45 protein-coding genes (1 of these 45 only partly in view) are annotated in these 47,441 nt (G+C 62.2%); 25 read left to right on the top strand and 20 right to left on the bottom strand.

From position 1 onward, the window contains the following. Positions 1 to 49: 49 nt before the first annotated feature. Entirely contained in the window at positions 50 to 958 is a 909-nt protein-coding gene (locus GPL81_RS24620; RefSeq protein ID WP_160108823.1) for a DMT family transporter, read from the bottom strand. Positions 959 to 1,056: 98 nt separating this feature from the next. Here GPL81_RS24620 and GPL81_RS24615 point away from each other — a divergent pair, with 98 nt between their 5' ends. The 3 genes from GPL81_RS24615 (at position 1,057) to GPL81_RS24605 (ending at position 4,898) form a co-directional block, all read left to right on the top strand. Further along, positions 1,057 to 1,920 carry a LysR family transcriptional regulator gene (locus GPL81_RS24615; protein WP_160108822.1) on the top strand — a complete coding sequence of 288 codons (864 nt, stop codon included), beginning with the start codon at positions 1,057 to 1,059 and terminating at the stop codon, positions 1,918 to 1,920. A gap of 195 nt (positions 1,921 to 2,115) precedes the next feature. Further along, positions 2,116 to 3,702 carry an MFS transporter gene (locus tag GPL81_RS24610; protein WP_160108821.1) on the top strand — a complete coding sequence of 529 codons (1,587 nt, stop codon included), beginning with the start codon at positions 2,116 to 2,118 and terminating at the stop codon, positions 3,700 to 3,702. Positions 3,703 to 3,836: 134 nt separating this feature from the next. After that, positions 3,837 to 4,898 (top strand): AI-2E family transporter, encoded by a 1,062-nt coding sequence (locus GPL81_RS24605; protein ID WP_160108820.1) that lies wholly within the window; start codon positions 3,837 to 3,839, stop codon positions 4,896 to 4,898. Here the strand turns inward: GPL81_RS24605 and GPL81_RS24600 are convergent. The 3 genes from GPL81_RS24600 to GPL81_RS24590 all read right to left on the bottom strand — a co-directional run bounded on the left by GPL81_RS24600 (position 4,895) and on the right by GPL81_RS24590 (position 6,012). Then, positions 4,895 to 5,086 (bottom strand): hypothetical protein, encoded by a 192-nt coding sequence (locus GPL81_RS24600; protein WP_096509974.1) that lies wholly within the window; start codon positions 5,084 to 5,086, stop codon positions 4,895 to 4,897. The genes GPL81_RS24605 and GPL81_RS24600 overlap by 4 nt on opposite strands. 115 nt (positions 5,087 to 5,201) lie before the next feature. Next, positions 5,202 to 5,396: a hypothetical protein gene (locus tag GPL81_RS24595; protein WP_096509975.1), complete on the bottom strand. Its 195-nt coding sequence runs from the start codon at positions 5,394 to 5,396 to the stop codon at positions 5,202 to 5,204. 256 nt (positions 5,397 to 5,652) lie between these two features. Further along, a complete protein-coding gene (locus GPL81_RS24590; RefSeq protein WP_160108819.1) occupies positions 5,653 to 6,012 on the bottom strand; it encodes a hypothetical protein in 360 nt (119 codons plus the stop codon). A 244-nt stretch (positions 6,013 to 6,256) separates the two neighbouring features. Between GPL81_RS24590 and GPL81_RS24585 the strand changes: the two genes are divergently transcribed. After that, positions 6,257 to 7,075 (top strand): shikimate 5-dehydrogenase, encoded by an 819-nt coding sequence (locus GPL81_RS24585; protein ID WP_160108818.1) that lies wholly within the window; start codon positions 6,257 to 6,259, stop codon positions 7,073 to 7,075. A gap of 195 nt (positions 7,076 to 7,270) precedes the next feature. Then, positions 7,271 to 7,789, top strand: coding sequence for a cupin domain-containing protein (locus GPL81_RS24580; protein ID WP_160108817.1), 519 nt, complete (start codon positions 7,271 to 7,273; stop codon positions 7,787 to 7,789). Positions 7,790 to 8,639: 850 nt separating this feature from the next. Here GPL81_RS24580 and GPL81_RS24575 read toward each other — a convergent pair. Continuing rightward, positions 8,640 to 9,287: a YceH family protein gene (locus GPL81_RS24575; RefSeq protein WP_160108816.1), complete on the bottom strand. Its 648-nt coding sequence runs from the start codon at positions 9,285 to 9,287 to the stop codon at positions 8,640 to 8,642. Between the two features lie 300 nt (positions 9,288 to 9,587). On the opposite strand from GPL81_RS24575, the gene GPL81_RS24570 reads away from it, so the two are divergent. From GPL81_RS24570 to GPL81_RS24520, 11 genes are all read left to right on the top strand, one after another. Next, positions 9,588 to 10,565, top strand: coding sequence for an NAD-dependent epimerase/dehydratase family protein (locus GPL81_RS24570; RefSeq protein WP_160108815.1), 978 nt, complete (start codon positions 9,588 to 9,590; stop codon positions 10,563 to 10,565). Between the two features lie 46 nt (positions 10,566 to 10,611). Beyond that, a complete protein-coding gene (locus tag GPL81_RS24565; protein ID WP_121103183.1) occupies positions 10,612 to 11,352 on the top strand; it encodes a glycosyltransferase family 2 protein in 741 nt (246 codons plus the stop codon). After that, entirely contained in the window at positions 11,352 to 11,630 is a 279-nt protein-coding gene (locus GPL81_RS24560) for a lipid-A-disaccharide synthase N-terminal domain-containing protein (RefSeq protein WP_096515267.1), read from the top strand. The genes GPL81_RS24565 and GPL81_RS24560 overlap by 1 nt, the downstream gene beginning before the upstream one ends. Before the next feature lie 3 nt (positions 11,631 to 11,633). After that, complete coding sequence (locus GPL81_RS24555; RefSeq protein WP_160108814.1) at positions 11,634 to 13,142, top strand: ArnT family glycosyltransferase; 1,509 nt, start codon at positions 11,634 to 11,636, stop codon at positions 13,140 to 13,142. Positions 13,143 to 13,266: 124 nt separating this feature from the next. Further along, the gene (locus tag GPL81_RS24550) at positions 13,267 to 14,685 is read left to right on the top strand and encodes an ArnT family glycosyltransferase (RefSeq protein ID WP_160108813.1); all 1,419 of its coding nucleotides are present in this window, start codon (positions 13,267 to 13,269) and stop codon (positions 14,683 to 14,685) included. Between the two features lie 149 nt (positions 14,686 to 14,834). After that, positions 14,835 to 16,007, top strand: a complete 1,173-nt coding sequence (locus GPL81_RS24545; RefSeq protein WP_160108812.1) for an acyl-CoA dehydrogenase family protein — start codon at positions 14,835 to 14,837, stop codon at positions 16,005 to 16,007. Next, complete coding sequence (locus GPL81_RS24540; protein WP_160108811.1) at positions 16,004 to 17,197, top strand: acyl-CoA dehydrogenase family protein; 1,194 nt, start codon at positions 16,004 to 16,006, stop codon at positions 17,195 to 17,197. The genes GPL81_RS24545 and GPL81_RS24540 overlap by 4 nt, the downstream gene beginning before the upstream one ends. A gap of 14 nt (positions 17,198 to 17,211) precedes the next feature. Then, complete coding sequence (locus GPL81_RS24535; protein ID WP_160108810.1) at positions 17,212 to 17,994, top strand: SDR family oxidoreductase; 783 nt, start codon at positions 17,212 to 17,214, stop codon at positions 17,992 to 17,994. A gap of 2 nt (positions 17,995 to 17,996) precedes the next feature. Then, entirely contained in the window at positions 17,997 to 18,455 is a 459-nt protein-coding gene (locus GPL81_RS24530; RefSeq protein ID WP_160108809.1) for a MaoC family dehydratase, read from the top strand. 31 nt (positions 18,456 to 18,486) lie between these two features. Further along, the gene (locus GPL81_RS24525; protein ID WP_160108808.1) at positions 18,487 to 19,689 is read left to right on the top strand and encodes an acetyl-CoA C-acyltransferase; all 1,203 of its coding nucleotides are present in this window, start codon (positions 18,487 to 18,489) and stop codon (positions 19,687 to 19,689) included. Further along, positions 19,690 to 20,115: a steroid Delta-isomerase gene (locus tag GPL81_RS24520; protein WP_160108807.1), complete on the top strand. Its 426-nt coding sequence runs from the start codon at positions 19,690 to 19,692 to the stop codon at positions 20,113 to 20,115. Positions 20,116 to 20,569: 454 nt separating this feature from the next. Here the strand turns inward: GPL81_RS24520 and GPL81_RS24515 are convergent, their stop codons facing one another. After that, complete coding sequence (locus tag GPL81_RS24515; protein ID WP_160108806.1) at positions 20,570 to 21,067, bottom strand: SRPBCC family protein; 498 nt, start codon at positions 21,065 to 21,067, stop codon at positions 20,570 to 20,572. Between the two features lie 17 nt (positions 21,068 to 21,084). Further along, positions 21,085 to 21,858: an SDR family oxidoreductase gene (locus GPL81_RS24510; protein ID WP_160108805.1), complete on the bottom strand. Its 774-nt coding sequence runs from the start codon at positions 21,856 to 21,858 to the stop codon at positions 21,085 to 21,087. A gap of 321 nt (positions 21,859 to 22,179) precedes the next feature. Here GPL81_RS24510 and GPL81_RS24505 point away from each other — a divergent pair, with 321 nt between their 5' ends. From GPL81_RS24505 to dmpG, 4 genes are read left to right on the top strand one after another with little or no spacing between them, the layout of a single operon-like run. After that, positions 22,180 to 23,010, top strand: coding sequence for an alpha/beta fold hydrolase (locus tag GPL81_RS24505; RefSeq protein WP_160108804.1), 831 nt, complete (start codon positions 22,180 to 22,182; stop codon positions 23,008 to 23,010). Then, on the top strand, positions 23,007 to 23,798 hold the full coding sequence (locus GPL81_RS24500) for a fumarylacetoacetate hydrolase family protein (protein WP_160108803.1): 792 nt from the start codon (positions 23,007 to 23,009) through the stop codon (positions 23,796 to 23,798). The genes GPL81_RS24505 and GPL81_RS24500 overlap by 4 nt, the downstream gene beginning before the upstream one ends. A gap of 19 nt (positions 23,799 to 23,817) precedes the next feature. Further along, positions 23,818 to 24,726, top strand: coding sequence for an acetaldehyde dehydrogenase (acetylating) (locus GPL81_RS24495; RefSeq protein ID WP_160108802.1), 909 nt, complete (start codon positions 23,818 to 23,820; stop codon positions 24,724 to 24,726). Between the two features lie 12 nt (positions 24,727 to 24,738). Beyond that, positions 24,739 to 25,773, top strand: a complete 1,035-nt coding sequence (gene dmpG / locus GPL81_RS24490; protein ID WP_160108801.1) for a 4-hydroxy-2-oxovalerate aldolase — start codon at positions 24,739 to 24,741, stop codon at positions 25,771 to 25,773. A 52-nt stretch (positions 25,774 to 25,825) separates the two neighbouring features. Here the strand turns inward: dmpG and GPL81_RS31155 are convergent, their stop codons facing one another. The 4 genes from GPL81_RS31155 to GPL81_RS24475 all read right to left on the bottom strand — a co-directional run bounded on the left by GPL81_RS31155 (position 25,826) and on the right by GPL81_RS24475 (position 29,293). Beyond that, positions 25,826 to 25,993, bottom strand: coding sequence for a hypothetical protein (locus GPL81_RS31155; RefSeq protein ID WP_178122628.1), 168 nt, complete (start codon positions 25,991 to 25,993; stop codon positions 25,826 to 25,828). Positions 25,994 to 26,346: 353 nt separating this feature from the next. After that, the gene (gene nudE, locus GPL81_RS24485) at positions 26,347 to 26,895 is read right to left on the bottom strand and encodes an ADP compounds hydrolase NudE (protein WP_160108800.1); all 549 of its coding nucleotides are present in this window, start codon (positions 26,893 to 26,895) and stop codon (positions 26,347 to 26,349) included. An 87-nt stretch (positions 26,896 to 26,982) separates the two neighbouring features. Next, a complete protein-coding gene (locus GPL81_RS24480; protein WP_096509996.1) occupies positions 26,983 to 28,113 on the bottom strand; it encodes a helix-turn-helix transcriptional regulator in 1,131 nt (376 codons plus the stop codon). A gap of 136 nt (positions 28,114 to 28,249) precedes the next feature. Further along, positions 28,250 to 29,293, bottom strand: a complete 1,044-nt coding sequence (locus tag GPL81_RS24475; protein WP_160108799.1) for a 3-ketosteroid-9-alpha-monooxygenase, oxygenase component — start codon at positions 29,291 to 29,293, stop codon at positions 28,250 to 28,252. Positions 29,294 to 29,438: 145 nt separating this feature from the next. On the opposite strand from GPL81_RS24475, the gene GPL81_RS24470 reads away from it, so the two are divergent. From GPL81_RS24470 to GPL81_RS24460, 3 genes are read left to right on the top strand one after another with little or no spacing between them, the layout of a single operon-like run. Then, positions 29,439 to 30,278, top strand: coding sequence for an SDR family NAD(P)-dependent oxidoreductase (locus tag GPL81_RS24470; RefSeq protein WP_160108798.1), 840 nt, complete (start codon positions 29,439 to 29,441; stop codon positions 30,276 to 30,278). After that, complete coding sequence (locus tag GPL81_RS24465) at positions 30,265 to 31,191, top strand: alpha/beta hydrolase (protein ID WP_160108797.1); 927 nt, start codon at positions 30,265 to 30,267, stop codon at positions 31,189 to 31,191. Before GPL81_RS24470 ends, GPL81_RS24465 begins: the two co-directional genes overlap by 14 nt. 5 nt (positions 31,192 to 31,196) lie before the next feature. Then, complete coding sequence (locus tag GPL81_RS24460) at positions 31,197 to 32,315, top strand: 3,4-dihydroxy-2-butanone-4-phosphate synthase (protein WP_160108840.1); 1,119 nt, start codon at positions 31,197 to 31,199, stop codon at positions 32,313 to 32,315. Between the two features lie 649 nt (positions 32,316 to 32,964). Here the strand turns inward: GPL81_RS24460 and surE are convergent. The 3 genes from surE to GPL81_RS24445 form a co-directional block, all read right to left on the bottom strand. Continuing rightward, entirely contained in the window at positions 32,965 to 33,942 is a 978-nt protein-coding gene (gene surE / locus GPL81_RS24455; RefSeq protein ID WP_160108796.1) for a 5'/3'-nucleotidase SurE, read from the bottom strand. A 78-nt stretch (positions 33,943 to 34,020) separates the two neighbouring features. Beyond that, on the bottom strand, positions 34,021 to 35,400 hold the full coding sequence (locus tag GPL81_RS24450; RefSeq protein ID WP_160108795.1) for a DUF1329 domain-containing protein: 1,380 nt from the start codon (positions 35,398 to 35,400) through the stop codon (positions 34,021 to 34,023). 23 nt (positions 35,401 to 35,423) lie between these two features. Next, the gene (locus tag GPL81_RS24445; protein ID WP_160108794.1) at positions 35,424 to 37,001 is read right to left on the bottom strand and encodes a DUF1302 domain-containing protein; all 1,578 of its coding nucleotides are present in this window, start codon (positions 36,999 to 37,001) and stop codon (positions 35,424 to 35,426) included. A gap of 1,285 nt (positions 37,002 to 38,286) precedes the next feature. Between GPL81_RS24445 and GPL81_RS24440 the strand changes: the two genes are divergently transcribed. Together GPL81_RS24440 and GPL81_RS24435 are read left to right on the top strand one after the other, a co-directional pair. After that, the gene (locus GPL81_RS24440) at positions 38,287 to 40,029 is read left to right on the top strand and encodes an FAD-binding protein (protein ID WP_160108793.1); all 1,743 of its coding nucleotides are present in this window, start codon (positions 38,287 to 38,289) and stop codon (positions 40,027 to 40,029) included. Further along, positions 40,026 to 40,898 (top strand): SDR family NAD(P)-dependent oxidoreductase, encoded by an 873-nt coding sequence (locus GPL81_RS24435; RefSeq protein ID WP_160108792.1) that lies wholly within the window; start codon positions 40,026 to 40,028, stop codon positions 40,896 to 40,898. The genes GPL81_RS24440 and GPL81_RS24435 overlap by 4 nt, the downstream gene beginning before the upstream one ends. Before the next feature lie 10 nt (positions 40,899 to 40,908). On the opposite strand, the gene GPL81_RS24430 is transcribed toward GPL81_RS24435, so the two are convergent. The 6 genes from GPL81_RS24430 to GPL81_RS24405 form a co-directional block, all read right to left on the bottom strand. Continuing rightward, entirely contained in the window at positions 40,909 to 42,465 is a 1,557-nt protein-coding gene (locus tag GPL81_RS24430) for a FadD3 family acyl-CoA ligase (protein WP_160108791.1), read from the bottom strand. Positions 42,466 to 42,538: 73 nt separating this feature from the next. Next, positions 42,539 to 43,285: an SDR family NAD(P)-dependent oxidoreductase gene (locus tag GPL81_RS24425; RefSeq protein WP_160108790.1), complete on the bottom strand. Its 747-nt coding sequence runs from the start codon at positions 43,283 to 43,285 to the stop codon at positions 42,539 to 42,541. A 237-nt stretch (positions 43,286 to 43,522) separates the two neighbouring features. After that, positions 43,523 to 44,611: a ferredoxin--NADP reductase gene (locus GPL81_RS24420; RefSeq protein WP_160108789.1), complete on the bottom strand. Its 1,089-nt coding sequence runs from the start codon at positions 44,609 to 44,611 to the stop codon at positions 43,523 to 43,525. A gap of 13 nt (positions 44,612 to 44,624) precedes the next feature. After that, on the bottom strand, positions 44,625 to 45,380 hold the full coding sequence (locus tag GPL81_RS24415; protein ID WP_160108788.1) for a glucose 1-dehydrogenase: 756 nt from the start codon (positions 45,378 to 45,380) through the stop codon (positions 44,625 to 44,627). After that, on the bottom strand, positions 45,368 to 47,047 hold the full coding sequence (locus tag GPL81_RS24410) for an FAD-binding protein (protein ID WP_160108787.1): 1,680 nt from the start codon (positions 47,045 to 47,047) through the stop codon (positions 45,368 to 45,370). Before GPL81_RS24410 ends, GPL81_RS24415 begins: the two co-directional genes overlap by 13 nt. Positions 47,048 to 47,056: 9 nt before the next feature. Next, positions 47,057 to 47,441 carry the 3' portion of a flavin reductase family protein gene (locus GPL81_RS24405; RefSeq protein ID WP_096510010.1) on the bottom strand. It continues 131 nt past the right edge of the window, so the window shows 385 of its 516 coding nt (coding positions 132-516); its start codon lies beyond the right edge, outside the window; the stop codon is at positions 47,057 to 47,059.

Raw genomic sequence — 47,441 nt, 5'->3', positions numbered from 1 at the left:
AGCTTGGCTTGCCCGCGATGACGTCAGACGCCACAACACAAATTAACGATCAGACACGCGCCACCTGAACCATCGGCCGCCGCTCCAGATTCAACGCCAACACACTGATCAACACCACCACCGCGCCGACCGCCACCATCATGGTCGGCTGCTCACCCAGCCCCACGGACGCAATCATCATCGCCACCGGCGGCACCAGGTACAGCGTCATCGTCGCCCGGCTCAGGTCCACATGCGCCAGTACATAGGCCCAGGCCAGGTACGCCAGGGCACTGGGGAAAATCCCCAGGGCAACCACCGCGAACTGCACGCGCAATGGGGCATTGACGACTTGATCCACCAGCCCCGGCAGGAAAATCAGTAGCAGCGCCGTCCCGGACCAGACTGTGTAGCACACCAGCGTCAATCCGTCGTAACGCCCGGTGTGATGTTGTTGCAGGGCAAAGTAAAGGCTCCAGGACAGCGCCGCCAACAGGATCAACACGCCATGGGCGTCGATGCTGCCCAGGCCATGATCGCCCGCCACCACAATCACCACGCCGATCAATCCCAGGATCACGCAACCCCAACGCCACAGGCTTACCCGGTCCTTGAACACAAAGCGCGCCAGCAAGGTGCTGAACAGCGGTGTCGACTGCGCCAGCACACTCGACGCACCGGCACTGACACCCTGTTGGCCAAAATTGATCGCCACGTGATGCAGGCTCACCGCGAAGAAACCCAGCGCCATCAGCAGTGGCATGTCGCGAAGGCTGGGCAGGCGAATGCCCCGGATCACCGCGACCACCGCCATGAACAGCGACGCCAGCAAAAAGCGCAACAACGCCAGGTGCACGGGGTCGTAGGCCTGCAAGCCGATATGGATGCCGGTCGGGGAATATCCCCAGCAGACCACGACGAAGGCCATGGCCAGGATGATTTTCAACGGGGAGCTGGAGGAGGGCGTGAGTACATTCATGGTCGTGCACCGAGAGGCAGGTGCAGTGAGTATCAGAACCCCGATCGTTCGCCACAACTGACTTATACTGCGTAAACCGTTCACTTTGAGTGATGTATATGGAGCTGGCACAGATCCGCATGTTCAAGACCGTGGCCGAGGTTGGCAGCATTGCCCGTGCGGCCGAGTTGCTGCATTGCGTCCCATCGAACATCACGGCCCGCATCAAGACGCTGGAAGCGGAGTTGGGGGTCGCGCTGTTTCTGCGTGAGGGGCGCGGTCTGCGCATCAGTCCGTCGGGGCAGACCTTTCTGGCCTATGCCTCGAAGATTCTGGCCCTCACCGCAGAAGCCAGGCGCGCGGTAGATCCGAGTGCCGAACCGTCCGGGCCGTTGCGCATTGGTGCTATCGAGTCTTCGGCCACCGGACGCCTGCCGCGTTTGCTGGCGAAATTCCACAAGCGCTTCCCGGCGGTGGCGCTGGAGCTGACCACCGGCACCTGGGGCCAGTTACTGGATGACACGCTGAGCCATCGGCTCGACGGTGCCATCGTCGCGGTGGATGTCGAACGCTCGCACCTCAAGCGCACGCCGATGTACCGCGAAGACCTGCTGCTGATTGCCTCCACATCACTGGGGCCGGTGCGCGACATGGCGGATCTGCACGACAAAACCGTCTTCATGTGGCCCCAGGGCTGTCCGTATCGGGCGGCGCTGGAGCATTGGCTGTTGCGCCATGGCCAGGCGCTGCCGATTGTTAGCCTGGCCAGTTATGGTGCGATTGTCGGATGTGTCAGCGCCGGGGCCGGCGTGGCACTGGTGCCCAAGGGGGTGTTCGATCAATACGCCAAGGGGGCGGGGTGCGTGGGGTATGAGTTCCCCGAACTGACGGCCATCGACAACCTGTTCTACTGGCATGAAAACGCAGGCGTGCACCCGGCGCGGGAGGCGTTTGTGGCGATGCTGCGTGAAGAGTTCGCCTGAGCACGAAATACCTTGTAGGAGCTGGCTTGCCAGCGAAGAGGGCCTCGAGGCTTGCATCGCCAATGCGGACGCCTTCGCCGGCAAGCCAGCTCCTACAGATCTGCGGGGCGATCACCTGCAGATGTCGCAACGACGACCGGTGCCGATTTCGTCTATACCTGATCTTCAGATCCCCCCTCAAAGGCTGGTTCTGACATGACTTTACCCGCCGCCTCACCCTGGAGCCCGTTGCGTCAGAAAACCTTCCGCTGGCTGTGGCTGGCCAGTGTCGCCTCCAACATCGGCACCTGGATGCACGAGGTGGGGGCCGGCTGGTTGATGACCTCGCTGTCGGCCAGCCCGCTGAACGTGGCGCTGGTGCAAGTGGCAGGTTCCCTGCCGATGTTCTTTCTGGCGCTCCCGGCCGGCGCACTGGCCGACATCGTCGACAAGCGCCGCTACCTGCTTGGCGTGCAACTCTGGATGGCTGCGGTGGCCGCGCTGCTCGCAGCGCTCACCCTGCTCGGGCTGACCACCGTGTGGCTGCTGCTGGCGCTGACGCTGTGCATGGGCATCGGCACTGCGCTGATGATGCCGGCCTGGAGCGCGACCACACCGGAGCTGGTGGGCAAAGACGAGCTTGCGGCGGCCGTGGCGCTGTCCAGCGTCGGCATCAACCTCGCGCGGGCGGTGGGGCCGGCCATTGCCGGGATGCTGGTCAGCCTGGTCGGCCCTTGGCTGACCTTCGCCCTCAACGCCGCCTCGTTCTTCGCCGTGATTGGTGTGCTTGCAGCCTGGAAGCGTGAGACCAGCCCGGCGGTGTTGCCGGCGGAGCGACTGTTCGGCGCTTTGCGCGCCGGCTGGCGCTACAGCCGCAGTTCCCGACCGCTGCAGGCAGTGCTCGTGCGCGCGTTCTCGTTCTTCCTCGGTGCCAGCGCCGGCATGTCGCTGCTGCCGCTGATCGTCCGTGGAGAAATGCACGGCAGCGCCACCGACTTCGGCCTGCTGCTGGGCAGTGTCGGCGTCGGCGCGGTGGTCGGTGCCGCGCTCCTGCCACGCTTGCGCGAGCGGCTGGGCAGTGACCGTCTGGTGGTTGTGTCCAGCGTGCTCTACGCGCTGGTGCTGGTGGCCCTCGCGCTGCTGCGCCAGCTCTACTTTCTGGTCCCGGTGATGCTGCTCAGCGGCGCGGCCTGGATCGCGGTGCTGTCGAGCCTGCAGGTGGCGGCGCAGACCTCGGTGCCGGGCTGGGTGCGGGCGCGGGCGCTGGCCGTCTACATCCTGGTGTTCTTCGGCAGCATGGCCGGCGGCGGAGTCCTTTGGGGTCTGGTGGCCAGCCGCACTTCCATTCCCGTCGCGCTGCTGGGAGCCAGTGTCTTGCTGTTGCTGGGATTGCCCGCCGCCCTGCGCTTTCGCCTGCCGGTTACCGCGGCGGAAGACCTGGCGCCCTCGCTGCACTGGCCGGCACCCATCCTGGCTGAAGGCATGGACCGGGAACGCGGCCCGGTGATGGTCACTCTGGAATACGACATCGAGCCCGCCCAGGCGCCAGACTTCCAGGCCGCCATGGCGCACGTGCATGGTATGCGTCGGCGCAACGGGGCAATTTCCTGGTATCTGGTGCAGGACAGCGAGAATCCGCGTCAGTGGCTGGAGTGTTTCGTCGACGAATCCTGGCTGGAGCATCTGCGCCACCACCAGCGGGTCACGCGTGGTGAGTTGCGTATCGAAGCGGCAGCCCGGCAGTACCAGACCAGCGGAGTGGAGATCCGCATCCGTCACTACCTGCAGGGGGCCGCACACTGAAGACACCTTGCCCCCCGAGGGTTTATTGATCGGGATCTATGCTTGGTGAACATCCCGATGGCACTCGCGCGAGCCATTGCGGCCTAAGCATCAGGACGTACCTTCGCGTCCCGGCGCATTGGCATGGATCGGACATGAACGAAGAGACACCGCAAGACAAATCGCTGATGGTCCTGCTGGGGCTAGTGAGCATCGCGTTCATCTGGATCCTGCTGCCGTTTTACGGTGCGGTGTTCTGGGCGGTCATCCTCGGTATCCTCTTTGCGCCGCTGCAGCGCCGATTGCAATTGAAATTCGGCTGGCAACGCAACATCACGTCGCTGCTCACCTTGAGCATCTGTCTGGTGATTGCGATCTTGCCGGTGATAGTCCTTGGCATCTTTCTGGTCCAGGAGGGGGCGGCGCTTTACAAGGGCATCGAAAGCGGGGAACTGGACATTGCAGGGTACGTGGCGCATTTCAAACACAGCCTGCCGCCGTACTTTCAGCACTTGCTCGATCGGTTCGGGGTCGGCGAGCTGAACGGGTTGCGGGAGAAAATCATCAAGAGTGCGGTGTCGGGCAATGAGTTTGTCGCCACACAGGTCTTCAGTTTCGGTCAGGGCACTTTCGATTTCGTGGTGAGTTTCTTCATCATGCTCTACCTGCTGTTCTTCTTTCTGCGGGACGGCGCCGAGCTGGCGCGTAAAGTCCGCTCCGCCGTACCGTTGCAGGAACACCAGAAACGCCGTTTGCAGCTCAAATTCAATCGCGTGGTGCGGGCCACCGTGAAGGGCAACCTGCTGGTAGCGATCACGCAAGGCGCGTTGGGCGGTTTGATTTTCTGGTTTCTGGACATACCGAGCGTGTTGCTCTGGGCAGTATTGATGGCGTTTCTATCGTTGTTGCCGGCGGTGGGGGCGGGGATTGTCTGGGCGCCGGTGGCGGTGTTTTTCCTGTTCACCGGGGCGATCTGGCAGGGCGTAGTGCTGGGGTTGTTCGGGATTTTCGTGATCGGCCTGGTGGATAACGTATTGCGACCGATCCTGGTGGGCAAGGATACGAAGATGCCGGACTATCTGATCCTTATCTCGACCCTGGGCGGCCTGGCGATCTTTGGCCTCAATGGCTTCGTCATCGGGCCGTTGATTGCGGCCCTGTTCATGTCGAGCTGGGATATTTTCCTCGAAACCAAACCGCGGGTTCAGCTGCCTTAGGCATTGAGTTTGCCCGTCTGGCCCAAGCTGACACGCTGTGACATTGCCTGGGCGGCCGGCAGCGAGGTGAGCGGACCGCTGATCGGCTCGCCATCGAGCACCAGATACCAGCAGGCAAGCAGGCCCGACGCTCTGAGCGGTGCGGGAACGGCGCTGCCGATAACGGACATGATCTGGACTTGAGACATCAAAGGTACCTCCATCAATCTATGGAGCTACCTTACGGGGCTGGCGATTTTTCCGACAATCACCCTTTTCGATAGTGCTCATTGACGCCGTTGAGGCCAAGTGACCATCTGTCGCTCAATCGACCACCTGATCGAGCATATGGACCACTTCCTGCTCGTTGAGCAGGCCTTTGCGCACCAGGTTTTGCGTCAGCAGCGAGAGGAACTTGGCGCTGCGATGACCTTCAAGGTGCCTGAGTTCGGTTAGGGCGTTGTACACCTTGCTGGAGGTGCATAAACCGACGATACGGTGCGGGTTTTGCGTGGGCATGAGGGGCGTCCTTGTTGTTATCAACCTGTTGTTGGCGGACAGGTTCAAGCTTGCGGCTCTGACATGACATAAATATGACGGTTTTCCCCAAAGGGGCGGGGCGAGTCAATCTTGCCCGCTTGAGCAGCCGATAGTGTCCCGATAGCGACACTGACGAGATTTATCCAGACGTGGGCCGACGAACGGCAACCCCTACAGGGGATCAAATCCCGGGCATAAAAAAGCCCCGCGCTTTCGGGCGGGGCCTGATGAACTGTTACCAGCGACCGTAACCGTGGGGATGGCCGTAGTAATAACCACGGGGTGGCCCGTAGTAGACCGGTGCCGGACGGTAGTAGATCGGTTGTTGTACGTACACCGGCGCCGGCTGGTAATAAACCGGAGGAGGCGGTGCGTAGTAGACCGGCGCGGGCTGGGCGTAGACCGGTTGGGCATAGACCGGTTGTGGCGCGACATACACCGGCCGGTTGGCGTTGATCAGGGCCGAGCCGACGATGGCCGTACCGACGATCGCTCCAAATACCGCCGCGTCATTACCACCACCATGGGCTTGCGCCTGCCCCGCGACAGCCAGGGCGCCAATCAGCAAGGCAACTGTGGGGATTTTACGGATCATGATAATTCCTCGGTTCTTCGACCCGGCGCTTGTGTCTGCAATAGACCCAAGGATCGTCGCGGGGATACAACTAAGACAGCGTTTTTTCGAAAATCAGCACAGCCGTTGGGTAAATTTTGTGTAAGGTCTGTACCGGCCTGCTTACGGTTGCGTGAAACCGCGTGCAGGCACGCAACCATGATCGATCAGAACACGATGGCCGGCTAATCCCGTCCATCTGAAAGTGCATTGCAAGGAGATTCGCATGCAGATGAACCCGAACAAAGACACCCAGCTGTGCATGTCCCTCTCCGGACGCCCCGGGAACTTTGGCCTGCGATTTCACAATCATCTGTATGAACAGTTGGGGCTGAATTTCTACTACAAGGCGTTCAGCAGTCAGGACTTGCCGGGTGCGGTGGGCGGCATTCGTGCCTTGGGCATTCGCGGTTGTGGCGTGTCGATGCCGTTCAAGGAAGCCTGCATTGCCCTGGTCGATGAGCTGGACGCCTCGGCCGCCGCCATCCAGTCGATCAACACCATCGTCAATACCAAGGGCCACCTCAAGGCCTACAACACCGATTACATCGCGATTGCCCAGTTGTTGGACACCCACGCAGTGCCCAAGGACACCACGTTTGCCCTGCGCGGCAGCGGTGGCATGGCCAAGGCCGTGGCCAGCGCCTTGCGCGATGGTGGTTACAGGAACGGCCTGATCGTGGCCCGCAACGAGCAGGCCGGCCGCGCCCTGGCCGAATCCCTGGACTACCCGTGGCAAGCTGAGCTGGGCTCGCGACGCCCGCAAATGCTGATCAACGTCACCCCCGTTGGCATGGATGGCGGGCTGGAGGCCGGTCAATTGGCTTTTGATTTAGAGGTTATCAAAGCGGCGGATATTGTCTTCGATGTGGTGGCGATTCCCTCGGAAACGCCGCTGATCGTGCGCGGTCGTGCAGAGGGCAAGCAAGTGATCACCGGACTGGAAGTGATTGCGATCCAGGCGCTGGAGCAGTTTGTGCTTTATACCGGTGTGCGACCGACGCAGGAGCAGTTTCAGAAAGCGGTAGAGTTTGCCCGGGGTTGATCCCAGGTTTGTTTGCCGACTGTACTGGCCTCTTCGCGAGCAGGCGCGCTCCTACATTCCTACCGGTTTCCTCCTGTAGGAGCGAGCCTGCTCGCGAAGGAGGCAACCCGGTCTTGCAAATAAATCTCTACCTATACTGCTGGCCAGCAAGCAAAGACTTGCCCTCCTGTAACCAGCACCGTGACCGAGGTTTCCATGCATCCTGCGATTCTCAACCTGGATCAGGCCGAACTCCTGCCGCTGCCCGAAGCATTTGCTCCCACCGGTGAAGCCGCCGGTCACTATCGACAGCGCCAGGCACGCATTGGCCAGCAATTGGGCGCACAAAAGCTCGGTTATCGTTTGTACGCGCTGGAGCCCGGTATGCGTGGCAGCCCGTTTCACAGCCATCGGGTCAACGAAGAAATGTTCTATATCGTGGCCGGGGAAGGGGAGGTGCGATTGGGGACCGAGCGCTTTGCGATCCGTGCCGGTGACGTGATTGCCTGCCCGGCGGGCGGCCCGGAGTCGGCGCACCAGATCATCAACACCAGCGATGCCGAATTACGTTACCTGGCAGTCAGTACCCAGCATTCACCGGACATCTGTGAATACCCGGACTCCGGAAAGTATGCGGTGATGGATGACTTCAAGGTTGATGCCGAGGGCAACGCCTCGGGATTCGTCGCCGTGGCCCGCCAGGCGGATGGGGTGGATTACTGGGACGGTGAGTGAGAAACACCACAAAGCCCATTGTGGGAGGTGCGGGCTTGCCCGCGAAGGGGCCGGTACATCCAACATCACCGGTGCCTGACACACCGCATTCGCTGGCAAGCCAGCTCCTACGGGGCCTGTGATTGTCAGAAAAACAGGCGAACACCCCAAAACACTGTGGGAGCGGGCTTGCCCGCGAAGGGGCCGGCACAGCCAACATCAACGGTGCCTGACACACCGCTTTCGCTGGCAAGCCAGCTCCCACAGGACTGGTGTTGCTCAGAAAACAGGCGAGCCCCCCAAAACACTGTGGGAGCGGGCTTGCCCGCGAAGGGGCCGGCACAGCCAACATCACCGGTGCCTGACACACCGCTTTCGCTGGCAAGCCAGCTCCTACGGGGCCTGTGTTGGTCAGATAAACAGGCGAACGCCCCAAATCACTGTAGGAGCTGGCTTGCCAGCGATGGGGCCGGCACAGCCAACATCACCGGTGCCTGACACACCGCTTTCGCTGGCAAGCCAGCTCCCACAGGACTGGTGTTGGTCAGAAAACAGGCGAACACCCCAAAACACTGTGGGAGCGGGCTTGCCCGCGAAGGGGCCGGTACAGCCAACATCACCGGTGCCTGACACACCGCATTCGCTGGCAAGCCAGCTTGGTGTTGCTCAGAAAACAGGCGAACACCCCAAAACACTGTGGGAGCGGGCTTGCCCGCGAAGGGGCCGGTACATCCAACATCACCGGTGCCTGACACACCGCTTTCGCTGGCAAGCCAGCTCCCACAGGACTGGTGTTGCTCAGAAAACAGGCGAACACCCCAAAATCACTGTGGGAGCCGGCAAGCCTCGCTCCTACAGAAATTCGTGCAGATTATTCAAGCCGCGCCAACCGCTCTTCCAGTGCCGCAATTCGCGCTTCAAGCTCTTCGATCCGCTCGACCGAAACGCCGCTGCCGCCACTGCGTTCAATCGGGTTCTGTCGCGCGGCGAGGATCGCTTCGATGTCCGCCGGATCGCCCATGGCATGCATGTAGCGGTCTTCCCGCTGCCCGGCCTGGCGCGGGATCAACAGTGCCAGGTCGCGGGCGATCAGGCGCTCCAATTGATGAACGACCTGCTCGGTATCTTCGAAGTCATGCATGCGCCCGCTGCGGGTCAGCAGTTCATTGACGGTTTGCGGGCCGCGCAGGTACAGCAGCCCCATCAGAATCACCTGGGCCGGCACCAGTTCCAGGGCCTTGTCGACCTTGTGTTCCCAGCGATCCGCGCGGCTGCCCATCACCAATTTGGTGAAACCCCGCCCTTCGAGGGCGCGCAGGCTATGGCCGACCTGACCCTGGGTCAGGTTCATCACCGGTTCGCGGCTGGTTTTCTGATTGCAGGCAATCACCAGGGCATTGAGGGTCAGGGGATAGGTTTCCGGGCTGGTGGCCTGCTTCTCGATCAGCGAACCCAGGATGCGGATTTCCGTGCTGTTGAGGCGCGGTTCGTCAAAAGTTGTCGCTTGCTCGGTGCTCATGGTTCTGCATCCTTACCCGGTTCATGTATTCTTTGCGTCAATGCACTTTAGATGGGCGTGCGTCGATGGCAACACAAATCGTTGTTTCATCCGGGCGGAAACACGAAACCTGAATGAAATGTTAACGGCATTTTTACAATCTGCCGGGCACCGTATGCGTCGCTGCGCACGGCAGTCTGGCATGATTGGGTGCCGCGTGCTGTTGCGCATCGACAACGTCATCGATTTTTCAAGAGATATGGAGCCAAGCATGAGATTGACGTTGTTTTTCACCCGGCACAACGTGTTGACCGACGGGTCATGACCATTCTGGTCACCGGCGTCGCCGGTTTCATAGGCTTTCATACCGCCCGGCGCTTGTGCCTGGACGGTCATGAGGTGGTCGGTATCGACAACCTCAACGATTACTATGACGTCACGCTCAAGCAGGCGCGACTCAAGGAACTGGAAGCCTTGCCGGGCTTCAGTTTCCGGAAAATGGACATCGTCGATAAACCGGCGTTGCTGGCCTTGTTCGAAGAGCAGCGGTTTACCGAAGTGGTGCACCTGGCCGCCCAGGCCGGCGTGCGTTACTCGCTGGACAACCCGGATGTCTACACTCAATCCAACCTGGTGGGCTTCGTCAATGTACTGGAAGCCTGCCGGCACCATCGTCCGGAGCATTTGATCTACGCCTCGAGCAGCTCGGTGTACGGCAGCAACAGCAAGCTGCCGTTCAGCGTCGAAGACGCCGTCGATCACCCGGTTTCGTTGTACGCGGCCAGCAAGCGCGCCAATGAACTGCTGGCCGACAGTTATTGCCATCTGTATGGCATCAAGTCCAGTGGTCTGCGCTTCTTTACCGTGTACGGGCCCTGGGGCCGGCCTGACATGGCGCTGTTCAAGTTCACCAAGGCCATCCTTAAAGACCAGCCCATCGATGTCTACAATCAGGGCGAGATGGCGCGGGACTTCACCTACATCGACGACATCGTCGAAAGCATCGCCCGTCTGCGTACCCGTCCGCCGGTGCCGTCCGCACCGGACAAGGGCGTCAATCGCCTGTTCAACATCGGTCGCGGCCAGCCCGTGGCGCTGCTGGATTTCATTGAATGCCTGGAATTGGCATTGGACACACCGGCCAAGCGCAATTACATGCCGCTGCAGGCCGGGGATGTAGTCAAGACCTGGGCCGATATCTCGGCCCTGACAGAGTGGATCGATTTCAGTCCGCAGGTGGCCGTAGCCACCGGCGTGAAGGAGTTTGTGAAGTGGTATCGGCAGTTTTATCAGATATGAAGCGTTCACCTCTGATAACAGAAAATGAAAAAAAAGAGGGGACTCTATGAGCCAGGACATTTTTGTATCGGTATTGATTCCAGCCAAGAACGAAGCGAACAACCTCAAGCCCTTGCTTGAGGAAGTTCGCGCGGCCCTGGCTGATGAATCCTATGAAATCATCGTGGTCGACGATGGCAGCACCGACGCCACCTTGCACGAGTTGCGGCAGCTCAAGCACGACGGGCTGAGTACCCTGCGCATCCTGCGACACGAGCAGTCGCTGGGGCAAAGCACGTCGCTGTACCACGCGGCCCAAGAGGCTCGTGGGCAATGGCTGGCCACGCTCGATGGCGACGGCCAGAACGACCCGGCGGACATCCCCGGCATGCTGGCGCTGGTGCAGGGCAAGCAGGGCATGGTCGATGTACAGCTGGTTGCCGGGCATCGGGTCAACCGCCGCGATACCGCAAGCAAGCGCTGGGCCTCGCGTTTTGCCAACAACCTGCGTCGCCGCCTGCTCAAGGACTCCACCCCGGACACTGGCTGCGGATTGAAGCTGATCGAACGGGCGGCGTTTCTGCGCCTGCCGTATTTCGACCATATGCACCGCTACATTCCGGCACTGATCCAGCGCCACAATGGCCGAATGATCGTCCATCCGGTCAACCACCGGCCACGCACGGCCGGGGTGTCCAAGTACGGCAACATTGACCGCGCCCTGGTGGGCATTCTCGACCTGATCGGCGTCTGGTGGCTGATCAAGCGCACGCGCCTGAATACCACTGCCCAAGAGATCGAAGGATGATGACCATGACCCGTGAAACCCTGTGGCTGGTCATCGGCTTCGTTGGCCAGATCGCGTTCACCGGCCGTTTTGTCTTGCAGTGGCTGTACAGCGAATACAAAAAGCGCAGCGTGATTCCCACCAGCTTCTGGTACTTGAGCATCGTCGGCAGCACCTTGCTGCTGGCGTATGCCATCTACCGGCAGGACCCGGTGTTCATTGCCGGTCAGGCCTTTGGTTCGATCGTGTACCTGCGCAACCTGCAATTGATTGCCAAAAGTAAACATCTCAAGGAATAAGTCATGCGCCGATCGTTATCGCCCAGGATCGAATGCCTGGGCCTGATGCTGCTCGCCTTGCTGTTGGTCGGCGCCGGCCTGGGGCTGCGTCAGGCGCAGAACGTCGATGAGGAACGTTTCCTCGGCGTGGCCCTGGAAATGCTGCACCACGGCTCCTGGCTGATTCCGCACCGTGCCGGTGAGATCTACGGCGACAAGCCGCCGATCTTCATGTGGACCGTGGCGTTTTTCGCCTGGCTGACCGGCAAGCCCAATCTGGCCCTTTATATTCCGGGGTTGCTTTCGGCGGTGTCGGTCACGGCGATGGTCTACGACCTGGGTCGCCGGTTGTGGAACCAGCGCATCGGACGCAACGCCGCGCTGTTGTTCCTGGCCACCTATCAGACCTACAGCATCCTGCGCACCGGTCAGATCGACAGCTTCCTGGTGCTGTTCACCACGCTGGGCCTGTACGGTCTGGCGCGTCACTTGTTGCTCGGCCCCGCGTGGCGCTGGTTCTACATAGGCTGCGCGGCCATGGGCATCGGTGTGATCACTAAAGGCGTGGGCTTTTTGCCGGCGCTGCTGCTGATTCCGTATGGCTATGCGGTGCGCAAGCGCTGGAACGGCGTGGTGGCGATGCCGGGCGAGGGGCGCAAGTGGCTGCTGGGGTTGCTGGTGATGCTGGCGGCAATTGCTGTCTGGTTGCTGCCGCTGGCCTTGACGATCGTGTTCAATGGCACGGCTGACGAAGTCGCCTACGCCCGGGAAATCCTCCTGCGCCAGACGGCCGGGCGCTATGCCGCCTCGTGGGATCACCGCGAACCGTTCTGGTACTTCTTCACCAACGTCATCCCGCAATACTGGCTGCCGCTGGTCCTGGCGCTGCCTTGGCTGGTACCGGCCTGGCGCCGGCAACTGCAAAAGCGCGATGGCCGCGTGCTGGTGCTGCTCGGTTGGGTCGCGCTGGTGGTGCTGTTCTTCTGCATCAGTGCCGGCAAGCGCAAGTTGTACATCTACCCGGCGCTGCCGGGGCTGGTGCTGGCGGCCGCGCCGCTGATGCCGTGGCTGCTGGGCCGCTGGTTCAAGCAACGCCCACGCTTGCGCCGGGTATTCCCGGTACTGGTCGCGTGTTGGTTCGCGCTGTGGTTCGCCCGTGGTTTCATCGAACCGATCAAGGAAGGCGACAATCCCCACGAAGCAATCATGGCGCAGGCCAATACCATGACGCACGGCGCCGACCTGGTGCTGGTCAACTGGCGTGAGGGGCACTGGCTGTTGGCCCGTCAGCCGATCGTGCATTTCGGCATGGCTGATTCGACGGTCGAGCAAGCGGCGAAATGGCTGCGCGAGAATCCCAAGGCCTATGCCTTGGTCCCGGACGAGCTGCTGGGCAAGTGTTTCAAACCCGAGGCCGCCCATGAATTGGGCGAAACATCCCGTGCCGAATGGTCGATCGTCGGTGCCGATGCCGATAACGGCCAATGCCATCCGGGTCAGCCTGGACATGTGTATCGTTTTAGCTGGGATTGAGAGCGCCCATGAGTAAAGCAAGGACAGCAGGATTACTCGAGTTGTACGTCGTCGGTGAGCCCGATCCGTTCTACGGGCTCACCCAAACGAGAAATTCTCAGGTATCGCGTGGGGAGAAATCCTGATGAGGTTGATCCTGAGTCATTTGTCATTGCGCACTGTCGCCTTGCTCGCCGCCGCAGCCATTGCGTTGCTGTTTTTCTGGGGACTGGGCAGTGTGCCATTCCTCAGTGTCAACGAGGCCCGCAGAGCCGTCACCGTACGGGAAATGCGTGAGGCGGGGAGCTGGCTGCTGCCCTACATGAACGGCGACTTGTACCTGTCCAAGCCGCCGTTTTTCTATTGGGCGGGCCTGGTTTCAACAGCGGTGCTGGGCAGTTTGTCCGAATGGAGCGTTCGCTTGCCGTCGGCGCTGGCTGCGACGCTGTGCTGCATCGGCACCTATCTGTACGGCGTCAGGCAGGCCGGACGCCAGACCGGGTTGTTCGCGGTGGTGTTTCTGGCCGCGAACGGGGCCTTCAGCCTGTTCGCCCGTCGCTCGGAAATCGAGATGCTGTTGACCTTGCTGTGTTTCGGCGCGTTGTTGGCGGCCTGGCACTTCATTTTCCAACAGGGCCGGGCCGTTTGGAGCCGACTCAGCTACGTGCTTTTAGGCTGTGCACTGCTGACCAAGGGACCCGTCTGCCTGCTGTGGGTGACAGCGCCGATCCTGGCTTACGCGCTGATCTATCGCGATGCCCGAGCCAAGGCCTATCTGTGCGACGGCTGGGGCTGGCTGATTGCCCTGGTGCTGGGCGGCTCCTGGTATGTGGCAGTGTCCATGAACCAGGGTTGGGGCATCTGGGCATCGATCGTCAACGAAGACATCGTGAAGAAAATCGATGGTCAAGGCGCCGAGGCCTGGTACGCCTATCTGTTGTACCTGGCCGGTGATTTCTTTCCGTTCTGGCTGATTGTGTTTGTGCAGCCTCGGCGCTTCTGGGCAATGATCCGCGCGCGCCGCGAGGCCGCCATGCTGCTGTGTTGCAGCCTGCTGCCGCTGCTGATTTTTTCCTGTTTCACCGAAAAGCACGGCAAGTATCTGTTGCCGATTTACCCTTCCATGGCATTGCTGCTGGCGATGCACTGGGCTGCGGTGTTCGACACCGCGAAGGGGCGCTGGCGGGCATGCCTGGCCACTGTTCCTTACGTGATGCTGGCCGGGTTTGTGGTGTTTTACATGTTCGTCGAAGCGCGGGTGTTGTCGCATCGGGTCGGTGGCCTTGAGCAGGTCGCCACGCTGGCCGCCGGGCAACCGGGCCAGAAAGCCTACAGCGTCGGTGAGCCGGATATCCGTCTGGTCTACTACATGGGCCGGCCGGTTGCACCGCTGACAGTTGCGCAGTTGCAAGGCGCCAACCGTCCAGTAGGGCTGCTGTTCGCCCAGGAGCCCCTTGAGCCGGAACTGCAGGGCCTGGCAGCGTGCAAAGTCGGGGAAGTCGAACCCTATTTGAAACCGGACCACGCAGCGCTGCTCGTCCACCTCGCAGCCGATTGCCGCTGATCGGCTCCCTTCGCAAAACAATCACCGCGACATCGCCCGTTCGGACTAGGCAGGGCTAACGATTCTGCCGCGTTCGACGGACGCCAAACTCGAAGCTCAAAGGGGTGTTGCGCCATGCGCGCCCCGCTTAACGAGCAGAAGGCGCCGCGATGGAGTTTGCATTCAGCGACGAACAGGAAATGATCCGCGCATCGGCCGAGAGTTTTCTCGCCGATGTGTCGGACTCTGCCGCCGTGCGAGCGGCAATGGTCAGCGAGCGAGGTTTCGACGAGGCTCTCTGGCAGCGGCTGTGCCGCGAGATGTACTGGCCGGCGATCCATATTCCGGAAGCGTACGGCGGGCTTGGCCTGGGCTTCGTCGAACTGGCGATTTTGCTGGAGCAAATGGGCCGTCGCCTGCTGTGTTCACCGTTTTTCGCCACCGCCTGCATGGCCACGCCTGCGTTGTTGCTGGCGGCCAACGAGGAGCAGAAGCAACGCTGGTTGCCGTCGATCGCCGACGGCAGCCTCACCGCGACCCTGGCGTTCAGCAGCGCGAATGGCTGGTCGGCGCAGGATATCCAGTCAACCGTGGTTGCCGAGGGCGACGGGTTTGTACTCGACGGTACCCTCAAGCATGTCCTCGACGGCCATGGCGCCGACCTCCTGATCGTTGCCGCGCGAACGCCCGGAACGGCCGGCGAGTCGGGTATCAGCCTGTTCGCCGTGGACGCGAAGCGCGCCGGGATCGAGCGGCAGATGTTGCCGACCATGGACCAGACCCGGCGCCAGGCCCGGATCCAGCTCAAGAACCTGTATCTCGACGCCGACTGCCTGCTTGGCGAGTTCGGCGCGGGCTGGCCTGCGCTGGAGAAAACCCTGCAATTGGCCTGCATCGGCCTGGCCGCCGAACAGACGGGTGGTGCCCAGCAGGTGCTCGACCTGAGCGTTGCCTACATGCAGGAGCGCCAGCAGTTCGGCCGTCCCATTGCCAGTTTCCAGGCCCTCAAACACCGTGCCGCCGACATGATGCTGCAAGTCGAATGCGCCCGTTCGGCCAGTTATTACGCGGCATGCGTGGCCCAGGAAGTCCTCGATCCGTCAGGCGACCCGCAGGTAGCCGCCGAACTTGCGCTGGCGGCGGCGCTGGCCAAGGCACAGTGCTCTGAAACCTGTTTCCAGTGCGCAGCCGAATCGATCCAGTTGCACGGCGGCGTCGGTTTCACCTGGGAATACGACCCGCACCTCTATTTCAAGCGCGCCCGTGCCAGCGAGAGCTTTCTCGGGCGACCGGCCTGGCATCGCGAGCGGATTGCCACAGTGATTCTCGGGGAGCAGCCATGAAAATCAGTTTCAGTGAGCAGGACGAGGGTTTCCGTCGGGAAGTGGCCGACTGGTTGGACGCCAACCTTTGCGGTGAATTCGAGCCCCTGCGCTTTCGCGGCGGGCCGGGCGATGAGCACATGTTCCCCGAGGAGCGCAAAGCCTGGGAGCGCAAACTGGCCCAAGGTGGCTGGACGTGTGTCGGCTGGGCGCCGGAACACGGCGGGCGCGGCCTGTCGATCAGTCAGCAAGTGATTTTCCACGAAGAGTACGCCCGCGCCGGCGGTCCCGGACGCATGGGCCATATCGGCGAAGGCTTGGCTGGGCCGACCATCGCCGCGTTTGGCACTGCCGAGCAACATCGGCGTTTTCTGCCGGGCATCGTCAGCGGCACCGAGTTCTGGTGCCAGGGCTATTCCGAGCCGGGCGCCGGGTCGGATCTGGCCAACGTCAAGACCCGCGCGGCGCTGGACGAAGCCGGTGGCAGTTGGGTGATCAACGGGCAAAAGGTCTGGACCTCGCTGGCCCATGAATCGGACTGGTGCTTCGTGATCGCCCGTACCGAGCCCGGCAGCGTCGGCCATCGCGGCTTGTCGTTCCTGCTGGTGCCGATGGATCAGGCAGGAATCACCGTACGGCCGATCGAGCAATTGACCGGCACTTCGGAATTCAACGAAGTGTTCTTCGACGACGCCCGCACCGACGCCGCCAACCTCATTGGCGCGCCGGGGGAGGGCTGGAAGATTGCGATGGCGCTGCTCGGGTTCGAGCGTGGTGTCTCGACGCTTGGCCAGCAGATGCAGTTCCAGAACGAGCTCAACGAAATCATCGCCATCGCCAAGGCCAACGGTGCCGCGCGCGATCCAGTGATGCGCCAGCGCCTGGCCGACGCCTGGAGCGGGTTGCGGATCATGCGCTACAACTCGCTGCGCATGCTTTCCGGTGCCCAGGACGGATCGCTGCGCAAGGAGGCGACCATCTACAAGCTGTTCTGGTCGACCTGGCACGCCAGCCTCGGCAAGTTGGCGATGGACGTGCTCGGCGCCGAAGCCGAATTGCTCGAAGCCGCGCCGTATCAGCTCACCCGCTTGCAGTCGCTGTACCTGTTCAGTCGCGCCGACACCCTCTACGGCGGCAGCAACGAAATCCAGCGCAACATCATCGCCGAGCGCGCCTTGGGAATGCCCAAGGAACCGCGTCCGCGCACCTGATCAAGGAGTTTTGCATGTCTGTTCCTCACTATGTTGCAGGTCACGGCCTGCTGCGCGGCAAGTCGGTATTGATCACCGCGGCGGCGGGCGCCGGCATCGGTTTTTCCGCCGCCGTGCGTGCGGCCGAGGAAGGTTGCCGCGCCTTGATGATCAGCGATATCCATGAAGGCCGGCTGGCCGAAGCGGTGTCGAAGATCCGCGAAACCACGGGTCTTGAACAGGTCTTCGGCCAGGTGTGCAACGTCGCCGATGAAGCGCAGGTGCAACAGCTGATCGCCTCTGCCGAACGTGATTTGCAGGGCGTCGACGTGTTGATCAACAACGCCGGTCTTGGCGGCTCGCGGCTGCTGGTGGAAATGTCCGACGAGGAGTGGAACCGGGTCCTCGATGTGACGCTGACCGGCACCATGCGCATGACCCGCGCCATGTTGCCGAAGATGATCGCGCGGCGGGCCGGGGTCATCGTCAATAACGCTTCGGTGCTGGGCTGGCGGGCGCAGAAAGAACAGGCGCATTACGCCGCTGCCAAGGCCGGGGTCATGGCGTTGACCCGTTGCGCGGCGGTGGAGGCCGCTGAACATGGCATCCGCATCAACGCGGTCAGCCCGAGCATTGCCCTGCACGATTTCCTGCGCAAATCCGCGCCCCAGGCGGTGCTCGATCAGCTCGCCGCCAACGAAGCCTTCGGCCGCGCCGCCGAGGTCTGGGAAGTGGCCAACGTGATGATGTTCCTGGCCAGCGATTACAGCTCCTACATGACCGGCGAAGTGTTGTCGGTGTCCAGCCAGAGGGCTTGAACATGCCACGTATATTCGACACGCCCCTGGCCTTGTCCGACGCCGTGGGCGAGACACTGGGCGTCAGTGACTGGCTGCTGCTGGAGCAGGACCGCATCGACCTGTTCGCCGAGGCTACGGGCGATCACCAATGGATTCACGTCGATCCGGTCAAGGCTGCCAGTGGACCCTTTGGCACCTGCATTGCCCACGGCTACCTGAGCCTGTCCCTGGTCAATCTGTTTCTGCCGCAGATCGTCGAGGTGCGCGGCCTGGCCATGGGCGTCAATTACGGCTGCGAGCGAGTGCGTTTTCCCGCCGTGGTCCGCGTCGGCTCGCGGGTGCGGGGCAGCGCGCAATTGGTCGCGGTCGAGGCAGTGAAGGGCGGCGTTCAGGCGACCATCCGCGTCAGCGTCGAGATCGAGGGCGAGGAACGCCCCGGTTGTGTGGTCGACACCATCAGCCGCTATTACCCCGCCTGAGTCAGTCAGCAGTATTTCCGAGGAATTGAGCATGAAAGAAGCCGTCATCGTTTCGACCGCCCGCACGCCCATCGGCAAGGCTTTTCGCGGCGCGTTCAACGACACCGAAGCGCCGCAACTGGGTGGCCACGTGGTGCGCGAAGCCGTTCGCCGCGCCGGTATCGAGCCGGGGGAAGTCGACGACGTGATCATCGGCGCCGCCGCGCAGCAGGGCACGCAGTCCTACAATCTTGGGCGCCTGTGCGCGATTGCCGGCGGCTTGCCGGCTTCCGTCGCCGGGATGGCGGTCGAGCGCCAATGCTCGTCGGGATTGATGAGCATTGCCATGGCCGCCAAAGGCATCATGTGCGACGAAATCGATATCGCCGTGGCCGGTGGCCTGGAGTCGATTTCCCTGGTGCAGAACAAACACAAGAACCTGTATCGCAACCAATCGGGCGCGGTGATCGAGCTTGATCAGCACGCTTATATACCGATGATCGAAACCGCCGAGATCGTCTCCGCGCGCTACGGCATTTCCCGTGAAGAACAGGACGAATACAGCTACCAGAGCCAGATGCGCACCGCCCTGGCCCAGAGTGCCGGACGCTTTGACCGTGAACTGGCACCGCTGGCCAGCCGCAAGGCCATCGTCGACAAGGCCACGGGCGAAACTCGCTTTGAAACCGTGACCTTGCTGCGCGACGAGTGCAACCGCATCGACACCACCCGCGAAAGCCTGAATGCGCTGGAGCCGGTATGGCCGGGCGGTCAATGGAGCGACAAGGGCCGCTTCATCACCGCCGGCAACGCCTCGCAACTGTCCGACGGCGCTTCGGCCTCGGTGTTGATGAGCGCGAAAATGGCGGAAAAACGTGGCCTGGAACCGCTGGGGATTTATCGCGGCATGGCCGTTGCGGGCTGCAATTCGGACGAGATGGGCATTGGCCCGATCTACGCGATTCCGAAGCTGCTCAAGCGCCATGGCCTGACCATGGACCATATCGGCCTTTGGGAGCTGAACGAGGCATTCGCCTGCCAGGTGCTGTACTGCCGCGACACCCTGGGCATTCCCGCCGACCGCTTGAACGTCAACGGCGGGGCGATTTCCATTGGGCATCCTTTCGGCATGTCCGGTGCGCGGATGGTCGGGCATGCATTGGTGGAGGGCCAGCGCCGCGGTTTGCGCTATGTGGTGGTGAGCATGTGCATCGGTGGCGGCATGGGCGCTGCTGCATTGTTCGAGGTGGTCTGAATGATCGGTGCACAACAGATTCAGGCGACCATGGCACGCTATGTGGAATTGGTGGATGCCGGTGATATCGACGAAATCATTGCGCTCTACAGCCAGGACGCGGTGGTTGAAGACCCTGTGGGTCAAACCCCGTTGCGGGGCATCGTCGCCATTGAACGCTTCTACCGTGAAGGGCTGGGCACCAGCAAGGTATCGGCGACCCTGACGGGGCCGGTGCGTGCAACCCTCAACGGTTGCGGTGCGATGCCGTTTCGGGTCGACATGGAGTGGGCAGGGCAGCCGTGTTCGCTGCACGTGATCGACGTGATGGAGTTCGATGCCGACGGCAAGATCCGCTCGATGAAGGCCTATTGGAGCGAGATCAACCTCTGTGGGAGCGAGCCTGCTCGCGAAGAGGCCGGCACATCCAACATCAATGTCGCCTGACACGCCGCCTTCGCGAGCAAGCCCGCTCCCACAAGGTTAACCATCGACTCCAATTTCCATGGTCGACGCAAATCAACTGTAGGAGCAAAGCTTGCTCGCGAAGGGGCCGGCACATCCAACATCAATGCCGCCTGACAAGTCGCCATCGCGGGCAAGCCTTGCTCCCACAAGGTTAACCATCGACTCCAATTTCCATGGTCGACGCAAATCCACTGTGGGAGCAAAGCTTGCTCGCGAAGAGGTCGGCACATCCAACATCAATGCCGCCTGACAAGTCGCCATCGCGGGCAAGCCTTGCTCCCACAAGGTTAAGCCTCGATTCCAGTTTCAATGGTCGACGCAAATCCACTGTGGGAGCAAAGCTTGCTCGCGAAGAGGTCGGCACATCCAACATCAATGCCGCCTGACAAACCGCCATCGCGGGCAAGCCTTGCTCCCACAGGGAAAGTGGTGTTTACCGGGCAGAGTTCAACGTACGTCCTTGGGTCAGATCGGCATTCTGGGTTTTGCCGGTTTCGTAATAGGCCTTGAGGTTTAGGGCGATCTCGCGCACCACCTTGTTGAACGCCTTGCCCAGCAACCCCTCCACCAGCTTGCCACCGCGCAGGCTGTAGCTCATCCGGGTGGTGATGCGCGTGGCGTCGCCCTCGGCTTGCAGGGTGTAGCTGAAGCTGGCCTCGCGAAAGGGGAAGGGGGCGCCGCCACTGGCCTTGTGCAGGATCAACACAAAACCGACGCCTTCCTGCCATTGCACCACGGTTTCATCCAGCCATTGCCCACCCTTGCGAAACACCCGGCGGCTGGCGCCCTGGCCCTCACGGGCGCCTGGGTGAAACTGGCAACCGGTCAAGCCCGGTACGTAGTGCGGGGCGAGGCTCAGGTCGCGCAATTTCGCCCACGCGGCTGGCAGGCTGAGGTCGAGCAGGACGCTGTGGCTGGCAATCGCAGACATGGTGCAACTCCTGTTTTTCAATGGGATTGGGCCGCGTCGAGAAACGCAGGTCGTTCACCGCCGCCGTGCACCGCAACATCCGCGCCGCTGACATAACGCGCCAGCGGTGAGGCCAGGTACAGACAGGCATCGCCGATATCTTCAGGATTTGCCAGGCGCTGCAACGGAATGGTCGCTGCCACCCGGGCGATTCCGGCGTCGTCGCCATAGTGCATCGCTGCTTGCTCGGTGAGTATCAACCCGGCCGTCACCGCGTTGATCCGCACCTTGGGCGCCCACTCCACGGCCAGCGAGGTGGTCAGGTTGAGCAACCCGGCCTTGGCCGCGCCGTAGGCGGCGGTGCCCGGAGAAGGGCGGGTGGCGCTGACGCTGCAGATATTGATGATCGCGCCACCCTCGGCCTGCGCCTGCATCACCCGGTTGGCCTGCTGACACAGATTCAGCGGCGCCAGCAGGTTCAGGCGGATGATCGATTCGCTGAATCGCGGCGAAGCACTGGCGGCCTCGGCATTCGGCGAGCCGCCGGCGTTGTTGACCAGCACATCGAGGCGACCGAAGCGCTCGACAATTCGCTCGATCAACTGCCCCGATTGCTCGACATCCCGTAGATCGCAAGGCACAAACAGCGCCTCACGCCCGCCACGGGCTGGCAAGGTCTGCGGAGCTTCGCGACCGCAGATCACGACCTCGGCGCCACAGTCCAGAAAGCGCTGGCTGATGCCGCGACCGACCCCTTTGCCACCGCCGGTAATGAGTACCACTTTGCCGCGAAAGTCCATCGGATCAAGCATGGGAAGGCCTCGTTTAATCGCTGGGAAATGCAGTCGATGCTAGGTCCGCATTGGCCAAAAGCCTACGTCCGATGAGACTAGGGATTTTGGCCACCCACCACACACTGTAGGAGCGAGCCTGCTCGCGATGGCGGAGTGTCAGGCGCCGTTGATGTTGAATGTGCCGGCCCTATCGCGAGCAGGCTCGCTCCTACAGTGTTTTTGATCGTTTGCAGATTTTGCGTACACCCTTAGAGGAGTGGGCGTAGTCCTGTCGGACGATGTTGACTGCCCGGCCCCTCGGAATAATCCGATGACAACAACAGGCCGGGAGGACACCTTATGGGCGCTTCAGCGCAAGGGCACTTCGTTACGCTGCCGGAAGGTTTGCAGCTGCACTATCTGGATACCGGTGGAGCCGGCGAGCCGGTGATTTTCATCCATGGCAGCGGACCGGGCGCCAGCGGTCACAGCAACTTCAAACAGAATTACCCGGTGTTCGCCGACGCGGGCTACCGCGTCATCGTCCCCGACCTGCCGGGCTACGGCGCTTCGGACAAACCCGACAGCCTCTACACCCTCGATTTCTTCGTCACCGCCCTGAGCGGTCTGCTCGACGCCCTGGATATCCAGCGATGCGTGCTGGTCGGCAACTCCCTGGGCGGCGCCATCGCAATCAAACTGGCCCTCGACCAGCCGCACCGGGTCAGCCGCCTGGTGCTGATGGCCCCCGGCGGCCTGATGGAAAAAGAGCAGTACTACCTGCAAATGGAGGGCATCCAGAAAATGGGCGCGGCCTTCGCCAAGGGTGAGCTGAATGACGCGGCGGGCATGCGTCGTTTGCTGGCGCTGCAACTATTCGACGACACCCTGATCAGCGACGAGACGGTCAACGAGCGAGTGGCCGTGGTGCAGCAGCAACCGGTCTGCGTGCTGTCGACCATGCAGGTACCGAACATGACCGCGCGCCTGGGCGAATTGCAGTGCCCGATCCTCGGCTTCTGGGGCATGAACGACAAATTCTGCCCGGTGTCGGGCGCACACACCATGATGCAGCACTGCCGCAATATTCAATTCGTGCTGCTTAGCGAATGCGGACATTGGGTCCAGGTCGAGCACCGTGAACGGTTCAATCGCCAGTGCCTCGCATTCCTTGGGGAGGCCCGCCGATGAGCGTGCAATTGCGCCGTGAGTTCGGCGAAGAGCTGTATCAGGCGCTGCTGAGCGGCCGCACGCTGGCGCCGCTGACCGAGCGCTGGCCGGCGATCAGCATCGAAGACGCCTACCATATTTCCCTCTACAGCATCGAACGGCGAGTGGCGGCCGGGGATGAGATCGTCGGCAAGAAAATCGGCGTGACCTCGGCGGCGGTGCAGCAGATGCTCAATGTGCATCAGCCGGATTTCGGTTTCATCACCCGGCAAATGTCCTTCGCCGATGACGCCCGGATTTCCCTGTCCGCCAACAAACTGATCCAGCCCCGGGCCGAAGGTGAGATTGCCTTCAAACTCAAGCGCGATCTGGTCGGCCCCGGCATCACCGAAGCCGACGTGCTGGACGCTACCGAGTACGTGATGCCGTGTTTCGAGATTGTCGATTCGCGGATCCACGACTGGCGCATCCGCATCCAGGACACCGTTGCCGACAACGCGTCCTGCGGGGTGTTCGTGCTGGGCGACAGCCAGGTCGACCCGCGCGAGCTGGACCTGCCCAACCTGCGCATGCGCGTGTCGAAAAATGGTGCCCCGCTCAGCGAAGGCCTCGGCTCGGCGGTGCAGGGCAATCCGCTGACCGCCGTGGCCTGGCTGGCCAACACCCTGGGCGCCTTCGGCATCCCGTTCAAAGCGGGGGAAATCATTCTCTCGGGCTCGCTGGTGCCGCTGGAACCGGCCCGTGCCGGCGACAGTTTCTCATTGACCATCGATGGCCTGGGCAGTGCCCGGGTGTCTTTCTGCGCCTGACCTGTGGGGTTTTAACCGGATGAGCAAGAAACTCAGAGCGGCCATTATCGGCCCCGGCAACATCGGCACCGACTTGCTGATGAAAATGTATCGATCCGAGTGGATCGAACCGGTGTGGATGGTTGGCGTCGACCCGCAATCCGAAGGGCTAAAACGCGCCCGGGAAATGGGGGTGAAGACCACCGCCGAGGGTGTTGACGGCTTGCTGCCCCACGTTCTTGACGACGATATTCGCATCGCCTTCGATGCCACCTCGGCCTACGCCCATGCCGAAAACAGCCGCAAGCTCAACGAACTGGGCGTGATCATGATCGATCTCACGCCGGCGGCCATCGGTCCGTTCTGCGTACCGCCGGTCAACCTCAAGGAGCACGCGGCAACGCTGGCGATGAACGTCAACATGGTCACCTGCGGTGGCCAGGCGACCATCCCGATGGTGGCGGCGGTGTCGCGGGTGCAATCGGTGAGTTATGGCGAGATTGTCGCCACCGTATCCTCCGGTTCGGTGGGCCCCGGCACGCGGCAGAACATCGACGAATTCACCCGCACCACGGCCGGTGCGGTGGAACGGATCGGCGGTGCCCGGCGTGGCAAGGCCATCATCGTGATCAACCCGGCCGAGCCGCCGCTGATGATGCGCGACACCATCCACTGCCTGACCGATGACGAGCCGAACCAGGATGCGATCCGCACCTCGGTGCTGGAAATGGTTCGTGAAGTGCAGCGCTATGTGCCCGGCTACAAGCTGATCAACGGGCCGGTGTTCGACGGGCGCAAGGTGTCGATCTTCATCGAGGTCGAGGGCCTGGGCGACTTCCTGCCCAAATCCGCCGGCAACCTCGACATCATGACTGCCGCCGGTTTGCGCACCGCCGAGATGTTCGCCGAAGAAGCCCACAAGGGCGCCCTGCAACTGCCCGTTCGCTGAGTGGAGATGAGCATGAATTTACAAGGTAAAAGCGTCCGTCTGCACGACATGAGCCTGCGCGACGGCATGCACGCCAAGCAGCATCAGATCAGCCTGGAACAGATGATCAGTGTCGCCACTGGCCTGGATGCGGCCGGTGTGCCGCTGATCGAAATCACCCATGGCGATGGCTTGGGCGGCGCGTCGCTGAACTACGGTTTTCCGGCCCACAGCGATGAGGAATATTTCGCGGCGGTGATCCCGTTGATGAAGCAGGCCAAGGTATCGGCGTTGTTGCTGCCGGGGATCGGCACCCTCGATCACCTGAAGATGGCCCATGAACACGGGGTGTCGACGATTCGCGTGGCGACCCATTGCACCGAGGCGGACGTGTCCGGCCAGCACATCGGTATGGCGGCGAAGATGGGCCTAGACACCGTCGGCTTCCTGATGATGGCGCACATGGTCAGCGCCGAAAAACTGCTGGAGCAGGCGCGGCTGATGGAGAGCTACGGCGCCAATTGCATCTACTGCACCGACTCGGCCGGCTACATGCTGCCCGACGAAGTGACGCAAAAGATCGGCACCTTGCGCGCCGGGCTGAATGCCGGGACCGAAGTCGGTTTCCACGGCCACCACAACATGGGCATGGCGATTGCCAACTCGCTGGCGGCGATCGAAGCGGGTGCTGCGCGAATCGACGGTTCGGTCGCGGGGCTCGGCGCCGGGGCGGGCAATACGCCGCTGGAAGTGTTTGTGGCGGTGCTGGAGCGGATGGGGGTCAACAGTGGCGTCGATTTGTACCGGATCATGGACGTTGCCGAGGACCTGGTGGTGCCGATGATGGACCAACCGATCCGCCTCGATCGCGATGCGCTGACGCTGGGGTATGCGGGGGTCTACAGTTCATTCCTGCTGTTTGCCAAGCGTGCCGAGCAGAAGTACGGCATTGCGGCGCGTGAGTTGCTGGTGGAATTGGGGCGACGCGGTACGGTGGGCGGTCAGGAAGACATGATCGAAGACCTGGCGCTGACCCTGTCGCGGTCACGGGGTGTGTTGCCGACCTGATCCTTGAAACAACTGAAAACCACCGGTCTTGCTTGCAGGGCCGGTGTTTTTTTTATGGGAGCAGATTGCGCACCAGCGGCGGATAACAGTTGAAGGCCGCACTCGAACAGCTGAAATACGCTGTGGTCGGGCGGTAGGCTTCATTCTTGAAGAGCTGGCACAGGCTGGCGCTGCTGCCGGCGCAAACGAGGATGAACAGGGCACAAGTGGCTTTTCGCATGGCGAGCCTCGACGCGGATTTTATTGTTGTAGAGGCACGTTATGGCGACTGGCGGCGCGAGGCTTCGTCCGAATGGACTACCCGATCAATTTGAACCCACCCTCAATCCCCTGTGGGAGCAAGGCTTGCCCGCGATGGCGGCGTGTCAGGCAGCAGTGATGTTGAAGGTGCCGGCCTCTTCGCGAGCAGGCTCGCTCCCACAGTGATGTGGTGGTGTACATAGAGTTTGCTGACAAACACCAGTCCTTTGTGGGAGCGAGCCAGCTCGCGAAGGTGGTGTGTCAGGCGACAGTGATGTTGAAGGTGCCGGCCTCATCGCGGGCAAGCCTTGCTCCCACAGGGTTTGTGGTGTGTCAGGTACGACGGGCGAGGGCGGACGTGGCCATGAACAGGGCGGCGATGGCACGGGCTTCATTGAGTTCGCCTCGGGCTACCAGTTCGGGGATCTGTGCCAGTGGCACCCGCAGGCATTCCAGGGGTTCGGGTTCGTCACCGGTCAGTTGGCAGGGGCTCAGTTGTTCGGCCAGTACCACTCGGTAGCGGTGACACAGGTGGCCCGGCGCCAATGTCAGCTCGCCCAGTTCACTAAGGCGTGCAGCACGCATTCCGACTTCCTCGCAAAGTTCGCGCTGCGCCGCCTGCAGGTAGTCTTCATCGGGCTCTGCGCCGCCCTTGGGCAGGCCGAGCACGGTCTTCTCGACGCCCACCGCATACTCCCGAACCAGCAACACATGCAGCGGATCAGGCATCGCCACCACCATCACCGAGCGATAACCCGTACCGCGCAAGCGTTCATAGACCCGTTGCTGGCCATTGCTGAATTGCAAGTGCAAGGCTTCGATCTGAAAGTAGCCGCTTTCAGCCAGCAGTTCGGTCTTGAGGATGGTCGGACAATTGCGCATGGTCAGGCCCCTGGTTGGGATAGACACACTGTGCGCCCTGCCTGTGAGGGCGCCATCGTCCAAGCGGACGAGGGCGCAAGCCGTGTACTAACCGAGCGTCGCCACACTGCGCAGGATCAGGCGCACCAACATGGTCTGGCGAGTCACGCCGGTCTTGGAGAAGGTCGAGCGCAAATGAGCCCGCGAGGTGTTGCGGCTGATACCCAGCTCTTCCGAGGCTTCGTCCAGGGTCAGACCATTGGCCAACAGCATCGCCAGTTGGGTTTCCGCCGGAGTGAAGTCGAACAGAGCGCGGACGATCTCCTGGGGCGCGGTGGATTGCTGCTCCGGGTCGCTGATGAAAATCACTACCGTGGGGCACTGCTTGCCTTCGCTCCAGTCCGTCAGCGGCACCGAACGCACGATAATCCCCAGATCGGCCTTTCCGGAAGGCCGCTGCACCCGCAGGGCCTCGACCACCGATGGGTTGCTGCTCTTCTGCGACAACAACGACTGTTTCACCAGCCGTCGGAATTCCTGGGTGTCACGGGCGGTCCCGACCTGCAGGCCGTCGTTGACCAGTTTGATGCCGTCCTTTTCCTGGATCAGTCGATCGGCGACCTGGTTGGTTTGCAGCACCTTGCCGGCCTCGTCGAGGATGATCGTGCCGACCGCCATCTGATTCACCGCCCCGGCGTACAGGTTGCGCTCGGCCTCGATGCGGTTGAGCTGCATGTGGATCTTGATCGAGCGTTCCAGGTGCGGGATGAAATGGGTGAGCAGGGCTTTTTCTTCGTTGCCGAACGGCTTGTCGTCACGCCCGCGGCTGATGCGGATTCGGCACTGGGCGCCGTCACTGGTGTTGATGTCGGCCCCGAGAATGTGGAACACGTCGACCGGTTCGAGGAAGTTCTTGTAGAACTCCGACTGCTGCCAGTCGTCGTTTGAGACGAACTCGGCGAGGGTCACCACCTGGCGGTTGGGCAGGTCGACGAACGGGTCGAGGCTGAAAAAGTGTTTGTTATAGGACGCGGTCGCCTCGGTCGAGGTGCCGGTGGTGTTGACCATCAAACCATCCACATGGGCGCTGGGTGGACGCAGGATGAAGGTCACGTACTTGCTGTTCAGGTACACATTGAGCTGATTGAGAAAGGTCGCCCAGGGAATGTTTTCCAGCGGCCCCTGATAGAGGTTGCCGAGCAAATCACTGAACGTATCGAGGCTGAGGTCCTGCTGCATAGGGAAAAACCGTTCTTATTATTAGCGTTGGCGGTGGCCGAGAATAAGCGCCGATATCGGCTCCATGCAACGCTCGGGCTCAGGGCCTGACGGGCGGCTGCCGGGCAGGCCCGTGGCGGGCGAAAGGCCGTTGCCGTCAGACCCGTTCGCTGGCGCGCACGACAAATTTCTTGTGTTCCAGCACGTCCGCCGCCAACGCCTCGACGTCGGTGTAGAACTGCTCGTACCAGCGGCGCAACTGATACACCGGGCCATCGCCGTCACACAGCAGCGGGTTGTCGACGCGGGTCTTGCTGTGCCAGATCGCCACGTCTTCGTAAAAGGCTTCCTGGGCCTGCTGCACGTAGGCCTTGGCCATCGCCTGATTCTGCTCTTCGCTGAGTCCCGGAATCTTTTTCACCAGCACGCCATAACGCAGGGTGAAACTGTCCAGGTCAATTGGCACATGGCAGTTGAGCAGGATCGAATGGATCGGCTGGCCGTTCATGGCGCCGGTCATTTCGGTGATCTGATAGGCCGGGCCGTAATAGGTGGCCACGGTGCTCAACACGCTGTCCCCGGACAGCCGCTCGCTGCGGGCGCTCATGATCTGGGTGGCCAGGTGGCCTTCGAAGATATTGCTGAATTCCTCGACAGGCGCGCCATGCACGGTGCCGAAGTGCGCCATGTCGGCGATGTTGTCGATCAGTTCGCGGCAGTGGGTGCCGATTTGCAGTTCAGCGACTTCCCACGACGCCCATTCATCGCTGAAGCAGGCATCGATGCGCGGGATGCGCTGCTCGGGCAGTGGCGGGTTGCCTTCCGGGTCATTCCAGACGAACAGCAGATGGTTTTCTTCCATCAGCGGCCAGCTTTTGATTTTGGCCCGCGGCGGAATGCGCTTGGCATAGGGAATGTCATCGCAGACGCCATCGGCGCCCCAGCGCCAGGCGTGGAAGGGGCAGCGGATCGAGTTGCCTTCGACGCAACCGGTACTGAGGTCGGCGCCCATGTGCGGGCAGTAGCCATCGAGAATATGCAGCTCGCCGTCTTCGCCCTGGAAGGCCACCAACTTTGTGCCGAACACCTCCAGGCGATGGGGCTTGCCGTCGCGGTATTGGGCCGCCAGGCCCAGGCAGTGCCAGCCTCGGGCGTAACGATCTTCCAGCAGTCTGGCTTCGATGCGGTGCAGGGTACTCATCTTATTGTTCTCCCAGGGTTCACGGGTTTGGCGCATGTCACGGATTCTGCCGCGCCTGTGAAAGCGGGCATCGTCTGAATGGACGATGGCCGCCCGGCGATGGCCCGCTCTACTGGCGCCATTGGACCCAGTGCAGGAGTTGGCGATGAACAATGAACATGGCCCGGTGGCAGTGATTACCGGGGCCGCCAGTGGTATTGGCAGAGGCCTGGCCGAGCACGCGGCGAAGCTGGGCATGCGCCTGGTACTGGCCGATCGGGATGCGGCAGGCCTGCAAACCTTTTGCGATCAGTTGCAGGCTGGCGGTGCACAGGCGTTGGCCTGTGTAACCGATGTTGGCGACCCGGCGCAGGTCGAGCGTTTGCGTGATTGTGCCGTCGAGCGGTTTGGCGGTGTGGACCTGTTGTTCAATAACGCCGGGGTGATGCAGACCGGCTACAGCTGGGAAATCACCCGGGCGCAATGGGACCGGATGCTCACTGTCAATCTCGACGGGGTGATCAATGGCATTCGCGCTTTCGTACCGCTGTTCTTGCGCCAGGGGCGAGCCGCCCACGTGATCAACACCGCCTCCCTGGCAGGGCTGGTCAGCAGCCCGTTGATGGCGCCGTACAACGTGACCAAGCAAGCGGTGGTTGCACTGTCGGAAACCCTGCACTACGAACTGGCGATGCTCGGCGCACTGGTGTCGGTTTCGGTGCTGTGCCCGGGACCGGTCGCCAGTGAAATCATGGCGTCGAACCAGGTGGTGGACGCCGCCGGTTCGTCCTTCAGCCAACTGCTCGACGGCACCATTCGCCAAGGCATGTCGCCGGGAGAACTGGCCGCGCAGGTGTTCGACGCCATCGCGCAAAAACGCTTCTGGATCCTGCCGCACAAAGGCTTCGAACCAGCGCTGGAGCGGCGGGTGCAGAGCATCCTTGAACAAACCAATCCCGTCTTTCAAATGACCGATGTAGAGGAAGATTCCCATGCCGCTCGATAAGCAGATCGCCGCGGTGCTCCAGCAGTTTCGCGATCTACCGGAGCCCGATTTCAGCCAGCTCGACGCCGAGCAATACCGGCAGTTCAGCGACAACCTGCTGCCCGCCATCCCCGGCGATCCGATGATCGAAGTGCGTGACCTGAAGGTTGCAGGTGCCGCAGGTCTACTCGATGCGCGGCTGTATCGCCCACTGGAAGAGGACAATCTGCCGCTGCTGGTGTTTTTCCACGGCGGTGGTTTTGTCATGGGCAACCTCGATACCCACGACAACCTCTGTCGATCCCTGGCGCGCCAGTCAGAGGCGTTGGTGGTGTCGGTGGCCTATCGACTGGCACCGGAACATCATTTCCCGGCGGCACCTCTTGATTGCTATGCGGCCACGTGCTGGCTGGTAGAGCATGCCACCGAACTCGGCATCGATGGTCGTCGCCTGGCGCTGGCCGGGGACAGTGCAGGGGGCAACCTGGCGTTGGCGGTCAGTCGTTTGGCGGCGCAACGCAAGGGGCCGAAAATCAGTTACCAGTGCCTGTTCTATCCGGTGACCGATGCGCGTTGCGACAGTCAGTCCTATGAGGATTTTGCCGAGGGTTATTTTCTGTCCAGCGCGATGATGTACTGGTTCTGGCAGCAATATTTGCAGGATACCGGGCAGGGGGATGATCCTCTGGCTTCGCCGTTGCGGGCCGACAGTATGGCGGGCTTGCCGCCGACCACGCTCATCACCGCCGAATTCGATCCGTTGCGTGATGAAGGCGAAGCTTTTGCCCGGTGCCTGCTGCAGGCGGGTGTATCGGTGCGCCTGCAACGCTGCGAAGGCATGATTCACGGGTTCATCAGCATGGCTCCGTTTGTCGAGGGCGCTGCATTGGCTTTGGCCGACGCCGCGGCCGATCTGCGCAGGGCACTCAATTGAACGGCGTGGCGAGCCCGGCATTCGATACGGTGCCGCAGTTGATCGAGGCCATTGCCGCCGGGCAAATGGTGGTCATCACCGACGATGAGCACAACGGCGAAGGTTCGTTGTTGATGGCCGCCGAACACTGCGGCGCCGAGGCGGTCACGTTCATGGCGGTGCAGGCGCGCGGGCTGATTTGCCTGGCCTTGACCGAACAACGCTGCCGCGCGCTGGGGCTGGACCTGATGGTGCCCCATTCACGGGCGCAGCATGGCGTGGGGTTTACCCGCTCGATCGAAGCGGCGACTGGGGTGTCCACCGGCATTTCAGCGGCAGACCGGGCGCGTTCGATTCAGGTCGCGGTCGATCCTGCCAGTGGTCCGGCAGACCTGGTTCAGCCCGGGCATATCTTCCCGGTGCAGGCATTGCCCGGCGGGGTGATGCAGCGCGCCGGGCATGTCGAGGCGGCGTGTGACCTGACGCGGCTTGCGGGCCTGCAACCGGCAGCGGCGCTGGTGGGTATTCTGAACGAAGAAGGGGCGTTGGCTCGTGGCAGCGAACTGCACGAATTTGCCCGCCGTCATGGCCTGCGAATCGGCAGCGTCGCCGACTTGATCCACCACCGCATTCTGTACGAAGGCACGATCGAGCGCGGGGGGGAATATCCGCTGCATACCCGTCATGGCGAGTTTCGGGTAACGACCTATCAGGACACCTATCAAGGCGCGCTGCACCTGGCACTGGTCAAGGGCCGGATCGACAGTACGCAGCCGGTTCTGGTGCGGGTGCAGAGCATCGAAACGCTGCGTGATGCGCTGGGTTGCGAAAGCGAAGGCGGGGCCCAGCAGTGGACCCTGGAGCGTTCGCTGGCGAGCATCGCGACAGCCGGTTGTGGCGTACTGGTGCTGCTGGCCCAAAAGGAAACCGCCGACAGCGTGCTCGAACAACTGCGCCTGCGTAGCGGCGGCAAGCCAAGGGCGCCACAGTTTCCGCAGCGGACCCTGGGCATCGGCGCACAGATCCTGCGGGACCAGAACGTGCGCAAGATGCGCCTGATGAGTTCACCGGTGCCGTACAAGGCCGTTTCCGGGTTTGATCTGGAAGTGACCGAATTCGTACCGTTTCAACCCGAAAACCTGTAGGAGCGAGCTTGCTCGCGAAAAACGTCCGGACAGCGCGATCATTCAGACAGCACGCGTCATCGTTGACCTCCATCGCGAGCAAGCCTTGCTCCCACAGGGATCTGTAGTGAACACAGGATTTGTGTATAGGCGGATCAACTGTGGGAGCAAAGCTTGCTCGCGATAGCGGTGTTACAGGCAACATGGATGTTGAATGTACCGGCCTCATCGCGGGCAAGCCTTGCTCCCACAGGGATCTGTAGTGAACACAGGATTTGTGTATAGGCGGACCAACTGTGGGAGCAAAGCTTGCTCGCGATAGCGGTGTTACAGGCAACATGGATGTTGAATGTACCGGCCTCATCGCGGGCAAGCCTTGCTCCCACAGGGCTCTGTAGTGAACACAGGATTTGTGTACAGGCGGACCAACTGTGGGAGCAAAGCTTGCTCGCGATAGCGGTGTTACAGGCAACATGGATGTTGAATGTACCGGCCTCATCGCGGGCAAGCCGTGCTCCCACAGGGCTCTGTAGTGAACACAGGATTTGTGTATAGGCGGACCAACTGTGGGAGCAAAGCTTGCTCGCGATAGCGGTGTTACAGGCAACATGGATGTTGAATGTACCGGCCTCATCGCGGGCAGCCTTGCTCCCACAGGTTCTGCGTGGTTTTAAGGTGTCACTTTTCCCAACATCTTCTTCGCCTGATCCTGCACTTCATCCGGCGCGGTCATGTTGCCGTCGATCACGGTGATGACGGCATGGCCTTGCCACAGTTGGTAGGCATCGGCCTTTTGCTGTGCGGCGGTCGGTGTTGATGGCGCGGCCAGGTTGACGTGGACCACGCCGTCAGTACCACGCTGGGAGGTGAAGTTCACTCGGTCCCAATTGCCGATCGGAGCAAAGCTCACGCTTTTGACTTCGCCGGGCGGCAGTGGCGGGTAGTTGAGGTTCAGGCCGCTGACGCCCGGCAGCCCGAGTACATTCAGGTTGCATTGGCGTTTGTTTCTTTCACAGGCTGTTCGGGCCTGGGCACCCGCCAGGCTGGCCTTTTCGATGACCTTCACCGCAAACCGCGCCGTATCATCCATGGCCCCCAGGGTCTTGCGATAGCCAGCCTGCTGATCGCGCATGATCAGATCCATATCGATGGCCGTGGACACCGCCACCGCCGGAATCCCCTTGAACATCGCGCGCACTGCTGCATTGAGGGTGCCGGACATCTGCGTCAACGGGCCGACGTTTTCACCGAAGTTGCTGCCCGACACCACCAGGTCCGGCGGGTTGTCCTTGAGCAGCACATCCAGCCCGACGTTAACCGCATCTACCGGCGTACCAATCGCCGAGGTCTTGCCGCCGGGCGGTGTATAGCCTTCGGGTGGAGCCACGCAAAACCTCCCCGGTGCCAGTTCAGTTACCGCCAGCGCCTGGCCAGGCACGACCACGCTGGCGGCACTGATGCCGCTGCTGTCGTTCAACGGGCCAACCAGGGTCACCTTGTGCCCGGCGGCAGTCAGTGCGCGGTACATCGCGTCGATGCCAGGCGCGCGGCAACCATCGTCGTTGGTCAGCAGGATGTTCAGGGCATTGGCCTGCATCGACAGACCGACGCCGGCCAGGGCGATGACGCCCGTGAGGAGTTTGTTCATGGAGAGTCTTCCGTGAATTGAGCAAATTGAGAAAAGCACAACGCCCCGACCGAATGAATCGGTCGGGGCGCGGCGGGTTTAGCGGGTGCCGAGTTTGCGCAGGTTGCCAGGGGTGAATTCGTCTTCGGTGAAGGCGGTGGCATTGAGCTTGGCCGGTTTCTGGTCGATCAGCATGCGGTCAACCAGATACGAGCCGGCGATCAGGTCATGGTAGATCCCGAGGCGAGCGTGGTAGCGCTGTAGCTCGTAGGCGTAGATCGAGGTCTGCATGTTGGTGCGCCACAGTTGGCCACGGCTGTCGTAGTTGTCGGCGAGGGTGGCGGACCAGGTGTCCTCGTCCAGGTACAGCACGCGCTTGGCATACACGTGGCGGGCACCTTCCTTGAGGTTGGCCTGCAACACCCAGACGCGGTGTTTCTCGTAACGCATGTACTGCGGATCGACGTGACCGGTGGTGGCCAGGATCTGGTCGGCCGTTACGCTGGGGTCGTCGATCTTGTAGTTGTGGTACGGAATGTAGATTTCCTTTTTGCCAACGATGGTCCAGTTGTAGCGGTCCGGTGCGCCGTTGAACAAGCGGTCTTCGTCGTACACGCGGAAACCACCGGCACCGGTCGGCGAGTCATAACCGACGGTCGGTGCGCGACGTACCCGACGTTGGCCCGGGCTGTACTGCCAGGCCTGGCGCGGGGCGGCGGTCGGGTTGATGAACTCGTGACCGACGACGATCTCGCCTTTCTTGCGTACCGGTTCCAGGGTGGTGATCAGGAAGTTGGTGAGCACACCGTTGGCCGTCTCCAGGGTCTTGTCCGGACTGGACCAGATCGAGAAGATCTTGTAGTTGACTTCTTCGAGCACCTTTTCCTTGTTGGCGTACACCACGGCCTGGCCGTAGTTGGCCTCTTCAGTATTGGCGCGCCCCTGCAAGGTATGGTTGAACATCAACTCGCTGCCGTTCTTCGGGATCGGGAACGGCGAGGCACCCCAGGCGTTTTTCGTGTCGTTGTTGTCATTGTCGAGTTCGGCAGTGACGGCGTTTTTCTTGATCTGGTCTTCCAGGCGCTGATCCAGGCGGAAGTCACGGTGGCTCGGGTACACCGGGATCTTGAACGTATCAGGGTAGCGCTTGAGCAGCGCTTTCTGGCCATCGGTGAGGTTGTCAGCGTACTTGTCCATGTTCTTGGCGTCGATCACGAACAACGGCTTTTCCGCGGCGTACGGGTCCGGGTACGGCGAGCCGGGGCCGGCGTATTTGAGCTGCGGCGGCAGGCCGCGCCATTTGCCCGTCCAGGCCGGGATACTGCCGTCGGCGTTGCCGGCCTTTTCGGCGCCTATCGGGGTCAGGTCCTGACCCAGGCGGGCGGCTTCCTGGTCGCTGACCTTGGCCTGGGCCAGGCCACTGCTCAACAGGCTGACGGCCAGCGCCGTGCCCAACAAGGTGTGGGTGAATCTAGACATGCTGTGCTCCTCCTACTGGGGAATCAGAACCGGTACTTGAAGTTGAGCGCGACGTTGTCGCGGTCGGCCAACGGGCTGTTGTTGGCGTTGCCCAGGTAGGCGTTGTAACGGGCTTCAACGGTGAAGTTGCCCAAGTAACGCCATGAGCTGCCGATGCTCGCGCGGTTGTCGTTCTGGCCCGCGTTGATCGAGCCCACCAGCGAACTGTCACCATGTGCGGCGGCGCTGAAGGTGACGGGCACCGACATGTCCCAACCGCTGAATACATCGTTGTAATCAAAGTTCGCCTGAACCGTGTATCCCCAGGCATCGCGGTCATAGACCAGGCTGTCGGTGCCCGGCAACGAGAAGCCGGGAGCCAGGGTCACTGGCTGCGATTTGTCGTTGCTGAGCACGGTGTTGTAGACCAGCTCGCCGGTCAGGGTGGTGTTGTCCGCCCATGAAGTCGGGCCGACCACGTAGATCATCGACGTCTGCGCCTGCATGGTTTTGCCGCGCACCGGGCTGGAGAATCCGTTGTCGACCATCACCGGTTGACCGTCGCGGTAGCTGACTTCGCCGGCCCAGCTCACACTGCCCAGCACCGTGGAGAAACTCGCACCGTACTGGTCGATGTTGTCGAAGTAGCGCACCCGGTAGTGCCCCAGGTCCGTCTGGAAATCCAGTGACGGGGTCTTGTCGTGATAGCGCGAGTAGTAAATGCCGAACTCGGTGTTGTTCAGCGACTCGGCTGCATAGGTAAACGCCAGACCGTATTGGCCGCTGTTACTTGGCTTGTCGTCGCCCAGGCGGGTGAGGAAACCGGTGGCATCGTTGAAGCCGCCCTCGTCGATGAAGTCGGTGGTGGAGAAGTAGCTGCCGACACCGAACAGTTGGGTCTTTTCCCATTTGTATTGGTAGTAGGCCTGCACATCCAGGCTGTCGGTCAGGCTGAACTGGGTGAACAACTGGCCGACCGGCAACAGGATTTCCTTGACCTCGACGCCCGGCGTGGTCGCCTTGGTCGCGTCCACCGGGCTTTGCGCGGCGGAAATGCCGGGGTAGAACAGGCTTTCGCCCCAGCTCACCACCTGATTACCGAGGCGCGCATTGAGGTTGTGGCCGCCCAGGTCCCAGGTGCCATAGGCGTAGTAGTCGAGCATGCGCAATTCATCGCGGTGCTGATCGATGGTGTCCTGGGAGAACCGGTCGGGACGGCTGCAATGACCGCCGGCGAAGCAGTTCGAGGTGCCGGTGTCGTTGTCGTTGCCCTGGTCGTAGACGTTGTCGTAGAAACCCGTCGCGCGGACGAACACGCCGTAATCGTCTTGCCACTTGATGTTGGCTTCGGTGAGAAAGCCACTGCGGTTGTTGATCAGGCTGCCCTTGTCGAACGCGTTGTCGCCGTCGTTGCCGTTGGCATTGGCCGTCAGCTTGTGATCGCGCGACTCGGTCCGCCAGGCCAGGCTGTAGGTCAGTGTGGTGTCCCAGTCGATGCTCAAGTCTTCGCTTGGCTGAAAGCTCATGGCGTTAACGTGAGCGCTTAGTCCGCCAGCCAGCAACAGCAAGGCCAGCTGTACGCGAGGGTGCTGTGTTGGTGGGGCGATTATTGTTTTTATCATGTCGTCCTCATGCCCAGGTCAGAGCAGCCCGACCTGTATTTGCGGGGGGTGATTGGTACTGGGGGCGACTATGGAGTCACGTCTTGTGCGTAACATCGTCCAAGCGGACTAAGCGATTTGCAGGGGGAGCGCTTGATCTTCTTGTGGGAGTGAGTCTGTTTGCGAAGGCGGCCTGGTAGCCGGCCTGTCTCTTGCTGATCGAGTACATATCCATTTCTTCGGTAACGGCCACTGGCGGTTTCGCCCTTACGGCGAGGCACTTTTTTCAAACGCCAAAAAAGTACCCAAAAAGGCTCGCCCCGGCGTCCGGCCCCTCGCCAAGGCTCGGGGTTCCTTCGCTCCGGTATCCATCCGGGGACACTGCCCTCCGGTTGGCTTCGCTGCACCTACATGCAGCGTGTTCGACTGCGTCGAACGGCGCTGCGCGCCACTCCCCGGATGAACACCTCCACTCAGCCTCCCGAAGGGGCGGGTGGATCAAGATCAAAAGCTTGCAGGCGAGCTAACGCTCGGCCTGTTGAGTGGTGAGGAGCGGGTGTACATCAAACTGCTTTTGTAGGAGCTGGCTTGTCGGGATGCCGCATCGCAGCGATGGCGGCCTGACAGCCGACCTGATTTTCGGATGAACGCGTTCCACTGTAGGAGCGAGCCTGCTCGCGAAAAACGTCCAGACAACGCGGGCGTCCAGGCAGCACGCGTTATCGTTGACGTCCTTCGCTGGCAAGCCAGCTCCTACAGGGGATTGCGTACCCACCTCAACCAGGTCGGCTGTCAGGCCGCCTCGCTTTGGCTTTTGATTTGGGCGCCCCGTTAAACCACGCTGGCCGAACGCAGGCATTGCTCCGTGGGTAAACCGGCAGGACGCCGGTTTAGCCGCGCTGGGCCAGGGATGGCCCATCGCGGCGACCCACGGAGCAATGCCGGAGTGAGGGTATGCCGAGCCTGGGCGAGGCACCGAGTGGTGGGGCAAGAGCGCTTTGGTTACTTTCGCGCTCTTCGAAAGTGACTCGCCGTAAGGGCGAAACCATAAGCAGCCGTTACCGCAGCAATGGATATGTACACCATCAAAATCCTAATCGCCTGACACAAAGCCTTCGCTGGCAAGCCAGCTCCTACAGGGATTTGCGGTGGACGCACAGGTCTGGGTGAAGCACCAGCCCCGCCTTAGTCCCATCGGACGATGAACACCCAGCCCGCGCGGCGAACAATCCCGAGACCGACTGCACCGGGCGAAGATCCGGCAGCGGCGGTTTTTGCCTGATGGGCGCTGAACAAGGGTTACCGCATGAACGCTGCCGCAATTAAATGGGACGAGTGCTGTGATGTGCTGGTGATTGGCTCGGGCGCGGGGGGCATGACCGCTGCACTGCGCGCCCACGACCTGGGCCTGAATGCGCTGTTGATCGAAAAAAGTGCCGAGTACGGCGGCACCTCGGCGGTGTCCGGCGGCGGTATCTGGATCCCCGACAACCACCGGATCAAAGCCCTCGGTGGCAGTGATTCGGCCGCCGAAGCCATCGCCTACATTCGCGCGGTCACCCATGGCGAAATCGATGATGGGCGCATTGAGGCTTACGTCGAGCACGGCCGGGAGATGGTCGAATACCTCGAACGCCAGACCCGCGTGCGCTTCGAGGCACAACCCCGTTACGCCGACTACTACCCCGAAGTCGAAGGCGGAAAACCGGGCTATCGCTCCATGGACCCGCAACCGTTTGACGCCGCCGAACTGGGCGAAGAATTCCTGCGCATGCGCGCGCCATCCCCCGGCACCTTGATGATGGGGCGCATGGCGATGACCATGAAAGAGGCGCAGGTTTTGCTGTGCCGTGGGCCTGGCTGGTTGCGCCTGACACTGCGTGTGATGTGGCGTTACTGGCGTGATCGTGAGGGCCGGCGCTTGTCCCGCCGAGATCGCTATTTGACGCTGGGAAATGCCTTGATCGGTGCCTTGCGCTGTTCATTGCAGGATCGCGGCAAGTCGCTGTGGCTCAACTGTGCACTGGAAGAATTGCTGATCGTCGGTGATCGGGTCGGTGGCGCACGGGTCTGTCGCAATGGGCAGAGGCTCAACGTCAAGGCGCGCTATGGCGTGATCATCGCCGCCGGTGGTTTCGAGCGTAACCAGGCGATGCGCGCGCAGTATCTGCCGCAGCCGTCCCAAGCGCTTTGGAGCGCCACGCCGCCGCACAATACCGGCGACGGCATTCGTGCCGGCCAGGCCATCGGCGCGCGCACGGCCCTGATGGACCACAGCTGGTGGGCGCCGACCACCCATGTCCAGGGCGAGGAAAAACAGCGCGCGCTGTTCGTCGAACGGACGTTGCCGGGGTGCGTGATGGTCAACTCCGCCGGTGAGCGTTTCGTCAATGAAGCCGCGCCCTACACCGATATCGTCTACGCCATGTACGCCAACGACCGCAAAGCCGCGGTAAGTGTGCCGTGCTGGATGGTGTTCGACGCCGAGTTCCGCCGTAAATACCCCTGCGGCGCGTTGTTGCCGGGCTATGCCCAGCGAGACTGGCAGTTGCCCGAGCACTTGCGCACCTACTTCCACAAGGCACCGACCCTTGAGGCATTGGCCACTGAAATCGGCGTGGACGCCGGTGGACTGGTGCGCACGGTGCAGCGCTTCAACGGTATGGCGGTGCAGGGTGTCGACGAAGATTTCCACAAGGGCGAGTCGCTGTTCGATCGCTACTACGGCGATCCGAGCGTAAAACCCAATCCGTGTCTGGCGCCGCTGCTCAAGGGGCCGTTCTACGCGGTGCGCATCGACGCCGGGGACATCGGCACCAAGGGTGGCTTACTCACCGACGTTCACGCCCGTGTGTTGCACGAAGACGGCCATCCCATCGACGGCCTGTACGCCATCGGCAACAGCGCCGCTTCGATGATGGGCCGTACCTATCCGGGCGCCGGCTCGACCATTGGTCCGGCCATGACCTTCGGGTATCTGGCGGCCAATCACATCAAGCACCAGAGCGAAACGGTCTCGGGTAAAGCGTTGTTCGGGAGTGTCGAATGAACAGTCAGCAGGTTGCAGTCGTCACGGGCGCCAGTCGTGGGGTTGGCCGGGGCATTGCCCTGGCCTTGGGGGCGGCGGGCATGACGGTGTTCGTCACTGGCCGTGCGCCGGAGCACGGCGGTTCGAATCTGTACGGGCAGGCCTTGCAGGGCTCGCTGGAAGACACTGCTGCTGCGATTACAGCGGCGGGTGGGCGCGGCATCGCGGTGGTCTGCGATCATGCCGACGATGGGCAGGTGCAGGCGTTGTTTGCAAGGGTCGAGCAGGAATGCGGGCACCTGGATCTGCTGGTGAACAATGCCGCGTTCATCCATGACCAGTTGATCGAGCCGGGTCCGTTCTGGGCCAAGCCGCCGGACCTGGTGCGGATAATCGATGTGGGTTTGCGCTCGGCGTACATCGCCAGCTACTACGCGGCGCCGTTGCTGTTGCGCAGTGCTCAAGGACTGGTCTGTTTTACCTCGTCATTCGGCGCCGGGTGCTACATGCACGGGCCGGCATACGGTGCGCAGAAGGCCGGTATCGACAAGCTGGCGGCGGACATGGCGGTGGATTTTGAAGGGCAGGGCGTGGCGGCGCTGTCGCTGTGGCTGGGGCCGCAACTGACCGAACGTACGCGGATTGCCGGTGAACAGCATGGCGAGCAATACCGGGCGTTTCTGGCGGATGCCGAAACCCCGCAATTCAATGGACGGGTGATTCATGCCTTGCTCAACGATCCGCAGTTGATGACGTTCTCCGGACGAACCCTGATCACCGCCGAAATCGCCCGGGGTTATGGCATCAGTGAAGCCGAGGGTCGCCAGCCGCCATCCCATCGCGCCATGCTTGGCGAGCCCCGCCGACAGCATCCGGCGCGGGTCATCTGACCCAAGAGCACTACAAGACCCCGTGGGAGCAAGGCTTGCCCGCCGCATTCAGCGGCATGCTCTCAAGCACCTGCACCCGACGCGGAACCTTGTAGTTGGCCATCTGCTCGCGGCACCAGGCCAGGAACCTTGCCTCCTCGATCTCGATGCCCGGTGCCGGCAGCAGAAAAGCCATCGCCACTTCGCCCATCCGCTCGTCAGGAATGCCAATCACCGCCACCTGCGCCACCCCCGGATACGTCAGCAGGCACTGCTCGATCTCCGCCGGGTACACATTGAAACCGCCGGTGATGAACATGTCCTTGAGCCGGTCGGTGATGCGCAGATAACCCTGCTCATCGAGTACGCCGATGTCCCCGGTGTGCAGCCAGCCGTCGGCATCGAGCATTTCCCGGCTCGCCTGGGGATTATTGAAATACCCCTGCATCAGGTTGTAGCCGCGTATCTGTACTTCGCCGGGGACATTGGCTGGCTGGCTGCGACCGTTGGTGCCGACACAGCGGACCTCGACGCCAGGCATCGCCCGGCCGCTGGTGTTGGCGACTTGTTCCGCCGAGTCACCAGGGCGGCAGATGGTCGCAAAGCCACAAACCTCGGTCAGGCCGTAGGCGGTGACGATGGTGGCGAAACCGAGCTCGTCGCGCATGCGATGGATCATCTCCACCGGAATCGCCGCCGCACCGGTCACCGCCACCCGCAATGAACTCAAATCGAAGGCATCGCGTTGCGGATGGGCGAGCAGCGATTGGTAAAGCGTCGGCGGCCCCGGCAACACGGTGATGCGCTCGCGCTGCACGCATTCAAGCACCGCCTGCACGTCGAACACCTGCTGCGGCAGGATCGTGCAGCCACGCATCAGCGCCGCCAGCCAACCGGCCTTGTAGCCGAAGGAGTGGAAGAACGGATTGACGATCAGGTAGCGATCGCCCTCACGCAAACCGACGATATCGCTCCAGTCGCGCACGATTCGCAGATTTTGACCGTGGCAGGTCTTGACCCCTTTGGGTTTGCCGGTCGTGCCCGAAGTGAACAGCAAATCGGACAGCGCTTGCGGGCCGACCTGTTGTTCGCGGGTGCGCAGCGCCAATTGCGGCAGGTCAGCGGCCAGGTCCAGGAACGTCTCCCACCGCAGGGTGCCGGAACCTGCACCGCGCAGGGTGACGATGTGGCGCAGGGCTGGCAGGTCTTCGGTGGCCAGCATGCCCGGGTAGTCCACGCCGAGAAACTCGCCGATGGCGAATAAAACACAGGCGCCGCTCTCGCGCAGGATGTAACCGGCCTCGCTGCCCTTCATGCGGGTGTTGAGCGGCACCAGTGCGGCACCGATGCTCTGCAGCGCCCCGGCAGCCACGATCCACTCCCAGATGTTTGGCGCCCAGACCGCCACCCGGTCGCCGACCTGAACGTCCAGCGCCAGCAGCGCGCGGGCGGCCTGGCGGCGCAAGTGATCGAGTTCCCGGTAGCTGATCGAGCGCCCCGAATCCTCGATGGCCGGGCGGTCGCCGAAGGCCTGGGCTGTGTTGGCGAACAGTTGAGCGATGGTCAGTGCAGTGGCGACAGGCGGCATGGGGCCTCCCCGGTTAGAAGACTGGTATGAAAAAAGGGAGTGAGCCGGGCAGGGCGCCCGGCTGGATGGCGATTTACGCGGCGGGCGGGGCGAAGCGGCGACCGGCGGAGAAACCGCCGTCTACCGCAATCATCTGGCCGCTGACAAAGGACGCTTCGTCCGAGGCCAGGAACAGTGCGACGTTGGCCACTTCTTCCGGTTGGCCCGAGCGACTGAGCATGTGCTGCGAGGCGAAGAAGGCGTGGAACGCTTCATGTTCGCGCACCATGCTGGTCATTGGCGTTTCGATCAGGCCCGGGCACAAGCCGTTGACGCGCACATTGGCGTAGCCGTAGTCGATGGCCATCGAGCGGGTCAACTGGTTGATGCCACCCTTGGACACGTTGTAGGCGACATTGCCATCGCAACCTTGCAGGCCGAAGATCGAGCCGACGTTAATGATCGAACCGCTGCGTTGCGACACCATCGACTCCAGCGCGTATTTGCTGGTGAGCATGCTGCCGGTCAGGTTGATGTCCATCACCCGTTGCCAGTTGGCGGTGGTGGTCTGGGTGACGCTGCCCTGATCGGCGACGCCGGCGGCGTTGACCAGCACGTCGATGTGCCCGAAGCGGCTGACGACTTCCTGCATCACTTGTTGCACCTGCGCTTCGTCGCGCACGTCCAGGGTCATGAACAGGCCGGGGAAATCCGCCGGTGCGCTGCCGATGTCCAGCCCCACCACTTGCGCGCCTTCAGCGGCAAAGCGGCGCACGCAGGCCAGGCCAATCCCCGAAGCGCCGCCGGTGACCACCGCGACCTTATTGTGCAAACGAGCCATAACTGCACCTCTTTTATTGTTGTGGGCTAATGCTGTGGCCGAGTCTAACTGCAGACCGGGCCGACATGATCGTCCGTTGGGACTAGGGCGACGGAACGCCCGGCTTCCTGTAGGAGCGAGCCTGCTCGCGAAAAACGCCCTGACAACGCGGGCATCAGGTAGCCCGCGTTTTCGTTAACGACCATCGCGAGCAGGCTCGCTCCCACAGGTTTTGCGTTCCACATGGGCAAGGGGGGTTCAATCGGGGAATTTCAGGCGCACACGGGCGCCGGTCGGACGGCTCTGGCAGGCCAGGGTCCAGCCGTCGGCGAGTTCCTTCGGGGTCAAGACATCGTTGCGCGCCAACTGGACTTCACCTTCCTTGACCACGCACATGCACGCCCCGCAAAAGCCTTCCTCGCAGGACGACGGCACATCCAGCCCGGCCGCCTTGCAGCTTTGCAGCAAGGTGTCGCCGGGACGGCAGGTGATTTCGTGTTGCTGGCCATCGAGTTCGACGATCAATGCCTCGCAGTGCGAATCGAGCGCGGCGGCACGGGCCACGGCCTCTTCGGCCAGCAACTGGTCCGGGTCCGGCGGTGAAACGAAACGTTCGACATGGATGCGCCCGGCGCTTTCGCCCAGTGCCAGCAGCGTGCGTTCCACGGTGTCCATGAACGGCCCCGGCCCGCAGATGAAATAATCCCCCCCCGCCGAACCGCGCAGCAAATGACGGACTTGAGCGTCCGTGAGGAAACCCTGCACCGAATCGAGGACGTGCACCACGTGCAGTCGATCAGGATGCGCCTTGATCAACCGGCACAGCTCGTCCTTGAAAATCACCGACGCTTCATCGCGGTTGGCGTAGATCAGCTTGATCGGCCGTGCGCTGCTGTGCAGTGTCGATTTGAGAATGGAGAACACCGGAGTAATCCCCGAACCGCCACCGAACAGCACCAGTGGTCGGGCGTCCTCATCCGGTTGCTCTTCATCCAGACAGAAGTGCCCGGCCGGCGGCAACACCTCCAGCCAGTCGCCGACCTGTACGTCGTTCATCCAGTTCGACACCCGGCCACCGTCGACCCGCTTGACCGTGACCTTGGGCAGCGCGTCCACCACGGGCGAACTCGCCATGGAGTAGCAGCGGGTCAACAGTTTGCCGGCCAGGGGCACGCGAAAACTCAGGAACTGACCCGGTTTGTAGCGAAAGCGTTCCCGCAGCGACGGCGGGATATCCAGCACCAGCGAGCGGGCATCCAGGGTCTCGTCGACCACCGCGCACACTTGCAATGAATAGCTGCCCGTCAACGATGGGGCCGGTGTCAGGTTCTGCAATTGCGTGCCCATGTTCACCTCGACCTCAGAGCCCGCTGATCAGTTGCGCATTGTCGACGCGGATCTCGGCACCGTTGACGAAACGCGACTCGTCGGTGGCCAGGAACAGCACCACATTGGCGATATCCCGAGGGGCGCACATGCGGTTCATCGGGTCCTGATCGAGGGCTTCCTGGGGGATCGCCTGACCACCGGCCAGGGCCTGGGTCATCGGCGTGTTGACGCCGTCGGGGTGCACGCTGTTGCAGCGAATGCGGTAGCCCTGCTGCTTGCAATGCAAGGCGATGGAACGGGTCATCGCCGCCACTGCACCCTTGGATGCCGAGTAGGCGCAGAACATCGGCATCGCGCCCAGCGCCGCGACCGACGACATGTTGATGATCGAGCCGCCGCCGGTTTCCTTCATCGCCTGGATCGCGTATTTGCAGCCCAGGAAGTAGCCGTCGCCATTGATTTTCTGCACCTTCTGCCACAGCTCCAGGGTGGTGTCTTCGATGCTGCCCAGCGCGAGGATCGCGGCGTTGTTGACCAGCACATCGAGACGACCGAAGTGTTCGACGGTGGTCTTGATCACGTGCTGCCAGTCACTCTCGCTGGCGATGTCGTGACGAATGAACAGGGCGTTGCTGCCGATTTCCGCGGCGACCTGGCGGCCCGCTTCCTCATTGAGGTCGGTCAGCACCACCTTGGCGCCTTCGCGGGCCAGCAGCAGGGCGTCTTCGCGACCGATGCCGCTGGCGGCGCCGGTGATGATGCAGACTTTGCCTTCTACACGTTGCATTGTTGTTCTCCTGATCCTGTGGTTTGAAGTGCGATTTGGTCGGCCACGTGGGCGGCAGCCCGGCGACCGGAATAGATGCAATCGGCCAGCGACAGGCCGGAGACATAAAGGTTGGAAGCGACCCCGACCGCGTTGCGGCCCGCGCTGTACAGGCCGTGGATCGGCACGTCGGCGTGGTCCAGTACCCGGCCGCTGCGCTCGCACACCTTCAGCCCGCCGAGGGTAATGACCGGGCAGGGGAAGAGTTTGCTGTCGAACGACAGGTCGAGGGCGTACCACGGGCCTTGTTCGAGGTTGGCGAGCATCGCCCCGGACTTGCCGAACTCATCGGCAATTACGCCCTGCGCTGCTCGGGTATAGCGCTCGACACTTTGGCGCAGCAGTTCGGGAGGCAGGTTGCAGCGCTTGGCCAACGCGGCCAGGCTGTTGCTGCGCTTGGCGTTGAACAGCAGGTTGAGCAGCACTGGCAGGCGCTGGAAATTCCACACCTTGCCCGGCCCGACTTGACGCAATGCCTCGCGCACCAGTGCCCGGTTGAGGATCAGGATGGCGCGGCCGTCCTGTTCTTCGACCATCGCGTGGCCGAGGGTCGCGCCGTAGATTTCTTCGTTGGCGTAGCGCTGGCCGCGCCCGTTGACGATCAGCCCTCGGGCCCAAGCCAAGGGCGGATTGATGAAGCGCCAGGCGCTGACCTTGTCCATTCGCGCCACGCTGCCACCGGCGCTCTGGCCCAGGGCGATGCCGGCGCCGTTACAGCCAGTGGTGCCCAGCGGAAAGCCGGCCAGGTACTGCGGGGCATGCTTGTCCACCCATTCGCGGTTGAAGATAAAACCGCCGCTGCTCAGCAGCACCGCGTGTTCGGCGCGGATCAGTTGGCGTTTGGCATGAGTTTGTTCGATGCGTTTTTGACGAGCGCGCAAGCGGTCGGCCAGGGCCGGGGCGTACATATGAATGGCGGCGGCCCAACGCGACAGGCGCGCATGTTGCCGGGCGGCGCGGCTGCCCGGTAGCAGCTGCCAGGCTTCGACGCCGAGTACCTGATCGTTGTGATCGAGCACCAGGCGACGCACTTCGCATTGACTGCGCAACCGTGCACCTTGGCGCAAGGCGCTGGCCTTGAGCGGGGCAAACAGGCTGGCGCCGGACATGCCCGGGCCTTTGGTGCGGTGCCCGCGGGGCGCCGGTTTGGCGCTGGCGGCATAGGCCGGCACGGCTTCGTTGCCGGAGTAATAGAGGTAGTACTGATCGCTCGGGTATGAGGTCTTGTGCGGCGGAACACTGGACTCGAAGGCGACGCCGTGGCGCTCGAGCCAGGCTAGTTGTGCGCGACTGCCTTCGCAGAATTCCTTCAGCGTCCGGCTGCTGACGGCGTCACCGACTTCGTGGCGCAGGTAATTGAACATGGCTTCGTCGGTGTCTTCGTAACCCGCCTGACGCTGGTACGGCGTTCCTCCGCCGGCATACACCACGCCACCGCTCAATGCTGTGGCACCACCCCCTTCGAAGCGGTCCAGCGCCAGCACCGCCAGGCCACGGCTGGCGGCTTCGATGGCAGCACAGGCGCCGGCCCCGCCGAAACCGACGATCAGCAAGTCGCAGCGATCATCCCAGCTCAACTGCTCGGCGCTGTTCACTCGCAACGCCGTCAACCCGTTCAGGCCGTCCATGTTCGGGCCTCAGCCAGCGACAGCGAAGGAGGGTGTCGGCTTGGCAGTGGTGGTGTAGCTGCCGTCGAGATAGACCAGCGGGGTGATGGCATCACTGGTGTGGATTTGCAGGATGCGCCCGATGAATATGGTGTGGGTGCCGTAGCTGAAGTGGCCGTCCTGACGGCAGAGGATCGCCGACTGAGCGTCGCCCAGATAAGGAATGCCGCCGGCACTGGTCAGCCAGTTGCCCCGATCGAAGCGCGCCTCGCCCTTGATCGCGCCGCTGCACAGGTGCGCCAGGTCCTGTTGTTCGACCCCGAGGATGTTCACGCAAAAATCCGCGCCGGTCGCCAGGGCGGCATGGGGCGAGGCGGTCTTGTTGACGCAGATCAGCAGCGACGGCGGTTCGGTG

It is taken from the genome of Pseudomonas izuensis, assembly GCF_009861505.1.
Taxonomy (GTDB): Bacteria; Pseudomonadota; Gammaproteobacteria; order Pseudomonadales; family Pseudomonadaceae; genus Aquipseudomonas; species Aquipseudomonas izuensis.
Note: the sequence above shows the minus strand (reverse complement) of the source record. Positions and strands in the feature narration are given on the sequence as shown.

Coding starts and splice junctions, on each gene's coding strand:
- GPL81_RS24620 (WP_160108823.1), bottom strand. CDS start 958: ATGAATGTACTCACGCCCTCCTCCAGCTCCCCGTTGAAAATCATCCTG.
- GPL81_RS24615 (WP_160108822.1), top strand. CDS start 1,057: ATGGAGCTGGCACAGATCCGCATGTTCAAGACCGTGGCCGAGGTTGGC.
- GPL81_RS24610 (WP_160108821.1), top strand. CDS start 2,116: ATGACTTTACCCGCCGCCTCACCCTGGAGCCCGTTGCGTCAGAAAACC.
- GPL81_RS24605 (WP_160108820.1), top strand. CDS start 3,837: ATGAACGAAGAGACACCGCAAGACAAATCGCTGATGGTCCTGCTGGGG.
- GPL81_RS24600 (WP_096509974.1), bottom strand. CDS start 5,086: ATGTCTCAAGTCCAGATCATGTCCGTTATCGGCAGCGCCGTTCCCGCA.
- GPL81_RS24595 (WP_096509975.1), bottom strand. CDS start 5,396: ATGCCCACGCAAAACCCGCACCGTATCGTCGGTTTATGCACCTCCAGC.
- GPL81_RS24590 (WP_160108819.1), bottom strand. CDS start 6,012: ATGATCCGTAAAATCCCCACAGTTGCCTTGCTGATTGGCGCCCTGGCT.
- GPL81_RS24585 (WP_160108818.1), top strand. CDS start 6,257: ATGCAGATGAACCCGAACAAAGACACCCAGCTGTGCATGTCCCTCTCC.
- GPL81_RS24580 (WP_160108817.1), top strand. CDS start 7,271: ATGCATCCTGCGATTCTCAACCTGGATCAGGCCGAACTCCTGCCGCTG.
- GPL81_RS24575 (WP_160108816.1), bottom strand. CDS start 9,287: ATGAGCACCGAGCAAGCGACAACTTTTGACGAACCGCGCCTCAACAGC.
- GPL81_RS24570 (WP_160108815.1), top strand. CDS start 9,588: ATGACCATTCTGGTCACCGGCGTCGCCGGTTTCATAGGCTTTCATACC.
- GPL81_RS24565 (WP_121103183.1), top strand. CDS start 10,612: ATGAGCCAGGACATTTTTGTATCGGTATTGATTCCAGCCAAGAACGAA.
- GPL81_RS24560 (WP_096515267.1), top strand. CDS start 11,352: ATGACCATGACCCGTGAAACCCTGTGGCTGGTCATCGGCTTCGTTGGC.
- GPL81_RS24555 (WP_160108814.1), top strand. CDS start 11,634: ATGCGCCGATCGTTATCGCCCAGGATCGAATGCCTGGGCCTGATGCTG.
- GPL81_RS24550 (WP_160108813.1), top strand. CDS start 13,267: ATGAGGTTGATCCTGAGTCATTTGTCATTGCGCACTGTCGCCTTGCTC.
- GPL81_RS24545 (WP_160108812.1), top strand. CDS start 14,835: ATGGAGTTTGCATTCAGCGACGAACAGGAAATGATCCGCGCATCGGCC.
- GPL81_RS24540 (WP_160108811.1), top strand. CDS start 16,004: ATGAAAATCAGTTTCAGTGAGCAGGACGAGGGTTTCCGTCGGGAAGTG.
- GPL81_RS24535 (WP_160108810.1), top strand. CDS start 17,212: ATGTCTGTTCCTCACTATGTTGCAGGTCACGGCCTGCTGCGCGGCAAG.
- GPL81_RS24530 (WP_160108809.1), top strand. CDS start 17,997: ATGCCACGTATATTCGACACGCCCCTGGCCTTGTCCGACGCCGTGGGC.
- GPL81_RS24525 (WP_160108808.1), top strand. CDS start 18,487: ATGAAAGAAGCCGTCATCGTTTCGACCGCCCGCACGCCCATCGGCAAG.
- GPL81_RS24520 (WP_160108807.1), top strand. CDS start 19,690: ATGATCGGTGCACAACAGATTCAGGCGACCATGGCACGCTATGTGGAA.
- GPL81_RS24515 (WP_160108806.1), bottom strand. CDS start 21,067: ATGTCTGCGATTGCCAGCCACAGCGTCCTGCTCGACCTCAGCCTGCCA.
- GPL81_RS24510 (WP_160108805.1), bottom strand. CDS start 21,858: ATGCTTGATCCGATGGACTTTCGCGGCAAAGTGGTACTCATTACCGGC.
- GPL81_RS24505 (WP_160108804.1), top strand. CDS start 22,180: ATGGGCGCTTCAGCGCAAGGGCACTTCGTTACGCTGCCGGAAGGTTTG.
- GPL81_RS24500 (WP_160108803.1), top strand. CDS start 23,007: ATGAGCGTGCAATTGCGCCGTGAGTTCGGCGAAGAGCTGTATCAGGCG.
- GPL81_RS24495 (WP_160108802.1), top strand. CDS start 23,818: ATGAGCAAGAAACTCAGAGCGGCCATTATCGGCCCCGGCAACATCGGC.
- dmpG (WP_160108801.1), top strand. CDS start 24,739: ATGAATTTACAAGGTAAAAGCGTCCGTCTGCACGACATGAGCCTGCGC.
- GPL81_RS31155 (WP_178122628.1), bottom strand. CDS start 25,993: ATGCGAAAAGCCACTTGTGCCCTGTTCATCCTCGTTTGCGCCGGCAGC.
- nudE (WP_160108800.1), bottom strand. CDS start 26,895: ATGCGCAATTGTCCGACCATCCTCAAGACCGAACTGCTGGCTGAAAGC.
- GPL81_RS24480 (WP_096509996.1), bottom strand. CDS start 28,113: ATGCAGCAGGACCTCAGCCTCGATACGTTCAGTGATTTGCTCGGCAAC.
- GPL81_RS24475 (WP_160108799.1), bottom strand. CDS start 29,293: ATGAGTACCCTGCACCGCATCGAAGCCAGACTGCTGGAAGATCGTTAC.
- GPL81_RS24470 (WP_160108798.1), top strand. CDS start 29,439: ATGAACAATGAACATGGCCCGGTGGCAGTGATTACCGGGGCCGCCAGT.
- GPL81_RS24465 (WP_160108797.1), top strand. CDS start 30,265: ATGCCGCTCGATAAGCAGATCGCCGCGGTGCTCCAGCAGTTTCGCGAT.
- surE (WP_160108796.1), bottom strand. CDS start 33,942: ATGAACAAACTCCTCACGGGCGTCATCGCCCTGGCCGGCGTCGGTCTG.
- GPL81_RS24450 (WP_160108795.1), bottom strand. CDS start 35,400: ATGTCTAGATTCACCCACACCTTGTTGGGCACGGCGCTGGCCGTCAGC.
- GPL81_RS24445 (WP_160108794.1), bottom strand. CDS start 37,001: ATGATAAAAACAATAATCGCCCCACCAACACAGCACCCTCGCGTACAG.
- GPL81_RS24440 (WP_160108793.1), top strand. CDS start 38,287: ATGAACGCTGCCGCAATTAAATGGGACGAGTGCTGTGATGTGCTGGTG.
- GPL81_RS24435 (WP_160108792.1), top strand. CDS start 40,026: ATGAACAGTCAGCAGGTTGCAGTCGTCACGGGCGCCAGTCGTGGGGTT.
- GPL81_RS24430 (WP_160108791.1), bottom strand. CDS start 42,465: ATGCCGCCTGTCGCCACTGCACTGACCATCGCTCAACTGTTCGCCAAC.
- GPL81_RS24425 (WP_160108790.1), bottom strand. CDS start 43,285: ATGGCTCGTTTGCACAATAAGGTCGCGGTGGTCACCGGCGGCGCTTCG.
- GPL81_RS24420 (WP_160108789.1), bottom strand. CDS start 44,611: ATGGGCACGCAATTGCAGAACCTGACACCGGCCCCATCGTTGACGGGC.
- GPL81_RS24415 (WP_160108788.1), bottom strand. CDS start 45,380: ATGCAACGTGTAGAAGGCAAAGTCTGCATCATCACCGGCGCCGCCAGC.
- GPL81_RS24410 (WP_160108787.1), bottom strand. CDS start 47,047: ATGGACGGCCTGAACGGGTTGACGGCGTTGCGAGTGAACAGCGCCGAG.